This window comes from Sphingomonas xinjiangensis, assembly GCF_014199255.1.
Taxonomy (GTDB): domain Bacteria; phylum Pseudomonadota; class Alphaproteobacteria; order Sphingomonadales; family Sphingomonadaceae; genus Sphingomonas; species Sphingomonas xinjiangensis.
The window spans coordinates 1-57,126 of sequence record NZ_JACIJF010000020.1 but is presented as its reverse complement, the minus strand read 5'-3'; the positions used below and the strand labels follow the sequence as shown (position 1 = coordinate 57,126).

Genomic DNA, 57,126 nt, shown 5'->3' with positions numbered 1-57,126 from the left:
GCGGTGTCGGTCGTGAAGGCCGTCTATATCGACCACCGGGAGCTGAAGTGCGCCTGCGTCGGCGGCGACAGCAACGTGCCTCTTGGCTTCCTCTCGCTGACTGAGAACGTGATGATGGTGGCCATGGCGCTCTGGATGGTCGCGGCTCCCGGCCTGTCCATGAGCCACTGAACTGGCTCGGGCGGTCTCGTCGTCCTAGAAGGTAGGTATGGGCTCAGGCCGCATCCTCCGTGCATTCGCGCTGCTCGTGCTGGGCGCGATGCTGCTCGTCCGCATGGGGCCGCTTTGCGAAACGGCTGCGCAGGCCGCGGCGCCCGCAGCGGCGCATGCCGCCATGGCCGACTGTGAAGAGGCGCCCCGCTCACCGGCCAAGAAGGTGCCTGGAGTGGCCTGCGCCGGTCCCTGCATCGCGGCGGAGCCGCAAGACGTCGCGCCCGTAGGCGACGTGATGGTGGTTAGCGTCCAGCCAGCAGTGCAGCTGCATTCCCCTCTGGAGGGTCGTTCCGCCGGACCTGCGCCACCGCCTCCGCGAGCCGCGTGATCGCCTGAAGACCATCTCGATCCACGTATTTGAAGGAATGACCAACATGAGGAACTTCAAGTTTATCGGCGCCGCGGTGGCGCTCGCTCTAGTTCCCGCCACCGCCTTCGCGGCAGCCGACTGCTGCGCGGCCAAGGAGTGCTGCAAGGACGGCGCCGACTGCTGCAAGGAGGGAGGCAAGAAAGACTGCTGCGACGACATGAAGAAGGGCGGCGACCACGCCGGCCACGACATGTCCGGCATGCCGAAGAAGTGATGAGACGGGTGGGCCGCCCCCGGCGTCCCACCTTCCAGCGTCAGCCGCCGTGGCGGGCGAAGACGCGTCGACCCGCCGGCCCGAACGCGACGACTTCGTAGGGCTGCACCTTCATGCCGGGCATCTCCATCCCCGGCGAGCCCATCGGCATCCCCGCAACGGCCAGACCGCTTACGCCTTTCGGGCGCGCCGCCAGCGCTCGTTTCATGTCGGCAATGGGCACATGCCCTTCGAAGGTCATGCCGTCGATGATGGCTGTGTGGCATGAGGCGAGATCGGCGGGGACGCCGCGCGCCTTCATGAATGCGGGCCGCTTCGCGTCGTCGACGACCCGCACTGCCCGCCCGAACTGCGCCTTCACCTGCTGAGCCCACTTCTCGCAGCAGGGGCAGCCCGGGTCCCGATGCATCAGCACCGGGTCGGCTGCCATGGCCGTTATCGGGACCGAGAGCGCCAGGGCGGCGGCGAAGAGAGGGGTGCGGGTCATGGTGGATCCTTCGGGTGATGCCCCTCCGCGCTCACGAAGGGGCGCGTTTCGTCACTGGGCGCTCATGCCGTGGGCACGCAGCCAACCGTTGAGCTCGCCGACTTCCTTCTGCTGCATGGCGATGGTCTTCGTCGCCATGGCGCGCACCTGGGCGTCCTTGGTGTCGCGCAGCACGATCTGCGACATGGCGATGCCGCCGCGATGGTGTTCGATCATCTTGCGGACCCAGGTCTCCGTCGCATCCGCGCCCTTCGCCGCCATCATCCTCTCGTGCATGGCCATCTCGGCCGGCGGGTAGGGATTGGCCGGTGTGGCCTGCATCATCTGGCCATGGTTCATCTGCCCGTGGTTCATGCCGGCATGATCCTGCATATGGGCGGATGCTGCCGTTGCCGTCAGTGGCAGCCCGGCTGCGGCGAAAACGATCTTCTTCATGCTCGATCTCCTAGGTCGTCACCCCGCCCACGATCGCGAATACGCAGCGACGGGCGACGCCCCTCGCCGGGAATCAGAACCAGGTTCGCACGCCAGCCACGAAGCTGAATCCGCCCGTTCCCTCGCCGCGGGCGCGGCTGAAGCGGGCGGTGTCGCCGAACTCCCGTTCCCACGACACGCCCACATAGGGCGCGAACTCGCGCGACTTCTCGTAACGCAGGCGAAGTCCAAGCTCGAGATCGGTGAGCCCCGAGCCCGTGCCGGTGTCGCGCACGTCCTGGGCGGACAGGTTGGCCTCCACGCGCGGCTGTAGGACGAGGTACTGGGTGATCCGCTGGTCGTACCAGGCCTCGGCCCGGCCGAGCACCTCGCCCTTGTTCGAGACGAAGACGGCGCCTTCCACATCGAACCAGTAAGGGGCCAGGCCCTCCACGCCGACCGTCGCATAGACGCGCGAGGGGTTCGGCTTGACGTCGTAGCGGACGCCGGCCTGCAGGTTCCAGTAAGGGTCGAGCGCCCGGCTGTAGAGCGCCTGCACCTCGGCGCTGTCCAGCGCCTGTCCGAAGGTGCCTTCGCCTTCGCTCTTGAAAGTGAAACGGTTGATGTCGCCGCCGATCCACGCCTCTCCGTCCCAGTGGTAGCCGTCACCACCTTTGCGCGCCTGATATTCGGCTAGATTGAACAGCACCTGGCGATAGGTCATCCCGCCGTGATGCTGGCGGAGGTGATGGTCGGCATGCGCCATCGCGTCGGCGCCCCAGTACCGGGCGGCCGCAAGGCCGGGTTGAGGAGCAGGAGCCGGTGCGTCGCCTGCCGGGAGATCGGTGCCGGCCTTGGGCTGGCGGTTGGCTTGCATCGCGCCCATGTCGTGGCCGGCATGCTCGCCGCCCATGTCCATGCCCGGCATGGCCGACATGTCATGGCCGGCATGCGGATCCTGCGGGGGCGCCGCGGCGGGTGCCTGCATGTCATGCCCCGCGTGCGCGTTCGCGCCCTGACTGCCGCTCATGTCGTGGCCCGCGTGGGGATCGGCCGCGGCCGCGGCGGCAGGGGTCGCGCCGATGCGATGGCTGGCGTGGGGATCGGCGGCTGGTCTCGGTTTTGACCGGGCCTTGGTTACGGGCTTCTTCGCCGCGGGCTTCGACTGAGCCTTCTTCGGAGCGGGCTTGGCTGGCATCTGCATGCCCGGCATGCTCGTGCCGTGCATGGAGTGGTCCATGGTCTGCGCCGAGGCCGAAGCGGCGAACAGCGACGCCGAGGCGCCAGCGAGGATCAGCGCCTTCATGCTGCGCCTCCCTTCGCCGAGCGGACCTGGACGACCTGCATCATTCCCGCGGCCATGTGGTAGAGCATGTGGCAGTGGAACGCCCAGTCACCCTCGTTTGCGGTGACGTCCCAGCTGACCTTTCCGCCCGGCTGTACCAAGACGGTGTGCTTGCGCGGGGAATGGGCACCGTGACCCGTCACCAACTCGAAGAAGTGACCGTGCAGGTGGATCGGATGGCCCATCATCGTGTCGTTGACCAGCGTCACGCGCACGCGCTCGCCAGTAAGGAACGGGATCGGCGCCTTGACCTCCGACAGCTTTTCCCCGTCGAGCGACCACATGTATCGCTCCATATTGCCGGTCAGGTGGATCTCCAGCTCGCGGGAGGGCGCGCGCACGTCGGGGTTGCGGTCGAGCGCGATCAGATCGCGGTAGGTGAGCACGCGGTGGCCCACATCCTCCAGCCCTTGTCCGGGTTCGCCGGTGCGGTCGACAGGCATGGGCGAGATGGTCTGGACGCCCGGGCCCTTCTTCACGCCGGGGGCGACCGAGAAGTCGCGCATGTTCATCGAACCCATGTCGTGGCCGCTCATGGCGCCACTGGCGGATGACCCTTGGCCCGCCGGTGCATCTCCTGCGCCGTGCCCCATTGCGGCATGATCCATGCCCGGCATCGACCCGTGGTCCATCGTGCTCATGTCATGGCCACCCATGCCCATGTCCTTCATGGTGGCGACCGGGCGCTTGCGGAGCGGCGGTACCGCAGCGGCCATGCCCTCGCGCGGCGCCAGCGTCATGCGGGCCATGCCGGATCGGTCCACGCTCTCGCCGACCAGCGTGTAGGCGCGCTCCTCGGGCGGGATGACGACTACGTCGTAGGTTTCGGCCGGACCGAACTGGAATTCGCCGACCTCGACCGGTCGGACGTTCAGCCCGTCCGCCTGCACGACCGTCATCGGCAGGCCTGGGATCCTGACGTTGAAGGTCGTCATGGCCGACGCGTTGACGATGCGCAACCGCACGCGCTCGCCCGGGCGGAACAGGCCGGTCCAGTTGTCCTTGGGGCCGTGGCCGTTGACGAGATAGGTGTAGGTCGAGCCCGTCACGTCGGACACGTCGGTCGGGTCCATCCGCATCTTCCCCCACATCAGGCGCTCGGCAGGCGGCTGGTCTCTGCCTGCAAGCAGCCCGCCCAGCGTCTGGCGCTGGCGGTTGAAGTAGCCGGACTGCTTCTTCAGCTTGGAGAATATCTTGCTGCCCAGAAGCGGGCTGTGGTCGGACAGTACGATCACGTGTTCGCGGTCTGCCTGGGCCGGATCCGTGCCCTTCGGATCGATGACGATCGGGCCGTAGAGGCCTTCCTGTTCCTGAAAGCCTGAGTGGCTGTGGTACCAGTAGGTGCCGGCCTGGACGATCGGGAACTCGTAGGTGAAGGTCGAGTGGGCCGGAATGCCGGGAAAGGACACACCGGGCACGCCGTCCATGTGGAAGGGCAGGATGAGCCCGTGCCAGTGGATAGAGGATTCCTCGCCCAGTTCGTTGACGACGTGAAGACGCACGTTCTGCCCTTCGCGCAGCCGGATCAGCGGCGCGGGCACGGTGCCGTTGACCCCGACTGCGCGTAGGGTGCGCCCGTCGATGGTCACCGGGGTACGGCCGATGCGCAGGGTGATCTCCTCGCCGCTGACGGTGGGGAGCGGCTTGACGATGCCCGCCGAGATGGGCTGTGCCCAGGCTGGCATCCAGGTGGCAAGAGCGCCGGTGCTTCCCGCCAGCGCCGCGCCGCGCAGAAGCTGTCGGCGATCCAGTGTGGTGTTCATCCGTGTTCCGATTTAATCTGGTCATGGTAACCGTTCGTGACGTGATACGCAGCTAACCGTGCTGCCCCTCGCGGCTTTCGAGCGGCGGCTCGACGATGCTCGCGCGAATGACCGAGGCCTGATCAGCCGGCGAGCAGTTCGCCCAGGCGGATACGTGCTCGCCGGATACGCGTCTCCACCGCCTTCTCGCTTGTCGAGAGCACGGCGGCAGCTTCGGCCTGGCTCAGCCCTTCGACCGTGCACAGCACCAGCGGCTCGCGCTGAGAGGCGGGAAGATGCGCCATGGCGCTGCTTAGCCGGGCGAGCTCCATACGCGACGCGGCCTCGTCGTCCTGCAGCGGGCGCTCGTCGGCGTGTCGGTCGACTATGTCCTCCAGCGACGTGGCAAGGCGGAGGAAGCGCCGGACTGCGCGGCGGCGCGCCCAGTCTCGGCACTTGTTTATCGCGATGCGGGAGAGCCATGCCGACATCGGCCGCTCGCGGTCGTAGCGTCGCAGCGCACCATGGGCGGAGACGAAGGTCTCCTGGACGAGGTCGAGCGCTTCGTCGGGATCGCCGACGTTGGCGAGGATTAGCCGATAGACGCGCTGGCGGTGGCGCCGCATGATCTCGGCGAACGCCCGGTCCTGTCCGGCAGCGGCGAAGTCGGCAAGATCGCCGTCGGGAAGCGCCGCGAGATCCGGGCTCACCGCGCGTCGGCGGTAAGCGACTTCGTCACCGCGCGATCGAAAGCTGCCGTCTGCTCGGGCCTGAGGATCTGGCGCATCGCGAAGACGTGGGCCAGAGTCTCCTTCTGGAGCTTGCCCATGGCGACGTGCGAGGCGTCGACGGCCGCGGCCACGCGCGGGCCGTTTCCGTGCTCCGCCTGAATGGAGTCGGCCAGGCGCGCGTTGTCGGCGCGCAGCTCCATCTCGAGCGCGCGACGGCGCACGGCGAAGCGCTGTTCGAGCGCCTCGATCCGCGCCTGCTGGTCGGCGTCCAACTTCAGTCCGTGATGCAGGAGTTCATGGAGCTGCGATCCCTGTGCATGGCGGGCGGGAATCAGCGTGCGGCCGACGAACACGCCCGCGATCGCTGCGAGGAAGGCGACCACCGCCACCAGCGCCATCCAGCGGCCGCGCGTCATCGGCTGGCCAGTAGAAGGGTGGAGGGTGCGAGCGAGCTCACTGCTCCGATCGGGTCCAGAGTGGCCGCTGCCGAGGCCGGCGTAGCGACCGATCCGGCAGCCATGGTGCCGAGTGCAACGGCGCCCAAGGCTGCAAGCGCCGCGGCGCCCAGGCCCGTGCCGACGCTGGTACGGCGTGCCTGGATGCGTGCGAACACCGCGTCCTCGATGCCGTCGAGGGCTGGATTATCGGCACTGGCGATGCGCAGCAGCTGCTGGTCGATGTCGTGATTCATGTTCTACTCCGTACCCTGCATATACGCCTCGTACGCCGATGGCCCTCGCACTTTTCCGTCCGCCGTCGTCATCATGCGAGGGGCCGATGCCGGGCATGCGTATGATCGGGACGCCGGTACGATGCCGGCAGTCGGAGTTCACGAATGCACGGATACACCATCGCTCTTGCCACCGCCCTGTCACTTGTTGCCGCGCCGGTGCTGGCGCACCCCAAGCTGCTGAACGCGACGCCTGCGCCGAATGCGGCCGTGAAGCCGACCGGCACGCTGCGGCTGACCTTCTCGGAGACCCTGTTGCCGAAGTTTTCGGGCGCCGAGGTGACGATGACGGGCATGCCCGGCATGGCATTGCACGCACCTACGAGGATCCCGGCTACCGTGACTGCCGACGGAAAGTCGCTGGCGGTGAGGTTCGCCCGGCCCCTTGCCAGAGGCACGTACCGCGTGGACTGGCATGTGGTGTCCGTGGACACGCACCGCGTGAAGGGCGGCTACCTCTTCAAGGTAGGCTGACATGGACTGGCCGACCGTTGCGGTCCGCTTCGGGCTCTACCTCGGCCTGATGCTGGCGTTCGGCCTTCCCGTCTTCGTGCTCACCTCGCTGCGAGACACCGGGCAAAGCCTACCGGTGCGCCCGATCCTGCTCGCCGCCTGCACCCTTGGGCTTGGGTTGTCGGTCGCAGGCCTGCTGCTGCTCGCTGCGAGCATGTCGGGAACCCCGGTGACCATGGTCGACGGCGAAATGTTGAGCATGATTTTTAGCGAAACCGGCGCGGGCACGGCATGGATAGTTAGGATCGCGGCGCTGGTGATGATTTTCCTTGTCGCGACCCTTCCGGAGCGTCGCTTTTCGGCCCCGCTGGCAGCGACCGCAGCGGCGGTCGCGCTGGGCAGCCTTGCCTGGAGCGGCCACGGCGCGATGTCGGAGGGGGCCACGCGCTGGCTGCACCTCGCTTCCGACGTGGCGCACCTTCTCGCGGCGGGCGCTTGGATCGGCGCACTCCTGGCGCTGGTGCTGCTGGTGTTCCGTCCAGCTGAACGCATCGACGCAGCCCACCTGCGGCTGTCGCATGCCGCACTTCATGGGTTCGCCCGCACGGGCACCATGGCGGTGATGATCCTCGTCGCAAGCGGTCTTGCCAACACCTGGCTCATCGTCGGGCTGCCCGGGATCGCCGATCTGCTGGTCGCCCTCTATGGACAGCTGCTGCTCGCCAAGTTGGCGGTCTTCGCCGCCATGATCGTGCTGGCTGCCGTGAACCGCTTTCGCCTCACACCCGCACTCGAGCGGGACCTGGACGGCGTTCCGCCGCATGACGGCATGCGTGCGCTGAGGCGGTCCCTCGCGCTGGAGATTGGATGCGCAATTGCGATCCTCGTGCTGGTTGCGTGGCTGGGAACTTTGGAGCCGCTCACGGTCGGGGAGTAAGACGTCCCTAGCTGCACTTTCAGGCGACCTTACGCACTGATCGGGTCCGCACTCGCTGAACTGCTGGTTTCAGTCCGACGGACGTCTGAGCGGAACCTGCAACGTGGGACCAATGATACTGATGCAGACGCACGCCGATTGGTGCTCGCCGCATCGGGGCGAGCTCCATTAGCGGGCGGCGATCTTCGACCGAGATTGATGGCACATCCCGGCCGAGTGATCGCGACGAAGAAACGTCCGGCTTGGCCGGTTAACCTGTTTGAAGCTGCCGGCCCGACACCGGCCCACTTCCGGTGGTAGCATCACACCTGAACCAACGTCCGCTTTAGAGCAGCGGCGACGGCAGCTAGAATGGTCGCTATTGGGCGCTTGCCGACCGTCCTTCGTCCGTACAAACCGGGCGCTACCGGACCTTTCGGCTGTCATCGCTGCTACCAGCGATCCAATCTATAAAGCCCCAAAAGGCTGCGGTCGCAGCAAACCCGAAGAGCGCCATGCGTTCGTCGGGTAGAATAGTGCCGAGCACGATCGACAATGACGCCACGCTAAGAGTGAACCATGAAGAGCGCACGAACGACAGCATTCGGGCAACGTGTCATGGCTTCCTTACGTCCGCAACTGGGGCGCTTGCGGACAGGCGGTTTTGAGAAACGGCGGCCTACGTCGGACGCTCCTCTCAACTCGCGGCTCGCGCCTTCGCAAACAGCCGGCTGAAGTCCCTCTTATCGATTGCGCCCACCACAAGAAGCGGGCCGGCGATGAATCCCGGGGTGCCAGATAATCCGATACGAAAGGCCTGCTTGGTATTGGCTTCGAGACGAGCCGCAATCTTCGATCCGTTGGACTTGAGATACTCCTGAGCGCGCCCCCATTCGCCGCCGGCCTCCGTAAGAGCCTCACGGAGCACGGCCTCGTCGATGCTCCGATTGTCCGTCATCAAACGATGATGAACTTCAACATAGATCCCCTGCTCCGCACTCGCGAGGGCTACACTCGCGGCACGCTCTGAGATCGGACCGAAAATGGGCCAATCCTTGTAGATGACCTGCAGGTCACCGTCGTCACGTACCGCTTCCTCCATTGCGGGGTAGGCCTGCCGACAAGCAGGGCAACGGTAATCGGTGAATACGGCGAGGCGCAAGGAGGCGCTGGCGGGACCCGAGGTCGGCGATGCACCACCTTTCAAGATTTCAAGCAATGCATCAGAGCGGCTAACGTCACGCCCGATTGGTGCCGTTCGCCTCAGGACCTGTCCGATTGCCCAGCCGCCGCAGAGTACGGCACCGAGCTGTATCGCGTGTCGACGGTTGAGCGATGCTTTGGCTCTCATGTCGTGCTTCATCGCAGGTGAGCAGATGTCTGCAAATGGGGCGACAGCCGACAGGCTGCTTTTCGCTCCAGGAGCGGACCCGCGACTCTCGGACGGGCTGGCGGCAGCCTGATCCTTAACCATTCGATGGAACGATCAGCAATGGGCGAACATGCCGTCTGGCATCGTCCTGCGGCAGCAGGGCGCCAGTAGCTGCCGTTTAGGTCTGCTCGCGCGCTTCCCAGAACCTGCCATCGGTTCATGTTTGGCTTACCTGCGCGGAAGGTCTTAGTTTGGGCCGGCAACAACCCGATCGCTTCATGAGGTGGAAATCAGGCAGCGGCCGATTGTCCAACCGTTTCCGTTCCATCGGCCGCCTTCGCTGCCCCCGGTCACCTTTTAGCTATGGCCAATGACTGCCGACTTTTCGAGGCGCCTTGGCTGTTCCTGCATGGTATGATGGTGCAGAGCGATAGCCTTCCAGAAGGCAATTTCTGTCTCGTTCCTCTTCAACACAGCGGCACCTAGGTGTTCCGCGATATAGTATAGGCTGCGCGAACCCCGTTCGTCTTTGATCTGTTCGGCGATAGCTAGCAGAAACTCTTGTCTCGATGGTAGAAACAACGCTCGTCGCCTCCTGAACGGGTGCGGGCAGAAAACTCCGCAATCAGTGCATTGACGAGTTATTCGTTGTCCAAGTTAACGCCCTCTTGAAGCTCCAGCGCCTTACCAAGGGCGTGGAACACGTTGTAGTTGCCGAAAAGGGAACTTATAGAGAACGATACCCATCGTCGTTTGAGTAAGCGCGCCGTTCCCGAAAAGCATTTTGGGATCAGCGCCACTTTCGAGAGCGAGGGCGGGAGGACGAATAGAACCGATCCGGATCGAACGGGCAGGGTAGAACAGGTGAGCGATTTTACAGGCGCCCGGGGGTCCAATACCGGCGACGATTTCCATGAACTCTGGGCCGCGCGGCATGCGATGCGGCTCCTTGATGACCGCGATCCGCTACAGGCAATGACGGTCGAGGGCATCGTCCCGACCGACGCGACCGGTGTGGTAGATTCGACTTGGGATGGTGTCGATTGCGCGCTCTACGAAGGTGGACGCAGCGCGTCCGACGCCGATCGCATCGTGATCGAACAGCTCAAATATTCGGCGGCCAATCCTACGGCCACCTGGACTGTCGCGCGGATCTGGCAAGGCGAAAAGCGCGAGGACAGCGTGCTCCATCGCTTGGCGAAAGCCTGGTCGGGAATCCGGAGATTGAAGCCCAAGGGCCCGATCCAGGTATCGCTGGTCACCAACCAGCCCATTGCCGAGGCCTTGGCCGCCGCGACTGTGAAGATCGCGGCCGGTGATGTCGCGGTGTCTCGCGACCGTCCGACGGGGCAAGCCACGGACGAAATCAAGCTGGCCTACGCTTCCGGCTTAGCCAAAAAAGATCTGCCGCTCTTCGCCGGCGCGCTCCGCTTCGACGGCAGCACGGGGTCTCGCTTCGCCATCGAGGACAAGCTGCTCGGCGACATGGCCGGCTGGACCGATCTCGAGATGCAAACGGCGGTCGCCAAACTGCGGCAGTTCATCCGGCATCGAATGCGGCCGGAGTTCGCGGGGGAGGTGATCACCAAGGAGAAAATACTCATCGGGTTGGGCGTCGCGGACATGGGCGCGCTGTTTCCATGTCCTGCGGAACTAAAGCCGGTCGCGAACCGGGTACCGCGGGCAAGCGTAGCCGACGCGGCCTCGAAACTTCTCGCCGGCGAGCAGCGCATCTGCCTTCACGGTGTCGGTGGAATCGGCAAGACGACTGCGCTCCAGCAGATCGAGGCGGCCCTCCCGGGCCATTCGGTAATGGTCACCTTCGATTGCTATGGTGGCGGCACCTATCTCGACGCGGCTGCGCTGCGGCATCGCCCGATCGACGCTTTCCTGCAGCTAAGCAACGAGCTTGCGACCCGGCTTCGATTGCCCATCCTGCTCGGGCGGCATCAGTTCAGCGACCCGGCACGGCTGTTCTGGAATCGTCTTTGCCATGCTGCCAGGGCGCATGCGGCCGAATATCCCCATGGCTTGATCGTGATCGCAGTCGACGCGGCCGACAATTCCGTCACCGCCGCCGCCGCCCGCAAGCCAGCGGAACAGAGTTTCATTCGGGATTTTCTCGAACTGGGCGAGCTGCCAGCAAATGTGCGGTTCGTCGTCACCGCGCGCACCGGCCGGTTGCCGGAGGTCGCTCTGCCTGGCAATTATTTGCCGATCGAGCTCCAGCCGTTCAGTCGTGCCGAGACCGAAGCCCATGTGCAGTCGGTCTGGAACGCGCCGGCCGAGTGGCTCGATCTTTTCCATGAGCTGACGCACGGCGTGCCGCGCGTCCAGGCCTATGCCTTGGACCTAGGCGGGGCTGCGCCAGAACTCGCCATCGACCGCCTCCTGCCCGGTAGCCGGTCGCTGGATCAGGTATTTCGCGAACAATTCCGGCTGGCGCTCGGCAAGAGCGGCAATCCGGCTGACGTCGCGAAATATTGTGCAGGATTGATTGCGCTTGCCCGCCCTGTACCGCTGACGGACTTGAGCGGCGTCCTCGATATTCCCGTCCCAGCGTTGATCGACATCTGTACCGACATGGCACCGGCGATCCGTTTGCGCGGCGATCAGGTCGGGTTTGCCGACGAGGATTTTGAGGATTTCGTGCGCAAAGAGGGCGCGTCGGCGCTTAACGAGATTACGCGCCGAACCGCCGAATGGCTTTTCGCGCGGTGCAAGACCGATGCCTATGCCGCGCAGCACGTCGCGGGCGCGCTCCTGTCTGCGGACCGCGGCGCCGATCTGCTGAACTTGGTCGAGGAAGAACCGTCGCCGCCCGTGATCCTCGATCCCGTGGAGCGCCGCGAAGCGGAGCTTATCCGCCTGCGTCTTGCGATTCTCGCTTGTCGCCAGGCGGGCGATGCTGCGCGCGCGATGCGATTCCTGTTGATCGGCGGCGAAGGGTTGAAGACCGAGCGCGCACTCCGTGCGCTGCTCGCAAACAATCCTGATCTTGCCGTCCGCTTTGCGCCGGAGACAGCCGGCCGGCTGATCCTGACCGACCCTGAGCAGATCGCCTATCAGGCGCCTTTCTGATCCAGAAGCAGGTCGTCGATGCCAATGCGGGCGATCACGTCTCGCTCCGCGAAGGCAGACGCCTGATCCGCGCATGGATGGCCGAGCGCCAGGATAGCACAGCCGAGCGCGATCGGCGCGACTGGCGAGTCGAGGTTTCGGATGTCACGGCCAACATCGAGACCGTGCTGCGCATAAAGGGGCCGGCAGAGGCACTGGAAGCACTTGGCACCTGGCGACCGAGGCGGCTGCGGCTGAAGGTCGCAAGGCAGTTGGTGCCCCGCCTTCTTGCGCAGGGCGAGGGCGATCTCCTTCATCGGATTCTCGCAACCGGTGTCCTGAAACCCTGGGAAGAGCCGTTCCTACTCGTGCCGATGACGATAGCCGGCGAGACTGTCGATTCGAGCCGCCTCGCGGCAGGAATCGCCGCGCTGCTGCGGCGTCGGCTCGACATAGAGCGCTTCCTGTCGGGTCAGACATCGACGACGGATCTGCGTGGCTGGATTATCGATATCATCATGTCGGGGTGCGAGCTGCTGGCCACCGAGGCTGCAGCGAAGACCATGGTGGATGACTTCCTCGACGCCATTTTGCAGCCTGCTAACAGACGGATCGAGAATCAGTTCATCAGCGCGACCGCAAGTCTGGACTTGCTGTTTCGTGCGCATGCACTCCGTGCTGCCCGTGCCAAGGCGACGCCGGTGTCGACCGACCTATATGTCCCGCGTCCCGAGCCGGAAACGAAGGAAGAGAAAGAGCGCCGTGCCTGGCGCGAGGACGATGCGGACCGCAAGCTCAACGAGCTCACGAACGCGATCTTCCCGATCTACGCGGCCACTGCGACCGCGCTGGTCGTCGCCTCTGACCCGGCCGCGCTCGCGGAAATGCTGGAAGCGGCAGCCAAGAAGCGCGAAGACAATAGTTGGAGTTTGGCGCGCGATTTGAGCGGAAGCGCGCTCGCCCAGGCGGCGGCGCGCACCATGATGCTTCTGGCCGCGCACGGCGCCGATTCAAACCTGCTGCTGTCCACGGCGCGGCGCGTGCATGGACGATGGGGAACCGGAGACCTTGCCCCCGATCTCGCATTCGGAGAGCGCATCGCGCTTCGCTCGGAACTGCACGCGGACATGCTCGCCGATATCACCAAATCGGTCGTGGCAATTCGCGGACGCCGTATCGGTGCAGACGAAAAATCAAAAGCGCTGCTCGCTTATGCGCGTCTGTTGGTGCCGATCAGTCCCGACGATGCCAGCGCGATATTCCAGAGCGCAGTGGAGGCGGCGAGCCAATTGGATCGGGAGATCATTGGACAGCTGAAACTGCTGGCGGTGCTGTTCAAGCAGGGGCGCGCCGATGTGGCGGATCGACGCACAGCCGCACGCGAGCTCTCCGAAGTGCTGGCCGACGCCGCGATCCGCCTGGACGGCGAGGGAGAGCTTCCATGGGATTCCGTGATGGACGCCCTTGCCCAGCTGGACCTTCCACTCGCCCTGGCCAATGCCGCCAAATGGGAAGACGCAAACCTCGCAAGTTTCCGAAAGACGCTCGAGCCTGTCCTGAAATCAGGTTTGGCGACCGGCCTGGTTTCGCCGTCTGTCGCTATGGCGCTCGCGCTGATGATGCAGGGCGATCACGGCGTCGTCGAAGCAGCGTTGCAGCACCTCCCCTCCGATGCCCCCCTTGCGGCATTTCTGGAAGAAGCCGCTTGGGATGCGCTCATCCGGCACGATCATCGTGACAACGAGAAGCTGATCGCCCGTGTTGAGAAGGTGCAATCGCCGGGATTCATGGGGAACGCGCTGCTCCAACGCGGCGCGTTCCTGGCCAAATTGCCGGAGGTAAAGCGGGGTCGCGCCTCCGACGGACTGGGAGGTATCGACAGGAGCTCCAAGGCGACAACGCCCCGGCCTGGCTGGGCGCGGGATGTCCTGCTCGACACCGAAAAGCTCGAACAAGAGATCAAAGCGGCGCTCAACGTCGCGCGTGCGAGCAAGATTTATATCTCTGCCTCCGAGGTTGTCGGATGGGCCGCTGGCAATGTTGGCCTGCGGGATCGCACCGCTTTTCTGGACGCCCTGTCCGGCGTGAAGATTGGCGTCGGCGGTGAAGTCGTCGAGCGGCTTTTGACCCTGTTGCCGCAATGGGATTCGCCGGCAGTTCGGCATTGGGCATCGTCGAAACTTCCGGGCGTGATCACCCGCCGGCTCCCGGATTTCATTCGCTACATCGCGCACGGCGAGACGTCGCTCCCCAAGGCGATCGAATGGACCGGGATGGCCTCCGCTTCGGTCGTCGATCTTATGCTCCGCGGGGTGGAACTGCACGGGCAAGCATTCAGCGGTGACCAAGTCTTTGCCCTGGCAGTGCTGATTGCGGGCCAGCTCGGATCGCAATCGGCCGCTGGCACGGCGACCTGGTATGCGCGAAGACTGGCAGACCGTATCGATCTCGAAGACCGCGACCAAATCTGGGCGTCGGAAGACATCCCTGTTGGCGTCCCCGAGGCGGTTGCCCGCTTCCTGTATGCATGCTTGGGCGATTACGATGTCCGAGTCCGATGGCGTGCCGCACACGCGATGCGGCGTCTGGCGAGGCTCGGTGCAACCGCGGAGCTGCAAGCGCTGACTCGCGAGCATGGCCGCAAGACCGAGACCGTGTTTCGTTCGCCCGCTCTCGATTTCTACTGGATCGCCGCGCGGATGTGGTTCGTCATCGCGTTCGATCGCATTGCAGGCGAGGTGCCGCAGGTCGCCACGCTCGCCGGCACGGAACTTCTGCGCACAGCATTGGATCAGGATTTCCCGCACATTCTCCTGACAAGCTTCGCGCGCGACGCTTGTCTCAAGCTGGCCGCAGCGAGCGTGCTTCCGCTTGATAAGGACACCCGGCACGCTCTCGAATGCGTGGGCAAATCGACGCTCGAACCGGTCGAACGTCCGGATTGGTCTGCACGCGGCACGCGAAAACCCCTTTCGATCGACAAGGAACGACGCTTCGATTTCGATCCGATGGACACCATACCCCATTGGTACGATCGCGTGCTCGACGCCTTCGCCGATGTTTCCCAGGCGCAGCTGCTCGCCGAAGCGGAAAACTGGATCATCGACCGCTGGGGTTATGACGGAAAAATCCGCTCCTATGAAGCCGAACGCCGGGGCCACCGGTTCTCGGAGCGGGAATGGTCGCTCGCTAGCAATGGGCATGGGGCGAATCCGACACTGGAAAGGCTCAACACGCATCTTGAGTGGCACGCCCTATGGTGCGCGGTCGGTCAATTGATGAAAACCGAGCCACTCGCGGCAATTCCCGATAGCGATTGGGATGCCATGGCTCGGAGGGTGTCGGGCGAAATGCTTACCCAGCCGCCGCACTGGTCCACGGACATTCGGCAACCCGTGCCGCTTCGCGAGGACTTCTGGCGCCAGCCCAGCGAGCCTCTGGGCACGTGGGTCGATCAGGTAACGGAAGCGGAGATGCGTAGTGAGCTGATGCCGGCGGATCGCCCGAAATATCTGCTGGTTGCCGGCGATTGGCGGATCGCCACCTACGAACGTTCTGAGACAGTTGCGTTTTCGAGCGCGCTTGTGGACCCGGAGCTCGCACCATCGCTGCTGCGCACGCTCCAGACGATGGAGAGTGCCTGGGACTATGGGCTCCCGGGAGACGGAGACGAGTCGGATCATGACGAGGCCGAACACGGCCCATACCAAATGATCCCATGGCTTCGCACGATCTCGGCGGTTGGCGATATCGATGAGCTCGATCCGCTGCGCGGGAATGCCAGCCTGATCGATTGGATGCCTGGCCATCGCGTGTCCGGAGCGCACGGCCTGGCCCGAAACCATGAAGGCAGGATCTCTTGGTCCTCCCCCGGCAAGCCCCCCATGTTCCTCTACGAGGTTTGGGGAGAGAATGAGCGCGACGAAGAACGCTATCAGGCGCAACAATTCGTTTCCGGCCGTCGGCTTTTGGTTGAGCGCGAGCAATTGCGGGAGTTTCTGGCAGCCGAGGGTCTCGAGCTGGTGATCGAAGTGGAGATCAGACGTGAAGGACGTAACAGTCGACGAAGCTATGACGCGGAAGATCAAACCCCCGAGGCGGCGTACGACAGAGTCTACCGCTTCGACGGCGATGGGGGATTCCACGTCGCCGAAGGATATATTGGGCGTTGGGCGGGTGATCGTTCGGCAGCTTGAACTTGATGCCGCGGCGAGCTTCCGACACGATGGATGGCACATCATCTCGCCGAGCTGATCGAGACCGCCGAGCGAAGCGAGGGGAGCGAGCGCCAGTCGGCCGAGAATCGCGCTGTCGATCTCATTTTGAAGCTTTGGACAAATCGCCGCGCGCTCCCAACCCCGGCGGACCCCTTGGCGGGATATGGCCCAGCCATCAAAGTTCTCGCCTCTATGGTGCCCGGTGCCGATCCCTGGCGGGTATATGGCCGCAGGGAGACGAGTGACGATCTGCTGCGCGAGATGTACGCTGCGCTGGTACATTTGGTGATGAGCGGCCTGCTTCTAACCCGTGGCCCGGAGATGCGCGCCATCGACGACGCCGAATGGCAAGCACTGACGGATGAAGAGCGGCAGCTTGTCGCCTTTTTTGAGCGCTGGCGGGCATTCTTCGCAACGCCCGTGCCCAATAAGGCAGATTTGAAGGGTCTCTACGAAAAATTGATCAACGGTGACTTCGAGTCATTGGAAGACGAACCAGCACCGTCAAGACGGAGTGAAGAAGTCTCGATCGATCTGGAAGGTGAGCGCCGCGCGATCTTGTCCCATGTCGAAGTTTTTCAGGAGCGCTTGGATAAGCTCGTTGAAAAGTGGCGCGAGACTCTGGCGGATGATATTGCGGGTGAAACTGATAAGCGGTCGGACGATGCGTAACATTTGTCGAACAACGAACGAACGATTTCTGCTGTCAATCAATAGCCCCTAGTGACGGCATCTTCATCGCGCTTACGGCCATTGTTGTTGTTGTTACACACACGGCGCGCATGATTTGGTGTTCACCAGCCGCAACAACGAAGGCCCTCATCACCGTGCGCGAGCCGGACAGCCAACGCTGATAAAGCGGCGGCTGTCCGGGATTGAAGCCACATTCGGCAGGTCGAGTGCGCACGACCCGAGGATCTGAGTAGTTCGATCCACCTTGGCGCTCAGTCAACAAGCTCGCGCACAAGGCGCAAGGTTTGCAGGCGATCGATGAGCTGTTCGGCCCACCGCTCGCCGAGCAGTTCCGGCGCGGCCTTCGGCCACAGGTCCAAGGCGCGCTCGATCGTAGCGGTGACCTCGCGCTTGATTCCTTTTGGATCTATGCGCAGGAAGCTCGCGACGCGCTCAAACCGGTGAAAGTCGACCGTGTCGAAATTGTGAGTGCGAACGAATCGAAGCGCGAGAGTGTCCCCCGGATTGTACAACACCGTCGGAACGATGTCGTACGCGGGGGACAACCGGACGCTGCCGGGCCGGGCGAAGCGAAACGACCAGTTCTTGAGATGGTTGTCGCCGTTTCCGAGCAGTACGTCGGCTACCACCCGACGGACCGCCTCAAGAATGTCCGCGCGTCTGTCAGTGCTGAACCGGCTCACCATGTTGATGATCGTCTCGGTTGTCGCCATCGTGTATTTGCGGTCGCCGATCGCTCCGATTATCTGACCGGTGTCTTCGATGTGGATCCTTCCTCCGTCCGGAGTGCGATCGAAGCGGTCAACGACGAGAACGTGCTCTCCATGCGCCAGCATCTCTTCGGGAATGTCTTCAACAGCATCGCGAGGCACCAGGCGGCAGGCAGCGATGTCGACGCCGATCATCCGCGCTAGCTGCATGGCGCCGTATTCTGCCTCGGGGAGGCGCCTGTAACGGTCGCTTGGAAGTTTGAGGATGCAGCGTCCGGTATCCCCGCGCCCCGGCGCAGTGAGCCTGCTGCCCTCCTGATTGGCGGTGAATTTCAGTTGCACGCCCGCAAGCGAAAATTTGACCGAGCCGACTGGCCGAGTGGCGCGAAAGCCCCTCATCGATTCCAGTTGAAGGGGGCCGGCCGAAGCGGGGGTATCCGTCTCCGGATTGATAAGCACCGCTCCGGGAAGGTCCGCTCCGAGCCTTGTTAGCACGTCAAATTGATCGTGATTGCCCGGTCCCATTTCGGTCAGAACCAGCTCGCGGAGCGCGCCTTCCGGTAGCAGTCCTGCAAACCAGGGAGGGACATTGCCGTGCAACCCGATCTTGTCGTCGCGTGAGGCCAGTCGGTCGCGCGATTGCGCATCGGACACAGGGTCATACCAGCTCAAGCTCAACACCGGTCGCTCAGGATCGCGCAAGTAGGTTTCGGCAACGGTGAACGCGACTGCGCCGTCTGAATCGCGTGTCAACGTGCCTGCCCGAACCGGGCCGCGCGCCGCGTCGAGCAAATGGACAGCCAAGATTGCCGGCGTCGCAGCCATCATGGTGTCTCTTTCTCTTCGTCTTCGGCGTCCAGATCGACGAAGAGCTCTTCAAAGGCCGATCTGACGGGCTCGTGAAAGTTGATGGCGCGTGCGACATCAATGCGTTGCCGGATCTCAAGCGCTTGCGCCCTAGGTACGAGAATTGGCACGATGTCCAGCGCGTCACAGATATCTGCAAAAAGTGTGAGGCGATCGCGCCCCCAGCGCTCTCCAATCAGGTCGCGTTCCAACTCCGATATACGCGCGCGATTGCGTCCGAGCCGCTCCGCAAGCTCAGGTTGGCTGAGCGCGCGCGCGTGGCGGAATGCGCGCAGTTGCTCGCCTAAGGTAGCAAAGATGCTCGTCGTCATGCGATATTCCGCTCTTTGATGTACATTGTACGAAATTCCGCTAGCACACTTGAAACAGGAAAGCGAGCGGAATGCCGCCATCTTTACGCAAGGATAGCGGAATATCGCATTTAAATCGGGTTTATATATCCTGCCGCTATAAATCTGATCCGCCACGCCAGCTTTTTCGGCACCCTTCGACACAGCACACCCGAATCCGGCATTATGAACGAAGGGCAGCTTACCGCCCGATCCCGCCTAGAAGCTGCCGGTCTGCTTTCGGCCAATAGTGGCCAAGGCGGCCCTTTCCGCTTCCCAACTCCAGACTCCTGTTCCTACAGACGGCTCATGACGTCAATTTTTGGCCATCACTGGTGCTGTGGCCTTTTGCTGCGCGACTAGAACCAGCTCCGCCGCGAGCAAGGCCTGCTGCTGGTCCTGCGCGACTTGGCTGCGCTCGACCACATCGCGAACAAATTGTGGACCAAACGGCAGCGGCACCTGGCCGCAATCGACGTAGCGCACGCCCTTTTTGTCGGCGATGAGGAGGTGGTTGCCCCCGGGCCGCCCGGCGATATCAACATATTTCCGCAGCTCGATATAGCCGTCGGTGCCTAGGATGAACACGCGGCCATCGCCCCAAGTCGGCAGGCCATCAGGCGTGAACCAGTCAACTCGCACATAGCCGGTGCCGCCGTCTCCAGTAAGCGTCATGTCGCCGAAGTCCTGGAACTTAGGAAACTGCGGCGAGCCGACGTTCCCAGCTTGCGACGCCACGACATGCGCGGTCTTCGACCCTGTGTAGAACAAAAACTGGTCCGCCTGGTGGCTGCCGATATCGGTAAGGATGCCGCCATAGCGTTTGGTGTCGAAGAACCATTGCGGGCGGGTGGCAGAGCTCATCCGATGCGGAGCTAGGTTCACCGTCTGCACTATTTTGCCGATCGCGCCGGCATGCACCAGCTCGCCGGCATGTACGGCGGCGCGGACCTCGAGCCGCTCGGAATACATGATCGCGAACTTGCGCTTGGTCTCGGCGATGGTTCGGCGCACCTCGGCGAGCTGTTCCAGGCTGGTGATCCCCGGCTTGTCCGACAGGAAGTCCTTGCCCGCGAGCATCGCCCGCACGCCCAGCGGAGCGCGCAGATCGGGCACTGACGCGCTGGCGACGACCTGGATCGACTTGTCTTCGAGGATCTCCGTCTCGCTGCGAGCGACCTTCACCTCGCCGTAGCGCTTGCGGAATGGGACGAGTTGTGCCGGATCAGCCGCGTGCACCGCGACCAGCATACCGCCTCCCCGGATCAGCGCGTCCGTCATCGCATAGATGTGCGAATGATCGAGCCCGATCACCGCGAAGCGGATGCGGTGGCGCACGCCCGGTTCGGGTCCTGTCGGCGCCGCGTCCGCCGACACTGCATTCCCTTGGGCCACTGACTGCGCGAGGGCGTTGCCGCCGAGGGTAGCCGCGAGTCCTGCGCCAGCGAGCAGCGCGCGACGGTCGATATCATGCATGACAGGCTCCTAGCATCATTCCGTTGGACGTTCGTTGGCGCTCAGACCGGGATCAGGTCGCTCGGCCATGCAATCGCCTGCTGCGTGTCCATTGCCTGCTCGCCGAGCAGCGACGCGACGCTGGCGTGATAGGCCTGTCGGAGCAGTCCGGGCAGTTCCTTGCCGCTGCGCACTGCCTCGCCGAAGCCTTCGAACTGCAGCATCGTTTCGTCGTACTCGCCCCAGCCCAGCGAGTCTCCCGGCGTTGTCACCGGCAACTCGGGGAACCAGGTCGCGCCGCCGATCGGGATTGCACCCTTGCGCCCCGCCTGCACGTCCTTCCGCATTCGCGCCAGCGCCGGCACACTGCCCGGCGGCGTCTCCATGTAGATGCGCCCGAGTTCCGGCTCGATTGTGCCTTTGCTGCCCTGGATCTGCTCCTCGCAGCCATAGCGCGCGTTGTTTAGCAGCGAACTGTAGATGGTCTTGCGGCCATCGAAATAGTCATAGATTAGCGCGACATGGTCGTAGACCTCGCGTCCGTCCTTCCAAAAGGCGATGCTCCCCGACCCCATCACCCGCGTCGGCAACCCGTCCATGAACCAGTTGGCGACCTGCAGCTGATGCGTCGCCAGCTCGGTCATCAGCCCTGCTGAGCGCGCACGGTAGAGCCGCCAATTGAGTTCGCGATCAAGGTTGCTGCCCGGCGGCACTGGGCGGCGCCAGTTGCGGTTGCGATGCCAGCTCGCGCGAACCTGGGTGATCTCACCAATCTCGCCTGCCTTCGCGCGCTTGAGCGCATTCAGATAAGTGGGATTGAACAGACGCTGGTGGCCGATCTGGAGCACCTTGCTTCGGCTGCGCGCACCCGTGATCATCGCGCCGCAATCCTTGATCGTGCGTGCCATTGCCTTCTCGCACCAGACGTGCAGCCCGGCGTCCAACGCGTCGAGGCTATGCCGGGCATGTAGATCGAGCGGTGTCGCGACCACCACTGCGTCGATCCCACGCGCGTCGAGCATCGCGCGGTGATCAGTGAAGGTCGCGGTGCCCGCAGGCACCAATGCGCGCGCCTTGTCGAGGTGCGGCGCATAAGGATCGCAGATCGCCGCCACGGCGCAGTTGCGGGTCTTGAGGATGTTCTGGATCAGCGCACGGCCGCGATCGCCGGTGCCGATCACCCCCAGTCGGACGCGGTCGCTGCCGGTCGGTTCGGCCTGCGCCACTCCGGCCCACGGCGCCGCGGCAGCCATGCCGACGCCGGCCGAGGCGGTCAGCACGCGATCAAGGAACGTGCGGCGCGAGAAGGTGAAGTCCCTGGTCATTCGATCGATCCTGCTGAGGTACGCGACACGCTACTGCCGTCTGCGAATAGAAAAAGGTGCCGGCGCCCAGGTACCTTGCCGCCTAGTCGGCGCCCAGCGACTTCATCCGCCACCAGCAGCGCCGTGCTCATCGCCTCCGCCGCCGCGCCGCTTCGCTCAACGGCCACTGTGGTAGCGGCAGCCGTGACGATCGCCCCATCGGTCGGCCGCACCATAGGCGCGCGCCACGGCGCCTGCGCCCCGGCACCCACGGTCGACGAGATCGACAGCGCCTCGTCTTCCAGCTCGAGCGCGACCAACGTCTCTTCCGGCGCGAACGGATGCGGGATGGTCAGCGGCCATTTGCCACCCAAAGGATGTCCGCCGAGCACCACGATCGAGCTTTCGCCTGCAGAAAGGAACGCCGAGGTCGCGCCACCCACCAGCAATGCGTCAGCGGCGCAGTCGAGCGCATAGCCCTTACCGAAACCGCCAAAATCGAAGGCCAGCGGCCGAGCCGCCTCGATGCGCCCTGCCAGTCGGTCGAATGTCACCAAAGGCCAACCTCCTGTCTCGCCCCCCGCCCCGCCGACGGTAGGGTCGAACAGTCCCACGGTCATCGCCCATGCCGCCGCGACTGCGGCCAGCGCGTCGAGCAGGATAGGATCCTCGACGGGCGCGCTGCGCCCGGCGGCGAGGCAGTAGTTGATCGCGGTGGTGGGCGACGGGCGATGAATGGTGAGCGCATCGTCTACCGCCTCGATCGCACTTCGCGCCTGGGCGAGCGCATCGGTATCGCCGCCGCCGAACAGGTGCAGCTCGATCCGCGTGCCCATCGCGACGAACCGTTCGACGCGCGCTTCTATTGCGGCGCAGCTCAGGCCCGTATCTCCCAGCCCGGCTCGTAGGCCACCGACCACAGCTTCATCGCCTCGGGACCGCTCGGCCGCCCAGTCGCCGGATCGATCGTCAGCGTGCTGCCGGTGCGATAGGCGATGTTGCCCAGGTGGCACAAAGTCGTGCTGATATGCCCTTCGCGAATCGGGGATGCGAGCGCGGGCGTGGTGCCGCGGACCACTTCGACCAGATTACCGGCATGGTAGATGTCGAGCGCGCCTAGCCCGACCGTGTCGGTCGTCTCTGACAACTCAGGCGCGATCACCTTGCGCCCCGGTTTGCCGGCGAGATCGAAAAGTTCGAAGCCGTTGCGATCGACCACCGCCGATCCTTTGGTACCGAGCAGCAGCACGCCGCGTCCACGCCCAAAGCGGGGCATGGCATTGCAGCTCTGTCCATCCCATCGGATCGTGCGATCCTTCCCATAATTCAGCTCGAGCGCGAGGGTGTCGTACATCTCCCAATCGTCGCCGTGGTTGAAATGGCGCGCGCCCTTCGCTGAGACGCTGGTCGGATAGGTCACGCCCATTAGCCAACGCGCCACGTCGAGCTCGTGCATAGCGTTGTTGCAGATCTCACCGGTGCCGTACTTCCAGAACCAGTGCCAGTTATAGGGCACCAGATTGGAGCGGTATGGCCCGCGTGGTCGCGGCCCCTGCCACAAATCCCAGTCTAGCGTTGCCGGGGGCGCGGTTTCCTGGCCCTTACCGATGGAGCCGCGATTGTTTGAATACCAGGTCTGCGCCTCATAGACCTCGCCAAGCTCCCCGGCGCGGACCATCTCGCCGAGTTCGCGGGTCTCCTTGCTCGATCGTTGCTGGTTGCCGACCTGAAGCTGTCGGCCGGTGCGCTGCTGCGCGGCGATCAGCGCCTCGCCCTCGGCCGGCGCGATGCCGATGGGCTTTTCGAGATAGACGTGATGGCCCGCGTTCAGCGCGTCCACGCCGATCTTCGCGTGCGAAAAATCCGGCGTAGCGACGGTGACGATGTCCACCGCCTTGCCATCGAGCAGCCTGCGATAGTCGCGCACAGTTCTGACCCGGGGGTTGCCGCGCCTCTCATGCTCGGCCGCTCGCTTTGCGAGCACCGCGGATTCCACATCGACCAGATGAGTCACGGCGACGTTGGGCAGCTTTGAGAACGCCGCCATATGCGCCTGCCCACGCCCGTTCACGCCCACCACCGCGACACGCAGCCGATCGTTTGCTCCCTTGATCCGCGCGTAGCTGCGCGCGCTGATCGAGAGGCCCAGCGCCGCGCCTGCCCCCTTCACCATCGTTCGGCGGTCCAGCATCGCTTCTTCCCTCCTAGAGTTCGCGTATCTTGATCGAGCGGAAATCGACTCGGTCACCATGCTCCTGCAGCACGATCGGGCCGCGCTTGGCGGAGCCGAACCCGGCGCGTCCGGCGAACTTACTCTGATCCACCAGCGCACCGAAGGCGGGCGAGCCGCGTTCATATTCGACGACCTTGAAGCCGTTCAGCCAATGCTCAACATGGCCGCCACGCGCGACGATCACCGCGCGATTCCACTCGCCGGGCGGGTTGATCCGCTTGCCCGGACTGTCCGGGTCGGACAGGTTGCGCGCCGGGATGAGATCGTAGAGCGATGCGAGCGTACGGTTGCCGTCTCGGCCCATCTTGGCATCCGGATGCCGCGCATCGTCTAGCAACTGATATTCCGGCCCGATCGTCTCTCCCTTCGCAAGCGCTGCTGAATCCGGGAAATACTTGATCCCGCTGTTTGCACCCGGCGTCAGGCGGAAGTCGACCGAAAGTTCGAAATCGCCATAGTCGCGGGCCGTGGCGATGTCGCCGCCCGCACCTTGGACGCGCAGCATGCCGTCCTGCATCGACCAGCCATTGGCGGGGAAGCCACCTCCCTTCACGCCGCGCCAGCCGGAACTGGTGCTGCCGTCCCAGAGCAGCCGCCATCCGGCGCGCCGCTCGGCATCGGACAAGCGGTTCGCCAGCCAGCCCTGCTGTTCCAACGGCGTAGCAGGCAGCACCTGCCTCGCGGCGCCCTCCGTGACGACCCGCACCTTGCGAAAGCGAACTTCAGGTTTTGCGACCGCTTCGGCATCGGAGACCGAATGGACCTGAAAGGCGATGAAGCCGCGCGCATCGGTATCATCGACGATGTCCGCCGCTGGCACGCCGTTGACGAATGTGCGTATGCGATTGCCGACTGCCTCGACACGATAGCGATTCCAGTCGCCGGCGCGAAAGGCACGCCTCGCGGCATCGTTGCGGCTCAATGTATAAAGCCACTGCCGGCGCTGTTCGTCATAGATGCCGCCGCTCCACCCGCGTTTGGTTGGATCGATCTCGGCCTGATATCCGTGCACCACGCCGTTTCGGTAATCCGGCCGGCTCTGGCCGCGGATCATCACGCCGGAATTGAGCGTCGGCGACTTGGCCTCGTATTCGAGGATGAAGTCGCCATATTCCGCGTCCGACACCAGCCAGCTGTTCGGCGAACCGGCAACCGCCCGCCCGATCAGTTCGCCCTGTTCGACTGCGAAGGTCGCCGTGCCGCCCGTGCGATGCCAGCCGGCGAGTCCGTCACGTGGGGTGACGTCCTGCCAGGCCTCTGCGCCTTGCGGGAGCATTGGCCGGGTAGCCGCCGTCAACGCGAGCGGCGCGCATGCAAACGCGAACCATGCGATCCTACGCATCATGACCATCCTCCGTTCGCCCCTTTTTATCGGGCCTGTTCCGGCACTTGACGGAATGGAGCGTAGCGCTCCATATCCCTCTCCTGGCGGGACCCTACGCTTTGGTCCGACAAGTTGCAACATCCTGTCAGATTGATTGTCGCGGTGGGAATCCCCACGTGGCACAGTGGATCACTGCTGGCGGATCGGCCAGCCCACCAAAGAGGAATGCATGAGCGCGAGCGAACAGGGCGGGAAATTGTACCGCAAGATCGTTCAGGAGATCGTCGCTGACATTTCGAGCGGCGCCTATCCTGTCGGGTCGCGGCTGCCGCCGGAGCGGGACCTGACCGAGCGGTTCAAGGTCAGCCGGCCGACGGTGCGCGAGGCGATGATCGCGCTCGAGATGCAGGGCCTGGTCGAGGCGCGGAAGGGCTCGGGCGTGTTCGTGCTCGCCTCCCCCTCCGGCGAGGAGAGCCAGGAACTCGATATCGGCGCGTTTGAGATTACTGAGGCGCGGCGCCTGCTCGAAGGCGAAGTTGCCGCAGTGGCCGCGACGGAGATCGACGAGCCGCACTTGGCGGAATTGCGCGCATTGCTAGCCGAAATGGAGCAGGAAGACACTGTCGCCGCCGAAGACGCCGATCGCCGCTTCCACATCGCTATCGCCAAGGCCACCGGAAACGCAGTCATCATCTCCGCAGTCACGGAATTCTGGGATATGCGCTTCCGCTCGCCGCTGGCGCGCGAAGTACTGCTCAAGGCCGGCAGCCTCGGCACCGAGAAGCGCATGGCGGAACATGGCCGCATCCTCCGCGCGCTCGAAGCCCGATCCCCGATCGACGCCCGCAATGCGATGCGCGACCACCTCAGTCGGGTGATCGATCATCTGCTCGACGTGACCGAGACGGAAGCCGTTGAGCGCGCCCGCGCCGAGTCGCACGAGCGCCGCCGCGCGCTCGCCCGCCGCGCCATCTGACGGATTGCCCTCATGGCGCCGCATTTGGTGACCGGACGGGCGGCTATCGCCACACACGGTTTAGCGAGAACCTAACTCGCACCAACCGTTCGCTAAAAACATAGCCGTCACTTCGGAATCTGTCCGGGGTCCACTGTGTCGCACCGGCCGACCTCGCGCCTCTTCTCCTTAACACACCTCCGGCTGCGAACCGGAATGCGGCTTGACAAGGAGATAAGGGTAAGTCGCCTGATCGAGTGCGATAGGTTGCGGCGCATCTTCGACTCGGGTCCAATCTCACCAGTTGCACCTCCTCACTGGTCTACTTGTCAGGCAGATATTTTGAATGCTACCTGTCAATCATCGAACCCGGCGTAAAACAAGATCAGGTCGATACAGGCGAAATAGGGCAGATCGCCCACCAGCCAGGAGAGAGGGTGTGAACAGGCACTTCCCAAACACGCGCGGCATGCATGCGCGCGGATTGTTCGTCTCTACCAGCGTACTCGCCCTGCTGCTTGCGGCACCGGCCGCGGCGCAAGTGGTTGGACAGCCCGATCCCGCGCCGGCGGAGAACGCAGACGCGCCACAGGATGCCAGCACCGCGCAGGGGCAGGAGATCGTCGTCACCGGCTTCCGTGCGGCGCTCGACAGCGCGCTTAACCTCAAACGCAACGAGACCGCCGCCGTCGATTCGATCGTCGCCGAGGACATCGGCAAGTTCCCCGACTCCAATCTGGCAGAATCGATGCAGCGTATCCCGGGCGTCGCGTTGTCGCGGGGCGACGGCGGCGAAGGTCGCAACATCTCGGTCCGAGGCCTGGGCGCGCAGTTCACGCGGGTCCGGATCAACGGCATGGAGGGCGTATCGCAGGTCAGCGGGACCGACATCCGAGGCGGCGTCGCCGGCGGTCGCTCGTTCGACTTCGTCACCTTCCCCACCGAGATCTTCTCGTCGTTAGCCGTGCGCAAGACCACGTCTGCCGATGTCGAGGAGGGCTCGCTGGGTGCCACGGTGGACCTGCGGGCGCCCAAGCCGTTCGACTCGAAGAAGGGCTTTACTTTCTCCGCCACCGCGCGCGGCATCTACAACGATATCGCCAAGAAGGGAGATCCGCGCCTCTCCGCACTGATCTCGAAGAAGTTCGGCGACAGCTTCGGCGTGCTCGGCAGCGTCGCCTATTCCAAGCGCCACATCGAGGAGTATGCCTATTCCGCGGTTGACGTGCTGCCCTCCTACGTAGCTGGCCAGGGGCAGACAGTGCCGACTGCTCCCGGCGCGACGACCACCCAGAGCGTGCTGTTCCCCTACTGCACGCCGGTTGGCTATATCTATAACGGCGCACCGGTGAACAGTCCCGCGCCGGGCTACGCGAATGGCGGCACCTCAGTTGGCGCCGACGCGAACAATTGCTCGACCGGCAACCCGCGCACCAGCACCAAGTCAGCCTATGACTACATCATGAGCCGCACCGGCCCGTCCGGGCGGCCGGGCGGCGGCGTGTTCCTGCCCCGTCTGCCGCGTCCGGTGAAATCCACGCAGGAGCAGGAGCGTCTAGCCGGAACCCTGACCCTACAGTGGAAGCCGAGCGACCGCACCGACATCTCGCTCGACGGGCTGTACGCGCGGTTCAAAGTCGACCGGCTCGACACCATGCTCGACGCCCGCTCAATGGGACGCACCGCGTCGAACAATGGTCAGCCAATGATGTCCGTCAAGGACATCGAGGTAGATGACAACGGCTCGCTGCTCTATGGGCTTTGGGACGGCGTCGACTTGCGATCGGAAATGCAGGACGAGCATTTCACCTCGACCTTCCGTCAGGCGAACTTCAATCTCGACCATCGGTTCAGCGAGGAATTCCGCGTCTTCGGCCTTGCTGGCATTTCCGAGTCGAAGCTGCAGGTCAATCGCCTGCAGGTGGCGATGGATTCGAACGACACCGACGATTTCTCGATCGATTTCCGTGGTGACCCAAATATCCCAAAGCTGAGCTACGGCGTCGATCCCAGCAATGCGGCGATCTTCCAATACGGCCCGCCGCTGGCCAATGGCGACCAGCGCGGCCAGATCAACAATTTCGACCGCACTAACACAATCCGCAACAAAACGTTCGAGTTGAACACCGAATGGGAAGCCGCGCCTGGGTTCACTGTGCAGACCGGGGGACAGTACCGCACCAGCGACTACACCCAGCGTCAGTTCGACCTGATCCCCTCGCAGCGGCTGCCGCTCACCTTGCCCAGCGGGGTCTCGCTTAGCGACATCACCTTCGTGACCACCGGCGTCGCCAAGAACCTCGGCGGCAACATGCAGGATTTCGCCGCAATTGATCCGGACAAGTTCCGCAACGCGGTGAACTACGCCAGCACGTACCAGTTCTGCGGCATCGAATGCGCCAGCTACTACGCCACGGTCGAAGAGAGATATACCTCGGGCTACCTGATGGTGAAGTTCAACACCCGCGATACACTCCCGATCTCGATCCGCGGCGACGCCGGCGTCCGCTACGTGCGCACCCAGTTCCACACCGAAGGCACCATCCCCACCGCTTCGCCGGCAGGGGCGCAATTCCCGACCTTCGGCGTGATCTCGACCGTCGAGCGAAACTATGAGGACTGGCTGCCCTCGATCAACGTCGCCGTCGATCTAACACCGAACCTGATCGGCCGCCTGTCAGCCGCCCGCGTGATGTCGCGCGCGCAATATGGCCAGCTTACTCCCAGCGGCAATGTCAACGTCGCCACTCGCATGGGCTCGTTCAGCAATCCGCAGCTCGAACCAATCCGCGCCAACACCTTCGACGCCGCGCTCGAGTGGTATTTTGCGCCAGGATCGCTGATCTCGATCGCTTATTTCCACAAGGATATCGAGACCTACATCCAGACCACCCCGCCCGTTCTCGTGCCCTTCCGCGACCTCGGCCTCCCCGCATCACTGCTGACAGGCGCCGGCAGCGGCGTCACCGTCGACGAGCAGTTCAGCATCACCCGGGTCAACAACACGCCGGGCGGGCCGCTGCGTGGGTTCGAAGTGAACGTGCAGCTGCCGTTCCGCTTCCTGCCGGGCTTCCTCAGCAACTTTGGCGCGCTGGGCAACTTCACCCGCGTCCGCTCAAACATCGACTACATCGTGGCGGGCGGCGGAACCCGTTCGGCGCCTCTGGTCGGCCTATCGCCCGAAACTGCGAGCGGCACGCTCTATTACGAGGATGATCGCTTCAGCATCCGCTCCACCGTCAACTATCGTGCAGCCTATCTCACCGGCATCCCGGGTCCGCAGGACAGCGACGCGAACGGCGCCAGCAAGACCATCTTCCTCGACGCGTCAGCCTCGTACAACCTCAGCGACAACATCAAGCTGATCGCCGAAGTGTCGAACATTACCAATGAACAGAACAATCTGTACACCGACACGACCCGCCAGGATCCGCTCTACACCTCCACCTTTGGTCGCACTTTTGCACTTGCGGCGAACTTCCAGTTCTGATCCGGAGCCGTGGGAGGGGAATTGGTCTGACAGACCTTGTTTGCTGATCATCCTGGTCAGCGATGATGGAGGAACGATTGAACTTGGGTCATGCTCGTGGCAGCGGTCCGGTAATGATGCGACAGGCGATGCGCTGGTTCGGCCCGTCCGACCCGGTATCGCTGCGAGACATCGGCCAGTCCGGCGCTACGGAGATTGTCACTGCGCTACACGAGGTCCCCAACGGCGAGGTCTGGCCGCGCGAGGCGATCGCCGCTCGCCATGCAGCGATCGCGGGGGCGGGGCTGGGCTGGAAGGTGGTCGAGAGCCTGCCAGTGCACGAGGGCATCAAAACGCGCAGCTCGGCCTGGCATGCGCTGATCGACCATTATCGCGAGAGTCTGGTCAATCTGGCGGCATGCGGCATTCGCACTGTTACCTATAATTTCATGCCGGTGCTCGATTGGACCCGCACCGACCTGGCCTGGGAGATGCCCGATGGAGCGCTGGCACTGCGCTTCGAGATGGAGGCCGCCGCCGCCTACGACCTCTACATGCTCGGCCGCCCCGACGCCGAGCGCGACTACGCTCCCGACCTGATCGATCGCGCCGCGCGGCGCTTCCACGCTATGGACGAGATGGAGCGACGCCGGCTAGAGCGCACCATCATCGCCGGGCTGCCCGGAAGCGAGGAGAGCTTTACCGCCGACCAGTTCCTCGCGGCGCTCGCGCAATATGATGGGATCGATGCCGATGCGCTACGTGCCAATCACATCGCTTTCCTGGAGGCAGTCTGCCCGGTCGCCGACGAATTGGACATCCGCATGGTCGTCCACCCCGACGATCCCCCCTTCCCGCTGTTCGGCCTGCCGCGCGTGGTCAGCACCGAGGAGGATGTCGCGGCGCTGTTCGCCCGTGTGCCCAATCGCTCGAACGGCCTGTGTTTCTGCGCGGGCTCGTTCGGCGTGCGCGCCGATAACGACTTGGTAGGCATGATCGATCGGCTGGGCGACCGCATCGGCTTCTTCCATCTCCGCTCGGTCAAACGCGAGGACGAAGGCAGCTTCCACGAGGCCGCGCATCTCGAGGGCGATGCTGAAATGGTTTCCGTAGTCGCGGCGATTCATCGGCTCCAGCAGCGCGAAGCCCGATCGATCCCGATGCGTCCGGACCACGGCCACCAGATGCTCGACGACCTCGGCAAGAAGACCCTGCCCGGCTACTCGCTGCTCGGCCGCATGCGCGGCCTCGCCGAACTGCGTGGGGTCGAACGCGGCCTAGCCTACGCCGCTTAGCCGGTTGACCAGCATAAAGAAGACAGGATCTGTTGGAGAGAGATGGCGTGAGGCAAAGGAACAATTCGCGCCAGTCGGGCCCAGTCACCGCCGGCGGAAACATCCGCTGGATCATTTGCGCGCTGCTGTTCCTAGCTACCACGATCAACTATATCGATCGGCAGATCATCGGCATTCTCAAGCCGACTCTACAAGCCGATCTCGGATGGTCCGAAACCGACTATGGCATGATCGTGTTCTGGTTCCAGGCGGCGTATGCCGTAGGACTACTCGCTTGCGGCCCGTTGATTGATCGAGTTGGTTCAAAGCTCGGCTATGGCGCGGCGATCGGGTTATGGAGCCTGGCGGCGCTCGCGCATGCGCTGGTCCGCAGCCCAGTCGGCTTTTCCGCGGCGCGTTTCATGCTTGGGCTGGGCGAGGCCGCCAACTTTCCTGCCGCGATCAAATCAGTCGCCGAATGGTTTCCCAAGAAGGAGCGTGCGCTCGCTGCAGGCATTCTCAATGCGGGCGCCAATGTAGGCGCTATCGCCACGCCGATCATCGTACCCCTCATCACTATCCATTACGGTTGGCAGGCGGCGTTCCTCGTCACCGGAATGCTCGGCTTTGTGTGGCTGATCGCCTGGCTCGGTTTCTATGGCCCGCCGGGGCTGCATCGGCGCGTCTCGGCCCAGGAGCTCGCCTACATCGCCGCCGACCAGACTGTTACGGTCGGCAAGCCAATCAAGTGGCGAACCCTGTTCCGCCATCGCGGCACGTGGGCTTTCGCCACTGCCAAGTTCCTAACCGATCCGGTCTGGTATCTTTTCTTGTTCTGGCTTCCCGACTTTTTTGCCAAACGCCATGGGCTTGATCTTACCAGCTTCGGGCCGCCGCTCATCGCCGTCTATCTGCTCGCCGATGTCGGCAGCATCGGCGGGGGCTGGCTGTCATCGTGGCTGATCAAGCGGGGCTACAGCGTCAATGCTGGACGCAAGCTCGCTCTGCTGGCCAGTGCCGTCTGCGTTCTACCTATCTTCTTCGCCAGTATTGTTTCCAGCCTGTGGGCGGCGGTGGCGATCATCGGCCTGGCCGCCGCGGCGCACCAGGGCTGGTCGTCGAACCTCTACACGATGGTTTCCGACACGTTCCCCTCGCAATCAGTGGCCTCGGTGATGGGGATCGGCGGCGCGGCGGGCGCGATCGGCGGGATGATCATGGCACGCTATGTCGGCCAACTTCTCGGCTCGGTCGGCAGCTACTTGCCAGTATTTACCTGGGCCGGCAGCGCGTATTTGATCGCTCTGCTGCTCGTGCACATGCTGGTTCCGCGCCTAGGTTCGCACGCTTCCTGAAGCTCAACGTCACCGATTAGCTTTCGGCGTTCTGGCGCTCCGAAAGCCGGCCTTGCTAATCAAGAACTCCCGGCTCTGCCGTGCTCGGCTGACTTCTGAAGCGAGCGCTCCCGGGGGTCAGATGACATGAAGCGGGCGCTGGCGCTTCATTGTGCCGCCATGTTCCTTGCCCATGCCCGGTCTGCATTCTCCAAGCGCCGCGACATCTTCCTTGGCGAGATGCGCGACGGTCCGTTTGGCGTGTCTCCGGGATCGGAAGCGGTCAGTCACCTAACGCCAAAATCAACCATCCCTCAGCAATTCGGGCGCCTGCAGTGAAGCAGTTTTCCGCGTGATAGCACGAGGATTCTCCCAGCAAGCCCGTAGACGATCAAGTAGTCACTTCCCGATGGCTGTTGCGGCGAGCTCCCGGACGCCGACCCGCGCCTTCAGCCGCGCCGCCAGAAGTGCCGTCCCACTCACCTTCCGCTGTACGAACAGTGTCTCTGCATCTGGTACATGCCAGATGGTGCGGTCTGCGATGATCGCCCTCGCCTCTTCGCGAACCACCGGTACAAAGGCTCGGTCGCCAAAGTCGAAGGGACCTTCTCGGTTGAGGGCGTCGTCGATGGCTGCGATCATGCGGTCGATCGCTTCTCGGTGTTCCGATGCTGCCGCGGCGCCGATGAAGCCGGTCTCGACTGCGATTTCCCGGATCTGACCACGGTCACGGATGAGGCCCGCCTCGATCAGCCTACGATAAGCGGCCGAGGTGTTCGCTGGCACCTGTCGCGCTGCACCAAAGTCGAGGAGTACCAGTGCACCTGTCGCCGGCTGCCAACGGTAGTTCGCGAAGTTGGGATCGGTTTGCATGGTTCCGAATTCGAACAGCTCACGCAGAACCAGCGTGATCAGCGCGGTCATCGCTGCGTCCCGTTCACGCTGCGGCGCTTCTGCTAACATCTCGATTGGGCGACCTTCGATGAAGCTCATCGCAAGCACGCGCGGCGTGGTCAGCTCATCAACGAGATCCGGCACCACATAGCGGGCGTCGCCGGCAAGTCTCTCAGCATAGCTGCGCATCTGGCGACCTTCCCGGAGGTAATCTGCCTCCTCTGCCAACTGCCGCTTTGCCGCATCAAGGAGAGGTCCCAGATCGATCTCTGCAGGAAGAAGACCAGAGACCCGCAGCAGCGTTGCGACGTTATCGACATCGGCATCGATGCTCTTTGCGACGCCGGGATATTGCACCTTCACTGCGAGCGTCCGACCATCCGGCATAGTTGCCCGATGCACTTGCCCGATCGATGCCGCGGCGATCGGTGAGGCCTCGAAGTGAAGGAAGCGCCTTCGCCAATTCGCGCCCCATTCCTGCTGAAGCACCTGATCAAGCTGCTTGGGAGGCATTCGATAAGCCTGGTTTCGTAGGCGAGCGAGTATCGTGGATAGTTCAGGCGGCAGCAGGTCACCCGCATCCATCGAGATCATCTGTCCGAGCTTCATCGCAGCGCCCCGCAGGTGCGACAGCTGGTCAGCAACCCGCGTAGCATTGGCTGGGGTCAGCATGAGATCACTGAACCGTGGGCGCTTGCCCGAACCTAGCTGCCGAGCTCCTTCGGCCAGGACCCCGCCTGCAACGCCACCGGCAAGACGGCCGAACACACCTAGCCGCGCAAGCCGGCTGCTCGGCATCTGGCGATGGCGCCACTCCCCGGTCTCATCATCATCTCGCATGAAAGCGAAGCGGCTCGTGCTCTTGTGAGTTCCCTGTTGGGGGGCGAGGGTGATCCATCTGTCTTCACGACGGCAGCGCTGAATGCCTAGCAGGTCCTTTCACCAGGAGGACACAGCCTTGTTGATAATACACCTAGGTGCCTCAGAAAAGCCGACTGAAGTGCCGGGCCCGCAGCAGGGCTTGCCGCGTTTAGCAGCGTTGTACCAACCACCTGCTCAACTTCGGAAGATCTCTGCATGGTAATCCCAGCCTCCCCCGTCTGGTTCATCACTGGGTGCTCCACTGGCTTCGGGCGCGATCTCGCCCAACTGGTGCTCAATCGAGGCTGGCCTGCAGTCGTTACAGCACGCGGCCGTGATCGCGTCGCTGATTTGGTAGAAGGCCATACCGAGGCGCTTGCGCTTGACCTGGACGTGACAGACCAGGCTCAGATCGGCGAAGCGGTGTCCGCTGCCCAAGCCAAGTTCGGCCGGATTGATGTTCTAGTGAACAACGCTGGGTACGGCTACCAAGCGACGGCTGAGGAGGGCGAAGAAGTCGAAATCCGCGCGCAGTTCGACACCAATGTCTTCGGCCTTTTTGCGCTGACCCGTGCGGTTCTCCCCATCATGCGTGCGCAGCGCAGCGGCAATATCGTCAACTTCACCTCGGTCGCAGGGCTCGTCGGGTTTCCCGGCTCTGGCTACTATGCGGCATCCAAACACGCCGTCGAGGGCTGGTCCGATGCCCTTCTTGCCGAGGTAGGCCCGCTGGGCATTAGCGTCACCTGCGTTGAGCCCGGCCCTTTCCGAACCGATTGGGCCGGCCGTTCGCTCCGGCAGACGCCAAGCACAATCGAAGATTATGCCGATACCGCGATATCTCGAATGGAAGGCACCAGAGCATATAGCGGCACACAGGCTGGCGATCCCGTCCGAGCGGGCGAGGCCATCATCGCTGCCGTCCAGCAGGATACTCCACCGCGCCATCTAGTCCTGGGCCGGTTTGGCTATGACGCCGTGACCGCCAAACTCAGGGATCGCCTCACCTCCATAGAGGCGACACGCGAGCTCAGCATGGGCGCAGACTTTCCCGATGGTTGATGAGCGGCAGCGGAGGTAATCGGATCTTGATCCGGCTGCTTACGTCTTGCTCGACAGGCTACTGGTCCCGATAGGCAGATGATGAAGTCTCACTCCGCACCTGTCGGCATGCACCCGCGTGAATTCGTAGCATTCATCGCTGCGCTAATGGGCGTCAATGCTCTGGGCGTAGACCTGATGCTGCCTGCATTAGCGGACATCGGTCGTGACCTCCTAGTCAGCGAGGCCAACCATCGCCAGTGGGTGGTAACTGTCTACATGCTCGGGTTCGGGACCGGGCAGTTGGTATATGGCCCGCTTGCAGACCGCTTCGGCCGCAAGCCGATCCTGACAGCGACGCTTGTGGGCTTTGTTGCAGCCAGCATCTTTGCAGCAAGTTCTGCCACCTTCGCTGCGCTGCTTGGCGCTCGCCTGCTGCAAGGGCTGATGTCGGCCTCGACAAGGGTCTTAGCCGTGGCGATTGTGCGTGATGGCGCGTCCGGGCGAACGATGGCACGAACCATGTCGATCGCTCAGATGATCTTCTTCATCGTTCCCATTTTGGCCCCTACCCTCGGACAAGGTTTGCTCGAGTTCGGGCCGTGGCGGTTCATCTTCTATGCTTTGGGTATGTTCGCGGCCTTCGTGCTCGCTTGGACATTGGTGCGCTTGCCCGAGACGTTGCCGCTGGCGCGACGGGTTCCACTCTCGATTTCGAACCTAAGGCAAAGCTATCGGCTAACTCTCACCAACCGCTTTTCGGTCGGCTACTCGGTTGCGGCGTCGCTTACCTTCGGCGGCATAATCGCTTTTGTATCATCGTCCCAGCAGATCTTCGTCGATGAGTTCGGCGCCGGTGACCGGTTCACGCTACTGTTTGCACTTTGCGCGGGGGCAATGGGCGTCGCGTCGTTCGCCAACAGCAGGCTGGTTGAGCGGCTTGGAACCAGACTCATCTCCCAATCCGCGGTTCTTGCTCTAATTACACTCTCAGCGGTGCACTTGGTCGTCGTCATTTCGAACTTGGAGAGCTTGACGAGCTACCTGATCTTTCAGGCGCTCAGCATGACGTGCATCGGCCTATGTGGTGCAAACTTCGGCGCCATGGCAATGGAGCCAGTAGGACACATCGCGGGTACTGCGTCTTCCCTGCAGGGTTTCATCACAAGTATGGGCGCGGTTCTCGTCGCCTCGGCCATAGGACAATCCTATGCCGGTACGACACTGCCGCTTGCAATCGGCTATTTGCTCATCGGTCTGGTGGTGCTGCTGCTCATCTACATCGTAGAAGGTGGCAAGCTGTTCCAAGCACGAATGAGCTCCCGGTAGGTTCAGCTACTTACCGCGGCTCGGCCGGAAACCGGCAGGAACCGGTACACTGTTCCCCTCGATATACCGAGCTGGCGAGCGATGTGTGCTGGCTTCATTCCTTCTGCAGCAAGCTTCCGAATCGCTTCAGGGTCAATCCGTGACTTGCCCCCTTTGTAGACCCCCCTCGCCTTGGCAGCTTGGATGCCTTCGGCTTGCCGTTCCTTGCGCAGGTTCGTCTCGAATTCAGCAAAGACGCCCAGCATGTCGAGAAACGCTTTGCCGGCAGCCGTACCGGTATCGATCGGCTGCTCTGTCGCTTTTAGCGAGACCCCCCTGCCCTTCAGCTCGTGCACGATGTCCTGCAGATCCTTCATCGATCGCGCGAGCCGATCGATGCGGGTGACTACCAGCGTGTCGCCTTTCCGGAGGAAGTCGAGCAGGATTTGCAACTCGGTTCGCGATCCGCGTTCCGTGCCAGACTTCTTCTCTGCTCGGATCGTCTGGCAGCCGGCTCCGCGTAAGGCAGCTTCCTGGATGCCGAGGTCCTGATCCGTAGTCGATACGCGTGCGTAACCAAATAGCGCCATTCTCACCCTTTCTGTTCGATCAGGTTCTAGACCCGCTAAGCCGAGTGTTCAATATCCCTGCGAACAACCCTGATTGCACATAGAAGCTGTTCCATGAGTGGTGTTCCAACACGGTATACCCAGAATGACATAGAGCGTGATAGGCTAGGCCCGATGTCAAAGCTCGCATTGTGTCATATCGGTTAAAGTGGCATGCGCTCCACCGAAGCATTGAGGAGGAGCGCCGCGATGTCTATGCGGTCCATAGACGTTAAGGTTGCCAGTAATGGGCGAATGATTCTGCCAGCATCGGTTCGTAAGGCGATGGGGCTCCACGGAGATGCGAAGGTCACCTTGACGGTTGAGGACGATCAGGTCCGTCTGTCGCCGATTGGTCATGGTGTTTTCTCGCGCTCAGGCGCTTTATCGGGAGCATGCCAAGCAGGCCCGAACAATCGATGACTTCCTATCTGATCGCAAGGCAGAGGCCGTCACTGAGGCAAACAAGTCTTCGCATTCGGACCGGCAGGGAGATCCGGCATGACATCTGCTGTAATGGATGCATCCGCGGTGCTGGCGCTGGTTCGGGATGAACGAGGCGCCGACATGGTCACACCTCACGTGGGACGAGCAGCGATCTCCGCCGTCAACCTACAGGAGGTTATCAAGGAACTCCGGCTTGGTGGTTTGGGCGCAGCCACTATCCGCGAGATCCTAGACGAGCTTCGTCTTGATGTACGTTCTCACGACGTGGAGGCAGCGTATGCAGCCGCTGAGCTGCACACTCAAACCAAGGAGTTTGGGCGCGGCCTCGGCGATCGTTCCTGTTTAGCGCTCGCGATGCAGCTTGGTGTTCCCGCGCTTACCGCCGACCGGGAGTGGAAGAAGGTAAAGGTCAAAGGGCTTAAAGTGGAGAATATCCGCTAGCCGCCTATCCTGCCGTGCCTGCGGTGCCTGCCGTGCCCTCCGGCATTTACCCTCAAACAAGCGTCGCAAAAGTGTTTTGGAACTGGTTCGTTCTGCAACGGGATTATGCGACGATCGAGCATCTGAAGACCGGCGGGTGCCTCGACTGTCGCAAAATTTAGAACTTCTGCGACATGCTTGCTTCCCGGCTTTTCCGTTAGGCGGTTTTCGGTGGCCGAACGGCGGCCGCTCTGCGCTTCCTGACGGAGCCATTGTGCCGAGCCATTTAGAACGTGTCGCCAGTCCCGGCGAAGCTGATGGTCGGGTCAGTTGGTCGCTATGGGAACGCCCGCGGACGCGACTTTACGCGGCAGGAAGAGCGCGGCCACCAAGGCTGCCAGCCCGAACCCGCTGAAGACGAGGTAGGTCCACTGCGAGCCGTGCGCCATCGCAGCGGCGGCGGGTTCACCGACCTGGATGTATCCCGCACTGGCGACGCCCACGACCGAGAACGCGATGGCGATGCCAGCCGCCCCGACCAGTTGCTGGAGCGTGTTCACAATGGCGCTTCCATGGGGAAGAAGGTGCGGGCTCAGGACGCCGAGGGATGCTGTGAACAGTGGCGACCACATCAGCGCCTGCCCGACAACGATGAAGATGTAGGTGCCAAGGAGCAGCCAGATCGGAGTCTCGGGGGCCAGGGTGGACAGGTGGAACTGTCCTGCCGCGATGATGAGCGCGCCGGCGACGATCGGCGGGCGCGGTCCAACGCGATCGTACAGGCGTCCGACGAGGGCCGATACGACGGCAACCGTGATCCCGCCGGGCATGATGAAGAGGCCGGTCTGCACCGGGCTCAACCCGTACGACGTCTGGAGGATGACGGGCATGAGGGTCAGCGTGCCGTAAACCGCCGTCATGAAGCACAGCATCGCCGCGACGCACACGCTGAAGGTGCGGATCTTGAACGGGCGTAGGTCGAGTTGGGCGCGATTGGATTTCTGGAGGTGGACCTGTCGAGCGAAGAAGACCGCGACGACCGCCGCACCCCCTGCGAGCGATGCCCAGGGCGACACCACTGCGTCTGCGGCTCCCTCTCCGAACGATGCGAGGCCATAGACGAGGCTGGCGAACCCCACTGCGGAGAGGACCATCGACAAGGCGTCGAGCCCTACCTTGCGGGGCGTGCTGGGCACGCGGATTATGATGTTCCCGATGACCAAAGACCCTATCGCGATCGGCAGGAGCGTGATGAAGAGCCAGTGCCAGTCGAGGTGCGACAGGATCGCGCCTGTGACCACCGGACCAATCGACGGCCCCGCCGCTGCCGCGACGGTGACCAGCGCCAGGACGCTTCCACGCCGCGTCTCCGGCACGAGCGTGCTGACGGCAGTATAGGAAAGCGGCAGCACGATCGCGGTGCCGACCGCCTGGATGATCCGGCCGACCAGCAGCATGTCGAAGTTCGGGGCGACGGAGGCGACGAGGGTTCCGGCGGTGAAGAACGACATCGCCAGCGTGAAGACCGTGCGCATCCGGTACCGCTCGGTAAGGAACCCGGTCGCCGGGATCACGACGGCCATCGTCAGCATGTACGCCGTCGTCAGCCACTGTCCGGTCGAGGCCGAAACGTCGAGATCCGCCATCACCCGCGGCAGCGCAACGATCATCAGCATCTCGTTGAGGATCACGGTGAAGGTCGAGACGACGAGCACCCCGATGATTGCGACGGCCTCACTCGTCAACTTTTCCCCAGTGACCGGTGGCGGAGATGCCCCCCGGGTTGCGGCAAGCGACATGTCTGATTCCCGTATCAGGCGATCAAGATGATGGTCAGTCTTCGCGATCTACCACTTGCTGCTTCAACGCAAGCCATTATATAGTGTGCTATGAAATCACACGTTGCAGATGCAATGCCTATTCAGGCGCCCCTCCAATCCGGTGCGGGAAACGAGCTGGCGTTCGCCCTGTATGGCGCGGCCAACCGTATGGCTCGGCTGCACAAGCCGTTTCTCGAGCCGCTCGGGCTGACATTCTCCCAGTACCTCGTTCTGCTTGAACTGTTTGCCCGAACCCCCCGTACGGTTGGCGACCTGTGCGCTAAGCTCGGGATGGAAACCGGCACGATTACGCCGCTCCTCAAGCGTCTCGCCACTGCCGGAACGGTCACACGAACGCGCGATGTGGCGGACGAGCGTCGCGTGCTGATCGAGTTGACCCCTGCCGGGAAAGCACTTCGTGAGCGCGTGCAAGCCGTCAGCGGTCAGGTCAGGAGCGCCTGCAAGCTCACCGAGGAAGACATGGCCAGTCTGCGTGCCACGCTCGACGACCTCGCCTGGCCCGCAAACAAGATCGATCGATAAACCACAAGACGATTTGGAAGGTAGTTCATGGCAACCCAGCTTATCCGACCTGAGGCCGAGGCGCCTCGCGACACATTGTCGTTCGAGGAAGCGACCCGCGTGCGCCGCTCGATCCGCGGCTTTCTCGACCAAGCGGTTCCGGAGTCCGTTATCCGCGAAGTGCTGGAAGATGCGCAATACGCGCCGTCCAACTGCAATACGCAGCCGTGGAACACTCACATCGTGCGCGGCGAGAAGCTGAAGCAGCTCTCGGCGGTGCTGCATGCGAAGAACGACGCGGGCGAGTTCACGCCAGACTTCTCATTCGACGTGAACGATTTCTATGGCGAGTATCGCGAGCGCAACAACGCCCTCGGCAAAGCATATTACGAAGCCATGAACGTCATGCGCGAGGATAAGGAGGGGCGGCACCGTGCCGGGGCGAGGAACTATTCCTTCTTCAACGCGCCTCAGGCAGCCTTCCTGTTCATGCCGTCGTTCGGCGACAATGTCCGCGTGGCGGGCGACATGGGGATGTACGGGCAGACCTTCCTGCTCTCGCTCGCAGCACGTGGCCTGGGCGGAATACCGCAGACCGCGCTAGGCTTCTTCGCCGGTACAATCCGCGAGTTCCTCGGGATCCCCGACGAACTGAAGCTCCTGTTTGGCATCTCGTTCGGCTATCCCGATGAAGATGCTCCGGGCAATCGCGTGCGCATGGATCGCGTGCCGATCGAAACAAGCGTGACCTTTCACGCCTGAGTACGTTCCGGGGCGGGAACATCCTGCCCCATTTCTCCAGAACAAAGCCTCTCCAAAGCGCGACGCCATCCGCTGTGCGGATCGTCGCGCATTGGTGACGCATGCACGAAGAGGATCGGTACATGAAGATCGGCATCCTGGGCACCGGCAATATTGGCCGAACGCTGGTGAAAAGGCTCAGCGCAGCGGGCCACGAGGTAAAGGTGGCCAACTCGCGCGGCCCCGAGACGATCGAGGCCGACCTGCTCGCGAACGGCGCGCGTGCGGTCACTTCCGCCGAGGCAGTCACCGGGGTTGATGTGGTGATCCTGTCCACGCAACTCGGCGCCATCCCCAAGATCGCGCCACTGTTCGCAGGCGTACCCGCCGACACGATCGTGATCGACACGTCTAACTACTACCCCAAGCGTGACGGCGAAATCGCGGCGATTGAGGGCGGCCAGACCGAGAGCGCGTGGGTGGAGGAACAGCTCGGTCGTCCGATCGCAAAGGCGTGGAACGCCATCACGTCGGCTTCCTTCGCCGAGAAGGGTGCGCCGGCCGGAACGGCGGGCAGGATCGCGATCCCGGTCGCCGCGGATGGCGAGCGCGAGCGCGAAGTGGCGATGCGACTGGTCGATGAAACCGGGCTCGATCCGGTCTATGCGGGCAGCCTTGCCGACTCCTGGCGGCAGCAGCCGGGCTCCCCGGTCTACTGCACCGACCTGACACGCGACGAGATCCCAGCCGCGCTCGCCGCGGCCGAGCGGGCGCGTCTGCCGAAGCGTCGCGATCTTGCGATCGAAGCGATCATGGAGCGCGTCGGCGACAGCACCACCAATCCTGACTCGGACTTCGCGGTGCGGCTGACCCGCGCGCTGTTCATGTGATCGCCGCGACGGGCGGAGGCTCTTGGCCCGTCGCATCCGACTTTTCGCCCCCGCCAATCATCGGAAGACGCCAATGACGACCGACACCAGCCCTCTCATCTTCCTCATGGGCACTACCGGCCAGACCGGCCGGCATATCCTGGAGGAGCTCGACCGCGACACCGGCGGCGCGCGCATCCGTATCGGCGTGCGCAAGCAGAAGGACCTGGAGCGACTGCGTGCCGAGCGGCGCGATGCGGTCCTGTTTGATCTGGACGATCCGCGCACCTTCGGCCCGGCGCTCTACGGCGTCGACCGTATGAACATCCTCACCGGCTACACCATCGCCATGACCCACCAGACCAAGACGGTGGTGGACGCGGCGAAGAAGGCTGGCGTGCGACATATCGTCAACCAGGGCGTCTTCGCGGCCGACGACGCCACGGACTCGAAATATTGCTGGTTCGCGCTCGTCGAAGCCTACATCGAAGCCAGCGGCATCGCCTGGACGCACCTGCATCCCAATGTGTTTCTCGAGAACATGCTCAGCATGTCTCAGCCCATTGGCGGCACGTTCTCGACGTTCTGGGGCGAGAACCGCGTAGGCTACGTCGCGCTTCACGATCTGGCCGCCGTCACCGCCAAGGTCTTGCGTGATGGTCCGGAGCGCCATGGTTCGAAGGACTATTATCTTAGCACCGAGACCATGACCGCTCCGGAGCTGGCCACTGCGTTCAGCGAAGTGCTCGATCGTCCGATCCGCTGCAACATGCTCGGTGCGGCGGACATGGAGGCGCTGTTCAAGAGGAGCACGATGCCGGTCGAGGACTGGTACGCCCGTAGTTCGTTCGAGCTGCTGACGCAGTTCGACGATGGCCGCATGGGGTATATGGGCACCGTCAAGGACGACGTGCCCTACCTGCTGGGACGCCCTGCGATCGGCGTCCGTGCCTGGGCGGAGATGCACAAAGAGCAGTTGCTCGCACTTGTCGACCAGCCATCGACCTGACGCACTCGTCCGCCCTCGTCAGCGCCCTGGCGACCCAACGCCCCTGGAAGACCGGAACATGAAGAAGCTACTCGAATCCCACGACCTGAGCGGCCGCCGGTTGCAGAACCGTTTCGTCATGGCTCCGATGACTCGCGCCCGTCGGTCCGACAACGTCGCGAACGAGGAGACGGCCGCTTATTACCGCCAGCGGGCAAGCGCCGGCCTGATCGTCAGCGAGGGATCGTTCGTCTCCCCCGAGGCTCAGGGGTATATTCAAGTTCCGGGCATGTGGACGGCCGAGCAGGTCGCGGGATGGAAACTGGTGACCGACACCGTGCACGATGCGGGCGGCACCATGTTCGCCCAGCTCTGGCATGTCGGCCGCATCTCGCACACGTCGCTTCAGCCGGATGGGCAGGCACCCGTCAGTTCGTCGGCGAAACAGGTTGACGACCCCAGATTCAAGGTCTTCGCCACCCAGGAAGATGGCTCCCAAGGTTACATCGAACCGTCCGTGCCCCGCGCTCTGGAGACCGACGAGGTTGCCCGCGTCACGGGTGATTTCGCGCGGGCGGCGCGCAACGCCGCGGCCGCAGGCTTCGACGGTGTCGAGCTTCATGGCGCCAACAACTACCTGTTCGAACAATTCCTGAACCCCGCCATCAACGACCGGACCGATCGCTACGGCGGCTCCGTCGAGAACCGCGCACGCTTCGTGCTGGAGACGATCGACGCCGTGATCGCGGAGATCGGGGCGGACCGCGTCGGCGTCCGCTTCTCGCCGTACAACCAGGATCCCGACAAGCAGGACACTGGCTGGGTCGAGGAAACCTACCATTACCTCGCGGATCAACTAGCGGCGCGCAGGATCGCCTACATCCATTTCAATGACAGCTGGACCTCAGGCGAACCCGCGCTCGATGACGCATTCCTCAGGACCTTCCGGACGCATTTTCCTGGCACCATCATCCTGGCCGGCAGGATGACCTTCGATCGGGCCGAGCAGCTCGTCAGGGACGGCCTCATCGACCTGCCTGCGTTCGGGCAACTGTATATCGCCAACCCCGATCTGGTCGAACGCTACCGCGACGATGTCGTTGTCGTGAAGCCGGACAGCGACACCTTCTACGGGGGCGGCAGCAAGGGATATACGGACTACCCGCGCGCTGTCGATCAGCCCAGCTCGTGAGTGCGCGGGCTAACGTCATGCACCAGCGAGGATTTGCATGGCCCGCCAGATGATCATCGGCATGCACCTAGGCAACGGCTACGGCGCGCTGCCCGGCGCGTGGCGGATGCCCGGCGTTGACCCCACCAGCTACACCAGCTTCGACGCCAAGGTCCGGCAGGCGCAGGCGGCCGAGCGCGGCAAGCTCCAATTCCTGTTCTTGCCCGACGGCCCCAGTGCCTTATCCGCCGAGATCGAATATGAGGCGCCCGGCTTCAACCTCGACGTGATGATGACGCTCGCCGCCGTCGCGCGTGGCACCGAGCGCATCGGGATGGTGGCGACGGGCTCCACCACGTTCAACGAGCCGTTCAATCTCGCGCGCCAGTTCAAGGCGCTGGACATCATGAGCCATGGCCGCGCCGGGTGGAACGCGATCACGTCTGCCGGCGATGATGTTGCGGCGAACTACGGCGTGCGTATCCCATCCAGCGCCGATCGCTACGGGCGCGCACACGAGGTGGTCCAGATCGTCCAGGCGCTGTGGGGCAGCTGGAGCAAGGACGCTTGGGTACACGACCAGGCGAGCGGGCAGTTCGCCAAGTCGGCCGAGATCGCGCCGATAAACCTGGGCGGCAAGTTCGTCGCCTCGCGCGGGCCCCTGTACATCCCACCATCGGAGCAAGGGCAGCCGGTCGTCTTTCACGCCGGCGGCGCTAGCGCCAACGCGCTGGCCCTCGCCGGCCGCTACGCCAGCGCCGTCATCGGTGCGGCGTTCACCATCGAGGACGCGCGGGCGCAGCGTGCCGCCTTCCGCGATGCTGCGGAACGGGCCGGACGCGATCCCGACGAGATCAAGTTCATCCCCGGCCTGATGACGACAATTGCCCCCGACAAGCGCGCCGCGCTCGACCGTCGCATCACGCTGACCGAACGCGCCTTCCCGCAGCGTGCCGCCTATCTGCAGCAGATGCTGGGCGTGCGGATCGATCCGGCGCGGATGGGCGAGCCGTTGTCGCCGGACCAGCTTGCCGCGGCCCGCCCGTCATCGGGCGATCCGCGGTCGACCTATGCGCTAAAGATTGCACGCGAAGGCTGGACCTTGCGTGACATCCTTGCGCACGGCGTGATCGATTACCAGCCCGTCGTCGCTGGCCCGCCGGTTGAGGTCGCCGATCACATGCAGCACTGGTTCGAGGCGGAAGCCGCCGACGGATTTTGGGTGGCACCCGATGTTTACCGCGACGGCCTTGACGACTTCGTCGACGGCGTGGTGCCGATCCTGCAGCAGCGCGGCCTGTTCCACCTCGATTACGCGGGCATGACGCTGCGCGATCATCTCGGTGCACCCGCGCAATACGGGATCGATCCTCGCATCATGCCCTGAGCCGCGCGACAGCTTTGTCCTTCTCAACCTACACGGCCAGAGATCAGAGCATTCGCCGCCTTCATATGATGGCAAGCCTCGCTTCTCGATCTAGCGGTTGGGATGCAAGGGCTTGCTTCATGCATCCGTACGGCATCCGCCCGGCCGGCGATGTGATGGTTCGCCAATATTTCGTGTCGCCGCTGCTTTGGGAAACCTTTCGAGGGCCCCCCTCTCTGCCGGCTCTACCCATTCCAGCCGGAAAGCGGTCCCAAAGCCAGCGCGGTGCAGGCGCTTAGTGTCGCAAAGCCCGGACTGACGCGACATCCGAAACTTAGCACTTCTGCGACAAGCCACGATGCCCCTCAGCCGTTTACGGCAGCGACGAGCAGGATCGACACCAAGCAAGTGTCGTTCGGTGCGGTAATGACGAGGAGCTGAAGCTCCTCGTCGCGCGTGAGGATTAGGCGGCGTTGTAAGTGACCTGGAGGTCCATGACCCAAGTGACACCGAAATGGTCGCGGACCATGCCGTAAAGCGGCGAGAAGCCCGAAGGTCCGAGTGGCTGGATGACGGTCGCCCCTTCCGTCAGCTTGTCCCAGTAGGCGGTCAGCGTGGCGGCATCGTCGCCGCGCACGGAGACGAAGAACGGGATAGTGCCCGCGTCCCATTCGGTTGCAGATGGCACGTCGTAGGCCATGATGTGGAAGCCATCCGGCGCCGACACCTGTCCCCAGATGACCTGATCGGCTTCGGCCGGATTGGTGACGGCATGGGCGTCGGCATAGCTGATAGCCATCAGTTCGCCGCCGAAGACCGATTGATAGAAGGCAAGCGCTGCACGAGCGTCGCCACGAAAGTTAAGGTGGGTGGTAGTTCTAATCGTCATGATCGCTTCCCTCTTCTTGTCCGAGGAGAACTGATCTACGCCCACCCAACTGACAGTTTGCGGCAGTTAGATGATGGCACGCGCCGACCGGCTCTTCCGATTGCTCCAGGCGATGCGCGCCATGCCCGCGCCGATCACGGCCGCGCGTTTGGCAGAAGCAACTGAGATGTCCCTGCGCTCGCTGTACCGCGACATTGACTCGCTGCGCGCGGCGGGCGCCCGTATCGAGGGCGAGCGCGGCTACGGGTACCGGCTAATCGAGGATTACTCCCTGCCGCCGCAGATCTTCGACCGTGCGGAGATCGAGGCGATCGCACTCGGCTTGGCCGAGGTAAAGCACATGGGTGACCCGACACTGGCGGAAGCGGCAGCGTCCGTCTTGGCCAAGGTGGCGGCGACGCTTCCCGACGGCCGTGAGCAGTACCTGTTTCATGCCATCAGCAAGGTCTACCGACCCGAAACGCGCTATGCCGTCGCATGTGACATGAGCATCGTACGCGACGCCTGTTGGCGCGAGGAAGCGCTTGCCATTCGCTACGCCGATAAGGGCCATCTCGTCAGCGAGCGGACGATCCTGCCGCTCTGCGTCATGCATACCGACCGGACGCTGACGGTTCTCGCCTGGTGCTGCCTGCGCGAGGGCTTCCGGATGTTTCGCGCGGATCGGATTACCGAGCTGAAGCTTGCCGGAACAAGCTTCCGACCTCGGCGGGTGGCGTTGCTCCGCGACCACCTGGCCGAACTGACGGCACGATCACGGCAGAATTCGCCTGTTACCCCGCCGTCCTGAACACGCAGTGCCAATTTGGACGAGCTTGTCGCAGCAGGGTCATCCTCCGCCATCTCCGCGTTGATCGAAGCGGGTTCTCGCCGTTCTGAAGGCTGCGGCATTGTCGATGACCCAGGTCCAGAGCGGCATCATCCCGATCAACAGCCCACGTCCCAGCGCAGTAAGCGTGTAATCGACGCGTGGTGGCACCTCGCGATGATCGTGCCGGACTATCAGGCCGTCGCGTTCCAGCTGTCGCAGGGATCGGGTCAGCATCCGTTGGGTGACGCCATCGAGTTGCCGCGCAAGCTCGGCATGGCGGAGCGTTCCGGATACACCCAGAGCATGGACGATGCCGAGCGACCAGCGGTTGCCGGCATGTGCCAGGACTTCGCGCTTCAGCCCATCATCCTCGTCACTCAACGCCTCGCATGCGGCCTGTGAGCGCGCGATCACTTCGTCGAAGCTGATCTCGTCGATCGGTATCACTCGTGTGCCTTCTTCTGCTTGCCGCGCCAGCCCCTCATCTGGCGATCAGGTTCTTACGGAGGCATCGATGCCAAACACAAAGTCCAGCACCAACGCCACCCTTGTCATCGGTGCAGGGGAACTTGGCATGGCTGTGATACGCGCACTGGCCGAGCGTGGTTTGGCGAGCAGAGGAGTGCTGAGCGTCCTCCTTCGCCCCAGAGCCGATGATGCGCCGGGTGACACAGATGAAATGCTGCGGCAGATGGGCGTGAACATCGTCCGCGCCGATCTCGCCACGGCTTCGGAAGAAGCCTTGGCCGCCATCTTCGCCAACTATCCTACCGTTATATGCTGTACCGGCTTCGTCGGCGGACCGGGCACGCAACGAAAGATCACCGCTGCCGTGCTGAAGGCCGGAGTCGAGCGCTACGTGCCCTGGCAGTTCGGCGTCGATTATGACGTCGTCGGACACGGGAGCGGCCAGGAGGTGTTCGACGAGCAATCGGACGTGCGCGACATGCTGCGGTCACAGTCCGGCACGCACTGGATCATCATATCCACGGGGATGTTCACCAGCTTCCTGTTCGAGCCGTCATTCGGTGTGGTCGACCTAGAAGGTGGAAGGATTCACGCGCTTGGCAGCTGGGACAACCGGCTGACCGTGACGACCCCGGACGACATCGGTCGTCTGACCTCTGCCATCCTCGCGCATGAGCCACTCATCCATAACGACGTGGTGTATGTGGCAGGTGACACATTCTCCTACCGCCAGCTCGCGGACATGGTGGAGCATCACCTGGGTCGCAGCGTGGAGCGTGTCCTGTGGGACATGGACACGCTGCGATCCGAGGTCGCGGCACATCCGGAAGATGGCATGCGCAAATACCATCTGGCTTTCGCACGGGAAACCGGGGTCGCATGGGAGAAGGAATGCACCTTCAATGTGGCGCAGGGCATCCCGGTAACGGACGTGCCGGCTTGGCTCGCGCAGCGAAAGGGGCGCGTGAATTGACCATCATGCCCCATGAAGCTCAGCAGGTTTGACAGATACCTCGGCTACGTTGTCGCAGAAGCGGCGACATATGCGACGCCGGGAAGTCAGCACTTCCGCGACAAGACGATGGCAGCTTGCGCCCATTACCGGTCGTTTACCGCTATTGCGGCGCTCCTCATAAGCCGACGTTTGTTCAGACGGGCAGGGTTGTAAGGACCTCAGCCAATCTGAATAGAGCTATCGGTTTCAGTCAGCAGCGTCGATATAGCCGTCACGACCTGGGCTGATGCGAACGGCTTCTGGAGCAACACGCTTTTCGGAACGCCTTGAGCAGCCCAATCCGCTGCGCTGTCTCCGGTCATGTATATCACAGCCAGCTCGGGCTTCTGCTCCCGCCCGCTGCGAGCGACGGCCCATCCGTCTATCTCGCCTCCTAGTCGAATATCTGTGAGGAGCCCCGCCAGGTCCTGTCTGTGCTTCTCCATCAGGCCCAAAGCCTCCGGACCATCGAGAGCGGTTAGCACTTCGTAACCCCCCTCGATCAGCGCATCCTCAATGATGTGCATGATCATTGGCTCATCTTCGACGAGCAGGAGAAGGATGGATTTAGACACAGTGTTCCTGACAACCGGAAAGGACGAGCCGTAGCCGCGGGCGGCAGCGGCTGCAACAATGTGGAAACACGTAACGAGTTCCATCCCTCGATCGGCGAGCGGGGCTAAGCGATCAGACCGCTTCCGCCCCAACGTCTGCCGTTCAGCACGTTCACCGCTGCTCTTGGAAGCGGTCGTTCGTCGTCTAATCGCGTCGGTTGCAAGGAATTTCTGAGATGCTGTTGCCGGGAGCATGGTCGTCTTCGCGGTCGGCATGTGCCGCCGCATGATGGGGCTTCGCGGGCGGCTCTTCCAATGTTCATCACGCACTCCGCAGGCAGGAGCCAAGGGGTGCAACGAATGGCGCGGAATGAGCCAGCCTACGTCCCGGCAGGACGTCTCGTGCGCCTTGCGACGCTGACGAGCTGGGTAGATCAGTCTGTAACGTGCGCGCCTCTAAACGGCTCGCCCGTGCTCAGCATCGCGTGCATGATGACGGCGAGCTTTCGGGCGACGGCAACCGCTGCACGTTTGAATCCGAGGCGCTCGCGCAGCTGCAGCCCCCATTTACGCAGATCGCATTCTGACCTGCTACGGGTGAGAAGTACGGTCGCGGCCTCATAGAGCAGCCCGCGGAGATGACTGTCGCCACGACGGGAGATATGCCCGTCATAGTCGACCTCGCCCGACTGGTAGCGCCGCGTGGTTAAACCCACCCAGGCACCCACCGATCGTGAATGTTTGAAGTTCGTCGGATCCTCGATAGCGGTGATGAAGGAGGTAGCCGTCACGACGCCCACCCCGGGAATCGTCATGAGTAGCTGACAAGCCTCGCTGCGTCGTGCGTCGGCGAGCAGCTTGCGTCCGAGCTCCGCAGCGCGAAGTCGTACTGCATGCCATGCCTCGAGCAGTGGCCGAATGATCTGGGCCAGTTCGACGTTGCCCGCGAGCAGCTCTTTCACTTTATGCTCGAACCTGGTGCCCGTGACAGCCGGAACGATGAGGCCAAACGTCTTCATCAGGCCCCTGATCTGGTTCGACAGCTCGGTACCGATCCGCACCAACCGGGTTCGCGCCGCCACCAGTGTGCGGGCAAGCATGCTGTCGAAACTCTTGACCCGCACTTCCTTGTAGAACCCGACCTCGGCCAGATGAGCAAGACCGTCTGCATCGTTGGCGTCCGTCTTGTTCGCCGCCATGTCGAGCGCAGCTTTCGCATGACGCGCATCAATGCAAATCGCCGGCACCTCTTCTGCGGTGAGCGCATGAAAGAACCAGACCGAGAGTCGGCCGGTTTCGAACACCACCCGCTTCGCAGCAGGCGCATGCTTGCGGATCAATGCCGCGAGCAGCTGCGGGTCGGACGCACACTTGCCACGCCAGATCCGCTTGCCGCCGCGGCGAATAGATACCGCAGTGTCTTTCAGCGAGACGTCGAGTCCGATATATTCATCCATGGCTGTTCTCCGTCCGATGTATGGGCCCGGCTGCAAGTCGTGAGCCCGCACCTTCATCTACCGGGGAACAGCCACCCTCCGCACCATCGCTGATCGAGGTAGCTCGCTCCCGCGATTACCCCATGTTCATCCTGCGACGAACGACCACCAAGGTCCATTGCTGGACATCTAAGTCGGTTGTGCAGAGCCCACGATCGTCGCCGAACGCTGCGCGGACTATCCCACCGCTGATGATGTCCCTCAGATCGGAGTGATTCGGGCTGACGAATACATCGCCTCTGGTCACACGGCTGCAAGCATGCGCAGTGGATTAGCATCGATGCTGGTGCGGCAACTGCTTGACGGGAGGCGTTTATTGTCAGGTAATTGACGTGGGCTGAGCACGCGGTCACGCGAGCCAATGCAAAACAAAGGGGCGGGTCAGGTGCAATCGAATGAGCGGCGACTGAACGCCATCGTGAACAACTCCGCGATGGCCATCTTCCTGATGGACGAACATCAGCAATGCGTTTTCATGAACCAGGCGGCAGAGGAACTCACAGGCTATCGTCTGCAAGAAGCGATGGGCCGGCCTCTGCACGACGTGGTTCACCACCAACACCCTGATGGCAGACCATACCCGATCGAGGACTGCCCCATCGATCAAGCCTTTCCCGAACGCGAAAGAATGCGGGGGGAAGAGGTCTTCGTTCACAAAGACGGGCATTTCTACCCTGTCGCTTTTACTGCTTCGCCCATTGCCGGTGATGATGGTCAGCCGGTCGGCACGATCATCGAAGTGCGTGATTTAACCGAGGACAAGGCACGCGAGGCGGCGCTGCGGGAGAGCGAAGGCCGCTTCCGCAACATGGCCGACCACGCTCCGGTCATGATGTGGGTCACCGATCCCACCGGTTATTCCACCTATCTGAATCGTAAGTGGTACGAGTTCACCGGGCAGACTGCCGCGGAGGCGGAAGGCTATGGCTGGCTGGAGGCGACGCATCCGGAAGACAGAGAGCGTGCGGAGCACGCGTTCATGCAGGCGAACGCAAGTCGTACATCGTTCCGAGTGGAGTATCGTCTTCGCCACGCCTCCGGCTCTTATCGGTGGGCGATGGATGCCGCGAGCCCGCGCTTTGGCGATGAAGGGGAATTCCTTGGCTATGTTGGTTCGGTCATCGACATCGACGAGCGGCGGAAAGCGGAGGAGAAGCTAGCGCTCCAGGAGGAGCGATTGCGGCTCGCCTTGGAAGTGGCCGAGATCGGCCAGTGGGATGTAGATCACGCTTCCGGCAGCATGTTCTGGCCGCCCCGTGTAAAGGCGATGTTTGGCATCTCGCCGGACGTGCCGGTCACCTTGGAAGACTTCCTCAACGGAGTGCACCCCGACGATCGGGAGAGAACTCAGAAGGCATACGAGTCGGCAAGTGATCCCGAACTACGCGCGCTCTATGACGTCGAATATCGCACGGTCGGCAAGGAGGACGGCATCATCCGCTGGGTTGCGGCGAAAGGGCGCGGCCTGTTCGATGCGCAGGGCGCCTGCTTCCGAGTAATCGGCACAGCCATCGACATCACGGCCCGTAAGGCCAGCGAAATCCGGCTCAGCGAACTCAATGAGCACCTCGAGTTCGAAGTCACCGCGCGAACAGCCGAGCGCAACCGGGTGTGGGAGATGAGCGGCGACCTCCTCGCCATCCTGGGCTTCGACGGTCGCCCGAAGGTCATAAACCCGGCATGGGAAATCACTCTGGGGCGGGACATGGACACGCTCCTGAACTTGTCTTTCCGCGAGCAGATACACCCTGACGACCATAAAGCAGGGGAGGACGCGCTGAGGCGACTTCGCCGCGGCGAAGCGGTCGAGCGATTCGAGCATCGGCTTGCCCATGCCGATGGCTCATGGCGCTGGATTTCCTGGACGTTCGTGCCCGAGGGCGACGTTTTCTATGCGGTCGGCCGTGACGTCACGCCCGAGAAGGAAGCGGCTGAGGAACTGGAGAACGCACAGGAAGCGCTGCGCCAAAGCCAAAAGATGGAGGCGATGGGCCAGCTGACCGGTGGTGTTGCGCACGACTTCAACAACCTGCTGACCCCAATCGTCGGCTCGCTGGACCTGCTTCAGCGCAAAGGCTTGGGTGGTGAGCGCGAGCAGCGCCTGATCGAGGGTGCACTCCAGTCGGCAGATCGGGCGAGGACGTTGGTCCAACGCCTTCTCGCCTTTGCGCGTCGACAGCCCCTTCAACCAGCTGCCGTTAATGTTGGGAAACTCGTGGACGGCATGGCCGATCTGCTCGCGAGCACGACGGGCCCTCAGGTTCGTGTCGTCGTCGACGTGGCAGGCGACCTGCCGCCCGCCAAGGCTGATCCGAATCAACTCGAAATGGCGCTGCTGAACTTAGGGGTGAACGCGCGCGACGCGATGCCGCAAGGTGGTACGCTGCGGATCACCGCAACACGCGAAAGTGTTCGCAACGCGCGCGGCGCTCTCAAGCGTGGGCACTATGTCCGGCTTTCGGTGGCCGACACCGGCGTAGGAATGGACGAGTCGACGCTCGCCCGGGCGATCGAGCCATTCTTCTCCACGAAGGGGATTGGCAAAGGCACAGGCCTGGGCCTCTCCATGGCACACGGCTTAGCTGCCCAGCTGGGTGGTGCACTTACCATACACAGCCGAGAGGGCGTGGGCACCAACGTCGAGCTATGGCTTCCGATTAGCACAACGCTTCCGGACAGCGACAGAGCATCGAATGCCCGGGTGTTCACCGGGAATGCTCGGGGGCTTGTGCTGCTGGTGGATGACGAGGAAATCGTACGCGCGAGCACTGCGGATATGCTCGAGGAGTTCGGCTATGAGGTGCAGGAAGCTGACTCGGGCGAAGCCGCACTAGCGCTCATCGCGCAAGGGATCAGGCCCGACCTGCTCGTCACGGATCACCTTATGCCGGGCATGACCGGAGTGGAGTTGGCTTCGACACTCCGGGAACGATTCCCCGAACTGCCGGTGCTTGTTGTATCTGGGTATGCCGAGGTCGAGGGAATTGCCCCCAGTCTGCCGCGGCTTACCAAGCCCTTCAGAAGCGCCGAGTTGGAGGAGTGCCTCGCAGCGCTAATGGCGAACTGAAAAGTCTATACCGAGACGGGTGTCTGATCGGCCGCGGCGCGTAGGATTGTGCCGCTGATGTTTGATCCGGAACGGCAGCTATCCCGCCGTAGCGCTCGAAAGCAGACGGTCCGCGAACCACCCACTTTCGGACATGCCGGTGTCGCAAAAGTGGTGACATACGAAACGTCGGAAAGTCAGGACATCAGCGAAAGCCAGTACCTGGCGCGTTACTCGAAGATGGCCGGCGCTGCCGTTCCAGCCTGCCGCTCGGACAGGCGACGATAATGTCCGTCGTCCGCCTGAAGAAGAGTGTCATGCGTGCCGTCCTCGACAATCCGTCCGCCCGCGAAGACGAGGATGCGATCGAGCGCCCGAACCGTCGATAGCCGGTGCGCGATGACGATGGTGGTGCGGTCCACCATCAGCCGCTCCATCGCCTGCTGGATCGCTGCCTCACTCTCGGAATCGAGGCTGGAGGTCGCCTCGTCCAGGATCAGGATCGGTGCATCGGCGAGGAAGGCGCGCGCGATCGCCACGCGCTGGCGCTCACCACCCGACAGCTTTACACCGCGCTCTCCGACCGGGGTGCGATATCCCTTTGGTAGCGTCATGATGAAGTCGTGCGCATTGGCGAGCCGCGCCGCCTCCTCGATGTCCGTCTGGGTTGCGTCGGCGCGGCCATAGCCGATGTTCTCGGAAAGGGTGCGATGGAACAACACCGGCTCCTGCGGCACGATGGCGATCTGCCGGCGCAGCGAGGCCTGCGTCGCGTGCGCCACGTCCTGACCGTCGATCGTCACCCGGCCGGCGTCCACGTCGTAAAGGCGCTGGATCAGCTTCACGAAGCTGGTCTTGCCCGATCCCGATGGCCCAACCAGCCCGACGCGCTGTCCGGCGGGAATAACGACGGACAGCTGCTCATAGAGCGGCCGGTCCTGCCCCGTATAGCGGAAGGTCACATCCTCGAAACGGATCGCGCCCGCGCCGATCGCGATCGAGCGTGCGTCGGCATAATCGGCGACGCCCAGCGGCTGATCGTGGAGCTGTACCAGTTCCTCCATCTCGTTCACCGACCGCTGGAGTTGGTGGACGTACTGGCCGATGTCGCGGAGATAGCCGTTGAGCACCAGATAACTGGTCAGGACATAGGCCATGTCGCCGGCGCTCGCCTGCCCGTGCGACCACAACCACAGGGCCGCGCCCGTGGCGGCGATGCGGATCAACCAGAGCAGCGCGAGTTGTCCCGACCCCGCCCAGGTGAACGCCATCCAGGTCCGCCGCGTGCGCCGGTGCCACTTGGCGATGGTCCGCGCCAATCGCGCTTCCTCACTCGCCTCGCCGCCGAACGCCTTCACCACCGCGTTCGTGCCGATCGCATCGGCCAGCACGCCGCCCATCTTCGTGTCCCACTGGTTCGACAGCCGCGCGATCGGCGCGAGCACGCGCGTCGCCAGCCCAATCGTCAGCACGATATAGGCCAGCGCCCCGACGCCCGTCACCAGCCCGAGCAGCGGCCAGTGCGCTGCGAGCAGGACTGCCGTTCCCACCAGCACCGTCAGAGACGGCAGCAGCGAGAGCAGCAGCACGTCGTTGAGCGTGTCGAGCGCCCACATGCCGCGCGTGATCCGCCGCACGGTGGAACCGGAAAAGGCGTTGGCGTGCCAGTCGGTCGATAGCCGCTGGACGCGCGCGAACGCCTCCTGCGTCACGTCGCGCATCATGTTCAGCGTCAGCGGCGTGATCGCCCACCAGCCCAGATGACGCAGTATGACCATCGCACCTCCCAGTGCGGCGATGGCAGCGAACGCGCGCCAGGCTGGTCCTGCATCGCCGCTGCCTACGGCATCGATCATCCGGCCGGCACAGAGCGGCACGAACACCTCGGTCAGGGTGGCAAGCAGCATTGCGGCGGCACAGGCGGCTGCCAGCAGCGGCGCGCGTGCCCAAAGGCGGAAGGTGAACGCCAGCACCTTGCGCAGCACGGAGGCGCGCGGGAACAAGTCTTCTTCGTCGTTGGCCATGGAAACCATTACCGCGCGACTGCACGCGGCCCTCGTGTCAGCGATGATAGATATCGGTCGTGTTCGGGACCGGGGGGCGTCAGTGGCGGAGGAGGCCGCCGACGCAGATTACTCCACGGGCGGGCGCAGTATGATCCGTCATCGTCGCCCTCCTCTTCGTTGATCGCTGGACGCACGGCTCATAGCTCATCGCTCTGCCGAAAACTACCGGCACTACACGGAAGATGCTATTGCGCCGTTATGTCCGACTTCCCGCGCGCGATCCTGAATTACTGGCATGAGGCATTCGACGGCCCCATCGTTGGTACGAAGGGCGATTTTGCGCTGACAGTTGTGCCGACTCTGAACCGCAAGCGCCCGGCGATGATCCTGGAGGGGCAGGATGGTTCAGTACGTGCGGCACTCACGCCCGAACTGACTGAAGCTATCGGCGCCTTCTCAGCGGGAGAAATTACGGTCGCTGGCTTGCGTGAGCGGTTGGCTGGGGCGGGCATTGTTCTCCACAGCCCTGATTTCCTGTTCTACTTTCCAGACGACACAATGCCGGCAGCCGATCGGTCGAGGGCACCGCGTCAACTTACCGAAGGCGACCGCGAGTCATTCAACGCCTTTCAGGCGGAGGCGTCGGAGCAGGATCTTGAAGACGCCTATGTCGAACTCGATCACTGGGCTGCGTTCGGTTACTTTGATGGCGACCGCCTGGTTAGCGCCGCCAGCGCATATCCGTGGGAGAACAGCCAGATCGCGGATATCGGGGTGCTGACGCTGCCCGATGTCAGGGGCAAGGGCTATGCGCGGGCAGTCGTGCAGGCGATAATCCGCTTTTCGAAGCGGCAGGGCTATGAGCCTCAGTATCGCTGCCAGCTCGACAATCACGCCTCGGTCGCTTTGGCGAAGGCATGTGGCCTTACGCTGTTCGGCAGATGGACAGTGGCCTCTGGCGCTTCCTAAACACAGGTGCGCGGCATGGAAGGCCGCAGTTTCGGCGGCGGGCCACACACACCCGATTTCAAGCAGCGAAAGCCATTCCGCAAAACCACCTTTTTGGAAAGGCTCATCGCCGCCCTGCCCTTCCCAACCTGCGCGGCCTCTAGCCGCCACTAACCCACTCAATGGCGCAAAAGCTGGGACATAAGCGACGGCCGAAAGTCAGCAGTTTCGCGACAAGGCGCAGGCAACGGCGGCGTCATTGGCTTGGCAGTGGGGCCTACTGGCTCTTAATGTTCTGCAACGTCGTGGGCGGGTGAGACGAGCACCTTGCCCTTTTCAACGATGTAAGTTGCGAGTTCCGCACCATTGGTCAGTCCCGGATTACGCGCCTTGTGGGCGATGCCCGCCGGGACGAAGAGAACGTCACCGGCCTTGAGCGTGACCGGGCTTTTTCCCTCTAGCTGATACTCCAACGTGCCTTCGATGACGTAGATCACCTCCTCACCAGGGTGGCGATGCCACTTCGCCGTTGCACCCGGTGCGATGTCGATACGCGCCTGAACAGTCTCGTGATTGGCGATCGAAAGGTCGTGACGCTGGAGGTCCGTGCGTGTGACACCTTGCTGCTGCGGGGCTGCCAAGGCGTT

The 57,126-nt window shown here is 63.3% G+C and carries 51 protein-coding genes (1 of these 51 only partly in view); 27 read left to right on the top strand and 24 right to left on the bottom strand.

Annotated elements, in window-relative coordinates:
- The 3 genes in view from FHT02_RS18715 to FHT02_RS18705 are tightly spaced (at most 37 nt apart) and all read left to right on the top strand, a layout consistent with a single transcriptional unit that may run on beyond the window.
- Positions 1-171: the final stretch of a glutaredoxin family protein gene (locus FHT02_RS18715; protein ID WP_184091273.1), read on the top strand. The gene continues 594 nt to the left of window position 1, outside the view; the window shows 171 of its 765 coding nt (coding positions 595-765); its start codon lies beyond the left edge, outside the window; the stop codon is at positions 169-171.
- 37 nt (positions 172-208) lie between these two features.
- Positions 209-541: a hypothetical protein gene (locus tag FHT02_RS18710; RefSeq protein ID WP_184091271.1), complete on the top strand. Its 333-nt coding sequence runs from the start codon at positions 209-211 to the stop codon at positions 539-541.
- 37 nt (positions 542-578) lie between these two features.
- The gene (locus FHT02_RS18705) at positions 579-797 is read left to right on the top strand and encodes a hypothetical protein (protein ID WP_246352545.1); all 219 of its coding nucleotides are present in this window, start codon (positions 579-581) and stop codon (positions 795-797) included.
- Positions 798-837: 40 nt separating this feature from the next.
- On the opposite strand, the gene FHT02_RS18700 is transcribed toward FHT02_RS18705, so the two are convergent.
- From FHT02_RS18700 to FHT02_RS18670, 7 genes are all read right to left on the bottom strand, one after another.
- A complete protein-coding gene (locus FHT02_RS18700) occupies positions 838-1,284 on the bottom strand; it encodes a DUF411 domain-containing protein (protein ID WP_246352544.1) in 447 nt (148 codons plus the stop codon).
- 51 nt (positions 1,285-1,335) lie between these two features.
- A complete protein-coding gene (locus FHT02_RS18695; protein WP_184091269.1) occupies positions 1,336-1,719 on the bottom strand; it encodes a DUF305 domain-containing protein in 384 nt (127 codons plus the stop codon).
- A gap of 73 nt (positions 1,720-1,792) precedes the next feature.
- On the bottom strand, positions 1,793-3,004 hold the full coding sequence (locus FHT02_RS18690) for a copper resistance protein B (RefSeq protein ID WP_246352543.1): 1,212 nt from the start codon (positions 3,002-3,004) through the stop codon (positions 1,793-1,795).
- Positions 3,001-4,806 carry a copper resistance system multicopper oxidase gene (locus FHT02_RS18685; RefSeq protein WP_184091267.1) on the bottom strand — a complete coding sequence of 602 codons (1,806 nt, stop codon included), beginning with the start codon at positions 4,804-4,806 and terminating at the stop codon, positions 3,001-3,003. Before FHT02_RS18685 ends, FHT02_RS18690 begins: the two co-directional genes overlap by 4 nt.
- Before the next feature lie 122 nt (positions 4,807-4,928).
- On the bottom strand, positions 4,929-5,495 hold the full coding sequence (locus tag FHT02_RS18680) for a sigma-70 family RNA polymerase sigma factor (RefSeq protein WP_184091266.1): 567 nt from the start codon (positions 5,493-5,495) through the stop codon (positions 4,929-4,931).
- Positions 5,492-5,932 (bottom strand): periplasmic heavy metal sensor, encoded by a 441-nt coding sequence (locus FHT02_RS18675; RefSeq protein WP_184091265.1) that lies wholly within the window; start codon positions 5,930-5,932, stop codon positions 5,492-5,494. Before FHT02_RS18675 ends, FHT02_RS18680 begins: the two co-directional genes overlap by 4 nt.
- Entirely contained in the window at positions 5,929-6,207 is a 279-nt protein-coding gene (locus FHT02_RS18670; RefSeq protein WP_184091264.1) for a hypothetical protein, read from the bottom strand. The genes FHT02_RS18675 and FHT02_RS18670 overlap by 4 nt, the downstream gene beginning before the upstream one ends.
- Positions 6,208-6,351: 144 nt before the next feature.
- Here FHT02_RS18670 and copC point away from each other — a divergent pair, with 144 nt between their 5' ends.
- On the top strand, positions 6,352-6,720 hold the full coding sequence (gene copC / locus FHT02_RS18665; protein ID WP_184091263.1) for a copper homeostasis periplasmic binding protein CopC: 369 nt from the start codon (positions 6,352-6,354) through the stop codon (positions 6,718-6,720).
- Between the two features lies 1 nt (position 6,721).
- Positions 6,722-7,636, top strand: coding sequence for a copper homeostasis membrane protein CopD (copD, locus tag FHT02_RS18660; protein WP_184091262.1), 915 nt, complete (start codon positions 6,722-6,724; stop codon positions 7,634-7,636).
- Positions 7,637-8,312: 676 nt separating this feature from the next.
- Here the strand turns inward: copD and FHT02_RS18655 are convergent.
- Entirely contained in the window at positions 8,313-8,978 is a 666-nt protein-coding gene (locus FHT02_RS18655) for a DsbA family protein (RefSeq protein WP_246352542.1), read from the bottom strand.
- A gap of 873 nt (positions 8,979-9,851) precedes the next feature.
- On the opposite strand from FHT02_RS18655, the gene FHT02_RS18650 reads away from it, so the two are divergent.
- The 3 genes from FHT02_RS18650 to FHT02_RS18640 all read left to right on the top strand — a co-directional run bounded on the left by FHT02_RS18650 (position 9,852) and on the right by FHT02_RS18640 (position 16,936).
- On the top strand, positions 9,852-12,068 hold the full coding sequence (locus FHT02_RS18650; RefSeq protein WP_184091261.1) for a hypothetical protein: 2,217 nt from the start codon (positions 9,852-9,854) through the stop codon (positions 12,066-12,068).
- Between the two features lie 77 nt (positions 12,069-12,145).
- On the top strand, positions 12,146-16,243 hold the full coding sequence (locus FHT02_RS18645; RefSeq protein ID WP_184091260.1) for a hypothetical protein: 4,098 nt from the start codon (positions 12,146-12,148) through the stop codon (positions 16,241-16,243).
- 33 nt (positions 16,244-16,276) lie between these two features.
- Positions 16,277-16,936 carry a hypothetical protein gene (locus FHT02_RS18640; protein ID WP_184091259.1) on the top strand — a complete coding sequence of 220 codons (660 nt, stop codon included), beginning with the start codon at positions 16,277-16,279 and terminating at the stop codon, positions 16,934-16,936.
- A gap of 272 nt (positions 16,937-17,208) precedes the next feature.
- Here the strand turns inward: FHT02_RS18640 and FHT02_RS18635 are convergent, their stop codons facing one another.
- From FHT02_RS18635 to FHT02_RS18605, 7 genes are all read right to left on the bottom strand, one after another.
- Positions 17,209-18,459, bottom strand: coding sequence for a type II toxin-antitoxin system HipA family toxin (locus tag FHT02_RS18635; protein WP_246352541.1), 1,251 nt, complete (start codon positions 18,457-18,459; stop codon positions 17,209-17,211).
- Positions 18,460-18,491: 32 nt separating this feature from the next.
- A complete protein-coding gene (locus FHT02_RS18630; protein WP_184091258.1) occupies positions 18,492-18,845 on the bottom strand; it encodes a helix-turn-helix domain-containing protein in 354 nt (117 codons plus the stop codon).
- 333 nt (positions 18,846-19,178) lie between these two features.
- Complete coding sequence (locus tag FHT02_RS18625) at positions 19,179-20,339, bottom strand: Gfo/Idh/MocA family protein (RefSeq protein ID WP_184091257.1); 1,161 nt, start codon at positions 20,337-20,339, stop codon at positions 19,179-19,181.
- Positions 20,340-20,380: 41 nt separating this feature from the next.
- On the bottom strand, positions 20,381-21,643 hold the full coding sequence (locus FHT02_RS18620) for a Gfo/Idh/MocA family protein (protein ID WP_184091256.1): 1,263 nt from the start codon (positions 21,641-21,643) through the stop codon (positions 20,381-20,383).
- A complete protein-coding gene (locus tag FHT02_RS18615; protein WP_184091255.1) occupies positions 21,640-22,458 on the bottom strand; it encodes an FAD:protein FMN transferase in 819 nt (272 codons plus the stop codon). Before FHT02_RS18615 ends, FHT02_RS18620 begins: the two co-directional genes overlap by 4 nt.
- A 41-nt stretch (positions 22,459-22,499) precedes the next feature.
- On the bottom strand, positions 22,500-23,813 hold the full coding sequence (locus tag FHT02_RS18610) for a Gfo/Idh/MocA family protein (protein WP_184091251.1): 1,314 nt from the start codon (positions 23,811-23,813) through the stop codon (positions 22,500-22,502).
- A gap of 13 nt (positions 23,814-23,826) precedes the next feature.
- Positions 23,827-25,197 carry a 3-keto-disaccharide hydrolase gene (locus tag FHT02_RS18605; protein WP_246352540.1) on the bottom strand — a complete coding sequence of 457 codons (1,371 nt, stop codon included), beginning with the start codon at positions 25,195-25,197 and terminating at the stop codon, positions 23,827-23,829.
- Positions 25,198-25,408: 211 nt separating this feature from the next.
- Between FHT02_RS18605 and FHT02_RS18600 the strand changes: the two genes are divergently transcribed.
- The 5 genes from FHT02_RS18600 to FHT02_RS18580 all read left to right on the top strand — a co-directional run bounded on the left by FHT02_RS18600 (position 25,409) and on the right by FHT02_RS18580 (position 32,550).
- Positions 25,409-26,155, top strand: a complete 747-nt coding sequence (locus FHT02_RS18600; RefSeq protein WP_184091249.1) for a FadR/GntR family transcriptional regulator — start codon at positions 25,409-25,411, stop codon at positions 26,153-26,155.
- Between the two features lie 418 nt (positions 26,156-26,573).
- On the top strand, positions 26,574-29,624 hold the full coding sequence (locus tag FHT02_RS18595; RefSeq protein WP_221239578.1) for a TonB-dependent receptor: 3,051 nt from the start codon (positions 26,574-26,576) through the stop codon (positions 29,622-29,624).
- Positions 29,625-29,737: 113 nt separating this feature from the next.
- Positions 29,738-30,898 (top strand): mannonate dehydratase, encoded by a 1,161-nt coding sequence (gene uxuA, locus FHT02_RS18590; RefSeq protein ID WP_184091247.1) that lies wholly within the window; start codon positions 29,738-29,740, stop codon positions 30,896-30,898.
- A 47-nt stretch (positions 30,899-30,945) separates the two neighbouring features.
- Complete coding sequence (locus FHT02_RS18585; protein ID WP_184091245.1) at positions 30,946-32,232, top strand: MFS transporter; 1,287 nt, start codon at positions 30,946-30,948, stop codon at positions 32,230-32,232.
- 126 nt (positions 32,233-32,358) lie between these two features.
- Positions 32,359-32,550 (top strand): hypothetical protein, encoded by a 192-nt coding sequence (locus tag FHT02_RS18580; protein WP_184091243.1) that lies wholly within the window; start codon positions 32,359-32,361, stop codon positions 32,548-32,550.
- A gap of 60 nt (positions 32,551-32,610) precedes the next feature.
- Here the strand turns inward: FHT02_RS18580 and FHT02_RS18575 are convergent, their stop codons facing one another.
- Positions 32,611-33,945 (bottom strand): ABC1 kinase family protein, encoded by a 1,335-nt coding sequence (locus FHT02_RS18575; protein ID WP_184091241.1) that lies wholly within the window; start codon positions 33,943-33,945, stop codon positions 32,611-32,613.
- Positions 33,946-34,182: 237 nt separating this feature from the next.
- On the opposite strand from FHT02_RS18575, the gene FHT02_RS18570 reads away from it, so the two are divergent.
- Entirely contained in the window at positions 34,183-35,028 is an 846-nt protein-coding gene (locus tag FHT02_RS18570) for an oxidoreductase (protein WP_184091239.1), read from the top strand.
- Between the two features lie 78 nt (positions 35,029-35,106).
- Positions 35,107-36,336, top strand: coding sequence for a multidrug effflux MFS transporter (locus FHT02_RS18565; RefSeq protein ID WP_246352539.1), 1,230 nt, complete (start codon positions 35,107-35,109; stop codon positions 36,334-36,336).
- Positions 36,337-36,338: 2 nt separating this feature from the next.
- Here FHT02_RS18565 and FHT02_RS18560 read toward each other — a convergent pair whose 3' ends face one another.
- Positions 36,339-36,905 carry a recombinase family protein gene (locus FHT02_RS18560; protein ID WP_184091237.1) on the bottom strand — a complete coding sequence of 189 codons (567 nt, stop codon included), beginning with the start codon at positions 36,903-36,905 and terminating at the stop codon, positions 36,339-36,341.
- 192 nt (positions 36,906-37,097) lie between these two features.
- Between FHT02_RS18560 and FHT02_RS22110 the strand changes: the two genes are divergently transcribed.
- A complete protein-coding gene (locus FHT02_RS22110; protein WP_343057001.1) occupies positions 37,098-37,346 on the top strand; it encodes an AbrB/MazE/SpoVT family DNA-binding domain-containing protein in 249 nt (82 codons plus the stop codon).
- 78 nt (positions 37,347-37,424) lie between these two features.
- A complete protein-coding gene (locus FHT02_RS18550) occupies positions 37,425-37,811 on the top strand; it encodes a type II toxin-antitoxin system VapC family toxin (RefSeq protein WP_184091235.1) in 387 nt (128 codons plus the stop codon).
- A gap of 305 nt (positions 37,812-38,116) precedes the next feature.
- On the opposite strand, the gene FHT02_RS18545 is transcribed toward FHT02_RS18550, so the two are convergent.
- Complete coding sequence (locus FHT02_RS18545) at positions 38,117-39,535, bottom strand: DHA2 family efflux MFS transporter permease subunit (RefSeq protein WP_221239576.1); 1,419 nt, start codon at positions 39,533-39,535, stop codon at positions 38,117-38,119.
- A 144-nt stretch (positions 39,536-39,679) separates the two neighbouring features.
- On the opposite strand from FHT02_RS18545, the gene FHT02_RS18540 reads away from it, so the two are divergent.
- The 6 genes from FHT02_RS18540 (at position 39,680) to FHT02_RS18515 (ending at position 45,288) form a co-directional block, all read left to right on the top strand.
- A complete protein-coding gene (locus FHT02_RS18540) occupies positions 39,680-40,153 on the top strand; it encodes a MarR family winged helix-turn-helix transcriptional regulator (protein WP_246352538.1) in 474 nt (157 codons plus the stop codon).
- 27 nt (positions 40,154-40,180) lie between these two features.
- A complete protein-coding gene (locus tag FHT02_RS18535) occupies positions 40,181-40,894 on the top strand; it encodes a nitroreductase (RefSeq protein WP_184091231.1) in 714 nt (237 codons plus the stop codon).
- Positions 40,895-41,016: 122 nt separating this feature from the next.
- Positions 41,017-41,763, top strand: a complete 747-nt coding sequence (locus tag FHT02_RS18530; protein WP_184091229.1) for an NADPH-dependent F420 reductase — start codon at positions 41,017-41,019, stop codon at positions 41,761-41,763.
- A gap of 73 nt (positions 41,764-41,836) precedes the next feature.
- Positions 41,837-42,751, top strand: a complete 915-nt coding sequence (locus FHT02_RS18525) for an NmrA family NAD(P)-binding protein (protein WP_184091227.1) — start codon at positions 41,837-41,839, stop codon at positions 42,749-42,751.
- Between the two features lie 58 nt (positions 42,752-42,809).
- Positions 42,810-43,922, top strand: coding sequence for an alkene reductase (locus FHT02_RS18520; protein ID WP_184091225.1), 1,113 nt, complete (start codon positions 42,810-42,812; stop codon positions 43,920-43,922).
- 37 nt (positions 43,923-43,959) lie between these two features.
- A complete protein-coding gene (locus FHT02_RS18515) occupies positions 43,960-45,288 on the top strand; it encodes an NtaA/DmoA family FMN-dependent monooxygenase (protein ID WP_184091223.1) in 1,329 nt (442 codons plus the stop codon).
- Positions 45,289-45,730: 442 nt separating this feature from the next.
- Here FHT02_RS18515 and FHT02_RS18510 read toward each other — a convergent pair whose 3' ends face one another.
- Positions 45,731-46,156, bottom strand: a complete 426-nt coding sequence (locus tag FHT02_RS18510; protein ID WP_184091214.1) for a VOC family protein — start codon at positions 46,154-46,156, stop codon at positions 45,731-45,733.
- A 70-nt stretch (positions 46,157-46,226) separates the two neighbouring features.
- On the opposite strand from FHT02_RS18510, the gene FHT02_RS18505 reads away from it, so the two are divergent.
- The gene (locus FHT02_RS18505) at positions 46,227-46,946 is read left to right on the top strand and encodes a helix-turn-helix transcriptional regulator (protein WP_221239575.1); all 720 of its coding nucleotides are present in this window, start codon (positions 46,227-46,229) and stop codon (positions 46,944-46,946) included.
- Positions 46,947-46,985: 39 nt separating this feature from the next.
- Here FHT02_RS18505 and FHT02_RS18500 read toward each other — a convergent pair whose 3' ends face one another.
- Positions 46,986-47,414, bottom strand: coding sequence for a winged helix-turn-helix transcriptional regulator (locus FHT02_RS18500; RefSeq protein ID WP_343056999.1), 429 nt, complete (start codon positions 47,412-47,414; stop codon positions 46,986-46,988).
- 67 nt (positions 47,415-47,481) lie between these two features.
- Between FHT02_RS18500 and FHT02_RS18495 the strand changes: the two genes are divergently transcribed.
- Positions 47,482-48,408, top strand: a complete 927-nt coding sequence (locus FHT02_RS18495; RefSeq protein WP_184091212.1) for an aromatic alcohol reductase — start codon at positions 47,482-47,484, stop codon at positions 48,406-48,408.
- Between the two features lie 200 nt (positions 48,409-48,608).
- On the opposite strand, the gene FHT02_RS18490 is transcribed toward FHT02_RS18495, so the two are convergent.
- Entirely contained in the window at positions 48,609-49,088 is a 480-nt protein-coding gene (locus FHT02_RS18490) for a response regulator (RefSeq protein WP_221239574.1), read from the bottom strand.
- A gap of 329 nt (positions 49,089-49,417) precedes the next feature.
- Positions 49,418-50,440: an IS110 family RNA-guided transposase gene (locus FHT02_RS18485; protein ID WP_184091210.1), complete on the bottom strand. Its 1,023-nt coding sequence runs from the start codon at positions 50,438-50,440 to the stop codon at positions 49,418-49,420.
- Positions 50,441-50,840: 400 nt separating this feature from the next.
- On the opposite strand from FHT02_RS18485, the gene FHT02_RS18480 reads away from it, so the two are divergent.
- Positions 50,841-53,546 (top strand): PAS domain S-box protein, encoded by a 2,706-nt coding sequence (locus FHT02_RS18480; RefSeq protein ID WP_184091208.1) that lies wholly within the window; start codon positions 50,841-50,843, stop codon positions 53,544-53,546.
- Positions 53,547-53,755: 209 nt separating this feature from the next.
- Here FHT02_RS18480 and FHT02_RS18475 read toward each other — a convergent pair whose 3' ends face one another.
- A complete protein-coding gene (locus FHT02_RS18475) occupies positions 53,756-55,549 on the bottom strand; it encodes an ABC transporter ATP-binding protein (protein ID WP_184091206.1) in 1,794 nt (597 codons plus the stop codon).
- Positions 55,550-55,789: 240 nt separating this feature from the next.
- Here FHT02_RS18475 and FHT02_RS18470 point away from each other — a divergent pair, with 240 nt between their 5' ends.
- Positions 55,790-56,500 (top strand): GNAT family N-acetyltransferase, encoded by a 711-nt coding sequence (locus tag FHT02_RS18470; protein WP_184091205.1) that lies wholly within the window; start codon positions 55,790-55,792, stop codon positions 56,498-56,500.
- A 266-nt stretch (positions 56,501-56,766) separates the two neighbouring features.
- Here the strand turns inward: FHT02_RS18470 and FHT02_RS18465 are convergent.
- On the bottom strand, positions 56,767-57,126 hold a 360-nt coding region (locus FHT02_RS18465), incomplete at its 5' end, for a cupin domain-containing protein (protein ID WP_425506462.1).

Excerpts from the sequence above, each read along its gene's own strand:
- FHT02_RS18710 (WP_184091271.1), top strand. The coding sequence starts at position 209 with ATGGGCTCAGGCCGCATCCTCCGTGCATTCGCGCTGCTCGTGCTGGGC.
- FHT02_RS18705 (WP_246352545.1), top strand. The coding sequence starts at position 579 with ATGACCAACATGAGGAACTTCAAGTTTATCGGCGCCGCGGTGGCGCTC.
- FHT02_RS18700 (WP_246352544.1), bottom strand. The coding sequence starts at position 1,284 with ATGACCCGCACCCCTCTCTTCGCCGCCGCCCTGGCGCTCTCGGTCCCG.
- FHT02_RS18695 (WP_184091269.1), bottom strand. The coding sequence starts at position 1,719 with ATGAAGAAGATCGTTTTCGCCGCAGCCGGGCTGCCACTGACGGCAACG.
- FHT02_RS18690 (WP_246352543.1), bottom strand. The coding sequence starts at position 3,004 with ATGAAGGCGCTGATCCTCGCTGGCGCCTCGGCGTCGCTGTTCGCCGCT.
- FHT02_RS18685 (WP_184091267.1), bottom strand. The coding sequence starts at position 4,806 with ATGAACACCACACTGGATCGCCGACAGCTTCTGCGCGGCGCGGCGCTG.
- FHT02_RS18675 (WP_184091265.1), bottom strand. The coding sequence starts at position 5,932 with ATGACGCGCGGCCGCTGGATGGCGCTGGTGGCGGTGGTCGCCTTCCTC.
- FHT02_RS18670 (WP_184091264.1), bottom strand. The coding sequence starts at position 6,207 with ATGAATCACGACATCGACCAGCAGCTGCTGCGCATCGCCAGTGCCGAT.
- copC (WP_184091263.1), top strand. The coding sequence starts at position 6,352 with ATGCACGGATACACCATCGCTCTTGCCACCGCCCTGTCACTTGTTGCC.
- copD (WP_184091262.1), top strand. The coding sequence starts at position 6,722 with ATGGACTGGCCGACCGTTGCGGTCCGCTTCGGGCTCTACCTCGGCCTG.
- FHT02_RS18655 (WP_246352542.1), bottom strand. The coding sequence starts at position 8,978 with ATGAAGCACGACATGAGAGCCAAAGCATCGCTCAACCGTCGACACGCG.
- FHT02_RS18645 (WP_184091260.1), top strand. The coding sequence starts at position 12,146 with ATGGCCGAGCGCCAGGATAGCACAGCCGAGCGCGATCGGCGCGACTGG.
- FHT02_RS18640 (WP_184091259.1), top strand. The coding sequence starts at position 16,277 with ATGGCACATCATCTCGCCGAGCTGATCGAGACCGCCGAGCGAAGCGAG.
- FHT02_RS18630 (WP_184091258.1), bottom strand. The coding sequence starts at position 18,845 with ATGACGACGAGCATCTTTGCTACCTTAGGCGAGCAACTGCGCGCATTC.
- FHT02_RS18625 (WP_184091257.1), bottom strand. The coding sequence starts at position 20,339 with ATGCATGATATCGACCGTCGCGCGCTGCTCGCTGGCGCAGGACTCGCG.
- FHT02_RS18620 (WP_184091256.1), bottom strand. The coding sequence starts at position 21,643 with ATGACCAGGGACTTCACCTTCTCGCGCCGCACGTTCCTTGATCGCGTG.
- FHT02_RS18615 (WP_184091255.1), bottom strand. The coding sequence starts at position 22,458 with ATGGGCACGCGGATCGAGCTGCACCTGTTCGGCGGCGGCGATACCGAT.
- FHT02_RS18610 (WP_184091251.1), bottom strand. The coding sequence starts at position 23,813 with ATGCTGGACCGCCGAACGATGGTGAAGGGGGCAGGCGCGGCGCTGGGC.
- FHT02_RS18605 (WP_246352540.1), bottom strand. The coding sequence starts at position 25,197 with ATGCGTAGGATCGCATGGTTCGCGTTTGCATGCGCGCCGCTCGCGTTG.
- FHT02_RS18600 (WP_184091249.1), top strand. The coding sequence starts at position 25,409 with ATGAGCGCGAGCGAACAGGGCGGGAAATTGTACCGCAAGATCGTTCAG.
- uxuA (WP_184091247.1), top strand. The coding sequence starts at position 29,738 with ATGATGCGACAGGCGATGCGCTGGTTCGGCCCGTCCGACCCGGTATCG.
- FHT02_RS18580 (WP_184091243.1), top strand. The coding sequence starts at position 32,359 with ATGAAGCGGGCGCTGGCGCTTCATTGTGCCGCCATGTTCCTTGCCCAT.
- FHT02_RS18575 (WP_184091241.1), bottom strand. The coding sequence starts at position 33,945 with ATGCGAGATGATGATGAGACCGGGGAGTGGCGCCATCGCCAGATGCCG.
- FHT02_RS18570 (WP_184091239.1), top strand. The coding sequence starts at position 34,183 with ATGGTAATCCCAGCCTCCCCCGTCTGGTTCATCACTGGGTGCTCCACT.
- FHT02_RS18565 (WP_246352539.1), top strand. The coding sequence starts at position 35,107 with ATGATGAAGTCTCACTCCGCACCTGTCGGCATGCACCCGCGTGAATTC.
- FHT02_RS18560 (WP_184091237.1), bottom strand. The coding sequence starts at position 36,905 with ATGGCGCTATTTGGTTACGCACGCGTATCGACTACGGATCAGGACCTC.
- FHT02_RS22110 (WP_343057001.1), top strand. The coding sequence starts at position 37,098 with ATGCGCTCCACCGAAGCATTGAGGAGGAGCGCCGCGATGTCTATGCGG.
- FHT02_RS18550 (WP_184091235.1), top strand. The coding sequence starts at position 37,425 with ATGACATCTGCTGTAATGGATGCATCCGCGGTGCTGGCGCTGGTTCGG.
- FHT02_RS18540 (WP_246352538.1), top strand. The coding sequence starts at position 39,680 with ATGAAATCACACGTTGCAGATGCAATGCCTATTCAGGCGCCCCTCCAA.
- FHT02_RS18535 (WP_184091231.1), top strand. The coding sequence starts at position 40,181 with ATGGCAACCCAGCTTATCCGACCTGAGGCCGAGGCGCCTCGCGACACA.
- FHT02_RS18530 (WP_184091229.1), top strand. The coding sequence starts at position 41,017 with ATGAAGATCGGCATCCTGGGCACCGGCAATATTGGCCGAACGCTGGTG.
- FHT02_RS18525 (WP_184091227.1), top strand. The coding sequence starts at position 41,837 with ATGACGACCGACACCAGCCCTCTCATCTTCCTCATGGGCACTACCGGC.
- FHT02_RS18520 (WP_184091225.1), top strand. The coding sequence starts at position 42,810 with ATGAAGAAGCTACTCGAATCCCACGACCTGAGCGGCCGCCGGTTGCAG.
- FHT02_RS18515 (WP_184091223.1), top strand. The coding sequence starts at position 43,960 with ATGGCCCGCCAGATGATCATCGGCATGCACCTAGGCAACGGCTACGGC.
- FHT02_RS18510 (WP_184091214.1), bottom strand. The coding sequence starts at position 46,156 with ATGACGATTAGAACTACCACCCACCTTAACTTTCGTGGCGACGCTCGT.
- FHT02_RS18505 (WP_221239575.1), top strand. The coding sequence starts at position 46,227 with ATGATGGCACGCGCCGACCGGCTCTTCCGATTGCTCCAGGCGATGCGC.
- FHT02_RS18495 (WP_184091212.1), top strand. The coding sequence starts at position 47,482 with ATGCCAAACACAAAGTCCAGCACCAACGCCACCCTTGTCATCGGTGCA.
- FHT02_RS18490 (WP_221239574.1), bottom strand. The coding sequence starts at position 49,088 with ATGGAACTCGTTACGTGTTTCCACATTGTTGCAGCCGCTGCCGCCCGC.
- FHT02_RS18485 (WP_184091210.1), bottom strand. The coding sequence starts at position 50,440 with ATGGATGAATATATCGGACTCGACGTCTCGCTGAAAGACACTGCGGTA.
- FHT02_RS18480 (WP_184091208.1), top strand. The coding sequence starts at position 50,841 with ATGCAAAACAAAGGGGCGGGTCAGGTGCAATCGAATGAGCGGCGACTG.
- FHT02_RS18475 (WP_184091206.1), bottom strand. The coding sequence starts at position 55,549 with ATGGCCAACGACGAAGAAGACTTGTTCCCGCGCGCCTCCGTGCTGCGC.
- FHT02_RS18470 (WP_184091205.1), top strand. The coding sequence starts at position 55,790 with ATGTCCGACTTCCCGCGCGCGATCCTGAATTACTGGCATGAGGCATTC.